Genomic DNA, 55,404 nt, shown 5'->3' on the forward strand with positions numbered 1-55,404 from the left:
CCGCTAAACACGGGGGCTGCGCGGCGGACACGCCGACGTCACAGCTACTGCCACGCCATTTTTGCAGAACTTGACGCACACAACTGGTCGGCGGGACAGCGCCCCCCTCTGGCCTGCCGGCCATCTCCCCCTCAAGGGGGGAGATCGCAGCTTCCGCCTTGGCGCTCATCCTGCAACGCTGGTGATTGGCGAAAGCGCCGATGACAGCCAATCTCCCCCCTTGAGGGGGAGATGCCCGGCAGGGCAGAGGGGGACGCGAAAGAACGTCGGCCTTTGTTTCAACTTTAGCAATCGCATAGGGGCACGTGCCCCCTCCCCCGGATTGCCTGCCGAATTGGGACGGGCATTTGGGGGAATTCCGACCTCTCCCCGAGGGGAGAGGAGGTCGCCGGCGTTGACGCCAGCCTCTTCTCCCCAGCGGGGAGAAGGTGGCCGCGAAGCGGCCGGATGAGGGGGCCCCCCTATGCGATAGCCCTGCCGTTGGGGGGGAGATCGCTGCTTCGCCCATCAGCGCCCCCGCCCGCCTGCCTCCAGCTTCTGCTCGGCCGCAATCAGCATCTCGACAAACCTCGTCACCTTGGGCGGGCGGAAGCGGGCGGCGGGGTAGACTGTGTAGATGCCGCCGGAGGGCAGCCGCCACTCGGGCAGGATCTGCACCAGCCGCCCGGCGGCCAGTTCGTCCCGCACCAAAAAGTCTGGCAGCACCGAGAGGCCGGCGCCGGCGCGGACGGCCGCCAGCACTGCCGGCGTTGCGTCGATTGAAATCGTTGCCTGCATGCGCACGGCCTGCTGCTCGTCGCCGCGCGAAAATTGCCATAGCAGCGGTTCGCGCAGCGCCATGTTGGCGACGAAGGGCAGCCCGGCAAGGTCTTGCGGTTCGCCGGCGGTGAAGCGGCCTTCAAACCCGGCGCGGCACAGCATGAATTGTTGGAAGGTGCCGATGCGCCGCGCCTGCAGGCTGGAATCGGCCAGCCAGCCGACGCGGATCGCCACGTCGATGTGGCCGGAAACCAGGTCGATCGTCTCGTCGCCCAGCGTCAGCTCCACCCGGCAGGCGGGATAGCGCGCGCTGAAGGCGGCGACCACCGGCACCACCGCCGACGTGCCGTAGTCGTTGGACGCGGCGATGCGCAGCGTGCCGGTCGGCTCGGCGGCGGCCTGCGCGAGCTCGTCGAAGGCATCCTCGGCCTGCTGCAGGACTTGCAGGCAGCGGGCATGGAATGTCCGGCCGGCCTCGGTCGGATGGACGCGCCGCGTCGTGCGGATCAGCAGCGTCGTTCCGACATCGCGCTCCAGCCGCGCCACCTGCTGGCTGACCACCGCCTTGGTGATGCCCAGCCGCTCGGCGGCCCGCGTGAACGAGCCGGCGTCGACCACCGCCGCGAAATAGGCCAGCCGGTTCAGGTTCATCCTTCGCTCATGGCGGATGCAGCCTTATTGTCAGGCAATGGCATACATTACGTCTATTTTGTCGGCCTTCAATACGCATTCCGCTTTTGCCATCTTGCGGACATCGAGGCTGCGCCGCCGCCGAATTCCGCATTCCCAGGAGACATCCATGTTCACACGGAGAGCCATCATGAAAACCACCCTCGCCGCCGGCGCCGCCGCGGTCTTTGCTCCCGCCGGGCTTGGCCATGCGGCAGGCGGGCTTTCCTGGAAGCATTTTCCCGCCGGGCAAAACGGCTTCTTCCGCACCCCGGTGCTGGTCTCCGGCGCGACTGAAGCCGTGCTGATCGATGGCGGTTTCACCTACCCCGACGGGCGGGCCGTGGCCGAGGCGATCAAGGCGACCGGCAAGACGCTCACCACCATCTACGTCAGCCAGTCCGACCCGGACTATTATTTCGGCCTCAAGCCGATCAAGCAGGCGTTCCCGCAGGCACGGGTGATCGCCGCGGCCGAGACGGTGGCCGCCATCAACGGCAATGTCGAAAAGAAGCTCGCCGTCTGGGGGCCGCAGCTCAAGGAGAATGGCCCGCAGGCGCTGGCCGACGTCGTCATCCCCGAAGCGTTCGACGGCAAGACGCTCAGCGTCGACGGCGAGACCATCGAGATCGTCGCCGCAGAAGGCCTCGCCAACCGGCGCTACCTCTTCGTGCCGTCGCTGAACGCGGTGTTCGGCGGGGTGATGATCTTTGCCGGCTTGCATGTCTGGACCGCCGACACGCCGACCAAGGAACAGCGCGCCGCCTGGCTGGCCAACCTCGAAAAGATCGCGGCGCGCAAGCCGGCGATCGTCGTGCCTGGGCACATGACGCCTGGGGCGGCGACCGACCTTTCGGGCGTCGAGCACACAAAAACCTATCTCATCGCCTTCGAGGAAGAACTGGCCAAGGCCAAGGACGCTGCCGCGCTGAAGAGCGCCATGGAAGCCCGCTTCCCCGGCCTCGGCATGGGGGTTGCGCTCGACATCGGCTCCAAGGTCGCCACCGGCGAGATGAAGTGGGGCTGAGATTGGCGCCAATCTCGAGCTGATCCGCACCACTTACGAAGGATACGCTCATGGTCCAGCGGGCGTTGACGCCGGGCGCCTGACGGCTGTCATCCGCCGAGACGGTTGGTGCGCTTGCTGGCTTCGGCCTTGGCCCGCGCCTCGACCGCCCTTTCGATCTCGCGCTTCAGCTCGTCCTTGATCGCCACCGTCTCGGCCATCAGCGCCTCGACCTTCATGAAATCGAGCACGCGGTATTTCGACACCGCCGGCCGGATCAGGATGTCGGGCCGGCTCTGGTTCAGCTTACTGGCGATGATCGACTGCATCATCAGCTGCGTGGCGCCGAACATCAGGTCGACGGAGGTCGGGAATTTGCGCCCGGCCTCGGTCGGCGCGCCGACCACGTCGACGGCGATGACGATGTCGGCGTCGAGCTCGATCAGATCGAACGGCACGGGATTGTAGATGCCGCCGTCGATCAGCAGCCTGCCGTCGCGCATCACCGGGCGGAACACCGCCGGGATCGCCGCCGAAGCGGCCAGCGCCGAATGCAGCTCGCCTTCGTCGAGCACCGCGAGCTTGTGGCCATAAAAGTCCGTTGCCGTCACCTTCAGCGGTATTTTGAGTTCGGCGAAGGTCTCGGGGATGGCATCGGGCAGGAACGCCTTGAGGATGCGCTCGACATTGAACTGGCTGACCCGCAGGCCGCCCTGCAACGCTTCGGCAAAGGTGCCGGGCCGCGCCCGCCACATGCGCGTCGCCACTTCGGCGCGGCGGCCGAGGATCGAGCGCGTATAGTCGTGAATGTCCTTGCCGGTCATGCCCGAGGCCATGCCGGCGCCCATGATGGCGCCGATCGACGAGCCAGCGATTGCCGCCGGCCTTATGCCCAGTTCGTCCAGCACCTCGATGACGTGGATATGCGCCAGCCCACGCGCGCCGCCGCCGCCAAAGGCGATGCCGAAGCTAGGGCTCATCCCTTGTTGGCCGCGCCGAGCTTCGGCCCGACCACCATGACGGCCGGCTCGGCGGAGAGCAGCTTTTTCGCCGCCGCTTTCACCTGGTCCAGCGTCACCGCGTTTATCAGCGCGGCGCGGCGCTGCATGTAGTCGATGCCGAGCTTGCCGAGCTGGATCTCGACCAGCGTTGAGGCGATCGCGCCGGAGGAATTCAGCTTGTTGATGGCATAGGCACCGATCATGTATTTCTTGGTCGCCGCCAGCTCGGCTTCGGTCGGCCCCTCCTCGGCCATGCGCTTGACCACGTCGCGCACCACGGCCAGCGTCTCGGCCGCCCTGTCGGCGCGGGTCGAGGTGGTGATGGACAGCGCCTCGGAGTGCTGGTGGTCGACGAGGTCGGAGCTGACGCTGTAGGCCAGGCCGCGCTTTTCGCGCACCTCGTCGAACAGCCGCGAGGTGAAAGTGCCGCCGCCGAGGATCTCGTTCATCAGCACCGCGGCAAAAAAGTCCGGCGCATTCCGCTTCACGCCGGGATAGGCGAGTTGCAGCGAGGCCTGCGGCTGGTCGTAGACGACCTCGAGCTGCTGGCCGAGCTTCAGGTCGATGTCGGGAACGGGCGTGAGCGCCTGCTTTTCCGGCAGGCTGCCGAACACCAGGTCGAGCTTCTGCTTCAGCGTCTCGGCGTCGATGGCGCCAACCACGGCGACATGCAGGCCGTCGCGGGCGAAATTCGCCTTGTGGAAGGCGCTGAGATCGGACGGCGTAATCGTCGCGATGCTTTGCCTGGTGCCCTGGTCGGGCCGCGCATAGGGATGCCTGCCGTAGATCGCGTCCAGCCATTTGCGCTGGGCGAGCGTATCGGGATCGCGCTCGTTGGCGATGATGCCGGACAGGATTTGCGCGCGGATGCGGTCGATCGGCACCTGGTCGAAGCGCGGCTGGTTGACCGCCACGCGCAGCAGGTCGAAGGCGCCGTCGCGCTGCTCGGCCAGCATGCGCATCGAGCCGTAGATTCCGTCGCGCTGCGCATCGAAGCTCATCTCGGCGCCGACATCGTCAAGCTTGACCTGGAAGGCCTCGCTGTCGAGGTCGCCGGCGCCTTCGTCGAACAGACCGCTCATCAGGTTGGCAAGCCCTTCCTTACCGGGCGGATCCTGCGTCGCGCCGCCATCGAAGACGAAGCAGATGGCGACGATCGGCACCGAATAATCCTCCACCAGCCAGGCGGTGATGCCCTTCGACGAGGTCACCTCCTGGATGTTCATGGCGGCGCGGGCGGAAAGCGCCGGCAGGACGAGGAAGACGAGGGAGAGGATGAGGGTTGCTAGAAGAGGACCGGTGCGCCAATTGCCGAGGTCGGCGCCGCCCCTCATCGCCCTGCCGAGCACTTCTCCCCGTATAGTGACGGGGAGAAGGAGCTGGCCGCTGTCCCGGCGCTCGTTCTGCAAACGCTGGAGATTGGCGAAATCGTCAGTGACAGATCCCCTCTCCCCGTCACTATACGGGGAGAGGATGCCGGCAGGCAGGTGAGGGGCAGCGCCAACTCTCAAGCTCATCATCAAATTAATTCCCAGCCTGGGTTTGCGGCAGAAGATAGCCGGTCGTTGCGTGGTCGAGATTGAGATAGCGGGCAGCGACCGCCTTGACCTGGTCGGCGGTGACCTTGCGGATGCGGTCGGGCCATTGCTGGACGTCCTGGACGTTGCCGCCGGTGGCGAGCGTCGAGCCGTAGATGTTGGCCATGTCCTCCTGCTTGTCGCGGGCAAAGATCATCGAGCGGACGAAACGGTCCTTGGATTTTTCCAGCTCGTCGCTGGTGACGCCGTCTTTCGCGATGCGGGCGATCTCGACGTCGACCGCGGCCTCGACGTCTGCAAGCTTGGCATCGCCGCGCGGCGCGCCATAGACGGTGAAATTGGTGTCGTCGAGCATGGTGCCTTGGAAGAAGGCGCCGGCCGCGGCGGCTATCCCTTGCCTGACGACAAGCTCCTGGTAGAGCCGGCTGCGGTTGCCGCCGCCGAGGATTTCGGACAGCACGTCGAGCGCTTCGGCTTCGCCGGGCTTTGCCGTGTGATAGGACGGAACCACCCACTGCGTCGTAAAGCTCGGCACGCTGACGCGCCCGTCGGTCAGCGTCACCGTGCGCCTGGTGTTCTGCTCGGGCTCGATCGGGCGGATGCGCGGCGGCAGATCCGGGCCGCGCGCGATCTTGCCATAGGTCTTTTCGGCCAGCGTCTTGACCGTTTCCGGCTCAACATCGCCGGCCACCACCAGCACGGCGTTATTGGGCGTATAATATTTGTTGTAGAAGGCCATCGCGTCGGTGCGGTTCAGCTTCTCCATCTCCTGCATCCAGCCGATGACCGGAATGCGGTAGGGCTGGTTCTGCCACAGCGTGGCGTCGATCTCCTCGTCGAGCACCGCCTGCGGATTGGAGTCGATGCGCGAGCGGCGCTCCTCGAGGATGACGTCGCGCTCGGTCTTGATGACATCGTCGTTGAGGATGAGATTGCGCATGCGGTCGGCCTCGAAGCCCATCATCTCACCGAGCGCCTGCGGCACCACTGTCTCATGAAAAGCGGTGTAGTCGTAGGAGGTGAAGGCGTTGTCCGAGCCGCCGATGGCGGCGACGGCGCGATCGAGCTCGCCGGCCGCATGGTTGCTGGTCGCCTTGAACATCAAATGCTCGAAGAAATGGGCAATGCCGGATTTGCCCGACGGCTCGTCGGCGCTGCCGATCTTGTACCAGACCATATGGGTGACGATCGGGGCGCGGTGGTCGGGGATGACGACGACCTCCATGCCGTTGTCGAGCAGGAAATCCGTCACCGGGCCGTCGTCGGGATCGTTGTCCGCCAGAGCCGGAGCGGCCATCACAAAGGCCAGCCCCAAAAGCGTTCCGCGCAGCCATTCAGCCTGAAATGTCATAGATGGCTCCGGTTTGTGGTGGGACGATAGGCGGGGTTGCTGGTCGAGGCAAAGCGAATTGTTCGTCATTTTGAAGGCGCGGCTTCCTCGCCAATTGCGGGGCCTCACCCAACCTCGATGAAGCGGATGACCGTCTCGCCATAGTTGCGCTCGTCGACAACCGAAAAACCCGGCCCTGCCTCGAACGGCGCCGCCGCCGCTTCCTCGACGACGCAGAGCGCGCCGGGGGCGAGCCAGCCGCCGGCCTTGGCCGAGCGCAACGCGCGTTCGCCAAGGCTCTTGCCATAGGGCGGATCGGCAAAGACCAGGCCAAATGCGGCGATGGTGCCCGCCTCGCCCAAGGCCGTCGCGTCGCGACGGAATATCTTGGTGCGCCCGGTGAGGCCGAAAGCCTCGACATTGGTGCGGATCAGGCCGCGCCCTTCGGCGGATTCCTCGATGAAGACAGCATTGGCAGCGCCGCGCGACAGCGCTTCGAGGCCGAGCGCACCGGTGCCGGCGAACAGGTCGAGCACGCGCGCACCGTCCAGTTTTTCGGGAAAGCGATGCGCCAGCACGTTGAAGACCGCCTCACGCGTGCGGTCGGTCGTCGGGCGGATGGCAAAGGTGCGGGGCGTCGCCAGCGGACGCCCGCGAAGCTCACCGCCGACGATCCGCATTGCTTCCTTTCGGGCCGCCACGCGGCCGGTCGCCACCGCTATCCGAACGTTCGCCACGAGGCTTGCCGAACGGCTTTGCACCGCCGGGCTTGCCATAAGACGGCTTGAAAGCGGCCTTGCGCGCCTTGTTTTCCGCCGCCTTGGCGGCGTCTGCCTCCGCCCTGCCCTTGCCGATCGGCCGCGCCCCCGGCGCCATCCAGACATTGGCCTTGCGCTGGCCCGGCGGTTCGATCGGCCGCTGCTCGCGTTCGGATTTCTTGCCGCCGAAGCCGCCACGAGGCTTGTCGCCACGGGGTTTGTCCCCGAAGTCGCCGCGTTCAGGTTTGGCGCCACGCTCGCCAAAGCTCCTCTCCGGTTTTGTCGACAGCTTGCCGAGCGCTTCGTCGCGGCTGCCTTCGCGGCGCTTGCGGTTCTTGATCAGGCCGCCCTCGCCGATCGGACGGCGTTCGCCGTCACGGGTGAATTTCGGCCGCTCGGGCTCCTCCTCCCGCTCACGCCTGACCGGCTTGTTGGAAAACGGCTTGGCGATATCGGCGTCGAAATTGGCACCGGACTCTTCGACCAGGCGCTCGCCGAGCTGGTCGCGCAGCACGCGGCCCTTGATCTCCAACACATGGCCTTCCGGCAAATCGTCGAGCTGGAACGGCCCGTAGGAAATGCGGATAAGCCGCGTCACGTCGAGACCGAGCGAGCCCAGGATGTTCCTGACCTCACGGTTCTTGCCTTCCCGCAGGCCGAGCGTCAGCCAGGCATTCGAACCCTGCTCGCGGTCCAGCGTCGCCTCGATGGCGCCATAAAAGACACCGTCAACGGCAATGCCTTCGCGCAGGCCCGCGAGCGCGCTTTCCTCGACCTTGCCGTGGACGCGCACGCGGTAGCGCCGCAGCCAGCCGGTCGCCGGCAGTTCGAGCACGCGCGACAGGCCGCCATCATTGGTGAGCAGCAGCAGCCCTTCGGTGTTCATGTCGAGCCGGCCGATGGTCATCAGCCGCGGCAGCCCGGGGGGCAGCACGTCGAAGACGGTCTTGCGGCCTTCGGGATCGCGGTTGGTGGTGACCACGCCGGCCGGCTTGTTGAACAGGAACAGCCGCGTGCGCTCGATCGGCGGGATCTCCATGCCGTCGAGATGGATGATGTCGCCGGGCATCACGTTGAAGGCCGGCGAGGTCAGCGCCCTGCCGTTGACCTTGACGCGGCCGGCCGCGATCAGTTCCTCGGCATCGCGGCGCGAGGCCAGGCCGGCACGCGCCAGCCGCTTGGCAATGCGTTCGCCGGCTTCTTCCGTTGCCTCGACGCGACGCGGACGCGGCTTGAAGCCGCCCTCCGATGCCGCCTGTGCCCTTTGTGCCCCTTGCGGCCGATCGCCGCCAAAATCACGCTTAGGACGATCCCCGAAGTCACGCTTGGGACGGTCGAAGCGCTTGTCGCCGTGCTCGCCTTCGGCAGCGGCCGGCCGGTCGCCGCGCGGCGCGTAGGGCTTGCGCGGACCTTCGCGCTTCTCATAAGGCTTGCCCTCCGGACGCGGCCCTTTGCTGAATGGCCTCTCGCTGCCTTTGAAGTCGCGCTTCGGCCGCTCGCCTTCGGCAGCTGCTGGCCGGTCGCCGCGCGGTGCATAAGGCTTGCGTGGACCTTCGCGCTTCTCATAAGGCTTGCCTTCCGGACGCGGCCCTTTGCTGAACGGCCTGTCGCCTTCGCGCTTCGGCTTGAAGTCACGCTTCGGCCGTTCGCCTTCGGCCGCCGCCGGCCGATCGCCGCGCGGTGCATAAGGCTTGCGTGGACCTTCGCGCTTCTCATAAGGCTTGCCTTCCGGACGCGGCCCTTTGCCGAACGGCCGGTCGCCTTCGCGCTTCGGCTTGAAGTCGCGTTTCGGCCGTTCGCCTTCGGCCGCCGCCGGCCGATCGCCGCGCGGAGTGTAGGGTTTTTTGACGCCGAAGGACGGCTTGCCACCCTTGCCGGGAGCGCCATCGCGACCACGCGGCCCCGCCGGTTTCGGGCCGGCCTTGCGCGGGAATTTCTTGTTTTTGTCGTCCATGTGGCCTTTGCTCGTTTGCGCGGGTAGTAACAGGATCGCGCTCTAGTGGCGAGGAGATAATCGGAATGGAAACCGCGTGAGGCGGCAGGATTTCATGGCGCTGGCGCTGAAAGAAGCCGAAGCCGCCGCCCTGCGTGGCGAGGTGCCGGTTGGCGCGGTCGTCGTCGGCGGCGATACGGTCGTTGCGAGTGCCGGCAACCGCACCCGCGAGTTCGCCGATCCGACCGCCCATGCCGAGATGCTGGCGATCCGCGAGGCCTGCCGCAAGCTTTCCAGCGAGCGGCTCAGCGGCCACGATCTCTATGTGACGCTGGAGCCGTGCACCATGTGCGCCGGCGCCATCTCTTTCGCCAGGCTGCGCCGGCTCTATTTCGGCGTCGCCGACGAGAAGGGCGGCGCAGTCGTCAATGGCGTTCGCTTCTTCACGTCACCGACCTGCCATCATGTGCCCGACATCTATCCTGGCATGGCCGAGAACGCTGCAGCAGCATTGCTGAAGGACTTTTTTCGCGAGCGACGCGGACCCTGATTTTCCTGGTTCGGCAGACGGACCGAATCCAAGTCAGCCAATCCAGTTCAGCCAATCCAGGCCAGAACGTCTCTGGCGCCGTCAGTCTACCAGGGCAGCCAGTCGAACATGCCGCTGCTCTTGCTCTTGGCGGCCGCCTCCCTTTTGAGGCGGCGTTCCTTCTTGTACTCGTCCTCGCCGAGGTCACCCTGCGGCGCAGTGTCGGCGGCAGCGCGGTATTGCACCGGCGGCTCGCTCAGATATCTGCGGGTGGTCGGGTCGCCCTGTTTGCCTTCAGCCCGGCGGCGCATGATTTCCGCGGCGCGGTCCTTGTCCGAATCGGCCGGAGTCCAGGCTGGCGGGTGGCTCGAGCCCGACTGCTTCAGCGCGGCCTTGACCGACGCCGGATCCGTCTGCACGTCATCGATGACCTGCGCCTGGTAGGCCGGGTCGTCCTGATGCAGGGTGGCATCGGCGCGCAGGCGGGCACGGCGCTGCTCCGGCGATTCGGGCCATTCGGCACTCGCCGTCTCGATGCTTTCCTGCGGCGGCGGCAAGACTTCCTTCTGCCCCGGCCCTGGCTTCACCAGCGTGGGGCGCGGCTTGTAGTCGATACTATCCTTGCGTTTGGGTGCGAAGGAAAAAGCCCCGGTGAGGTCGCCGGCAAGCTGCGCGCCCGCGGTCTTGTCAGTCCCGTAGGTGGGCGAGCCCATGCAGCCGGACAAGGCGAGGCTCGATACGACAAGCGGCGCCAGCAGCGCGACGCGCGCGTAAGTTCTCTCGGTCATGCCAAAAAGTCCCACTGTAGACAGCCTCTCGATTGCCGCCGGCCAAAGAAAGGTCCGGCCCCCATCGCCTATGCTCTTCCGACGGAATTCCGGCGACAATTTGTCGTCCGGAGTTTCGCGTGTTTACCTCAACCACTCGTTAAGGGCAACGCACGGGGGCCGATCGGCCGCCCGCCGTGGCAATTGTGCACCGCCTTAAAGGCGGCTCAAAGCCTTCAGCTCATGCAGGACAGCTGCGTCACGGGCCGAAACATCCGGGAATTCCGGATCTGAGCCGACATCGGCGGTGTAGCGCCAGGAGCGTGCGCATTTCACCAGGCCGCGGTCCTCCGCCTTCTCGACGACCACGGCGACGCCTTTGACATCGTCGAGGGTAAAGCCGCCCGCCGGCGCCTTGCCGTGCGCGATAACCAGATCGCTGGTGATCGCCATCTCGGCCATGTCGACATCGGCGATCGCCGCTTCGAGTAGGGCATCGTCGAGAGTGACGACCGGCACCGCTTCCAGCGAAGAGCCGATGACCTTCTGCGCGCGGGCGATCTCCAGCGCGCCGGTGACGACACGGCGGACCTGCCGCACCTTGCGCCACTTCTCCGCCAGCGCCTCGTCCTTCCAGTCCGCCGGGATGTCCGGGAACTGGTCGAGATGCACCGAGACGACATCCGGATGACGGTCGAGCCAAGCCTCTTCCATGGTGAAAGGCAGCATCGGCGCCAGCCATTTCACCAGACAGTCGAAGAGATGGCGCACCACCTGCACGGAAGCCTTGCGCTTCACGCTGGAAGGCGCTTCGCAGTAGAGCGCATCCTTGCGGATATCGAAATAGAAGGCCGACAGCTCGATCACCATGAAGTCGAGCAGCGCGCGGGTGATGCGCTTGAATTCGAAGGCGTCGTAGCCCGAGCGTACGACTTCATCGAGCTCGGCGAGCCGGTGCAGCATCAGCCGCTCCAGCTCCGGCATCTTGTCCAGCGGCACCTCCTCGCCATCGTCATGGGCGAGCGTGCCCAGCATCCAGCGGATGGTGTTGCGCAGCTTGCGGTAGGCGTCGATGTTGGTCTGCAGCACGTTTTTGCCGAGCCGCTGGTCTTCCCAATAATCGGTCGTCACCACCCACAGCCGCAAGATGTCGGCGCCGGACTGTTTGATGACGTCCTGCGGCACGACGGTGTTGCCGAGCGACTTCGACATTTTCCGCCCCTCCTCATCCATGGTGAAGCCATGGGTGACGACGGTTTCGTAGGGCGCCCTGCCCCTGGTGCCGCAGCTTTCGAGCAGCGAGGAGTGGAACCAGCCGCGATGCTGATCGGAGCCTTCGAGATAGACGTCGGCCGGCCATTTCAGGTCGGGCCGGTCCTCAAGCGTGAAGGCATGCGTCGAGCCTGAATCGAACCAGACATCGAGGATGTCCATCACCTGCTGCCATTTCGAGGCATCGTGATTGCCGAGGAAACGCTCCTTGGCGCCGGCGGCGAACCAGGCGTCGGCACCTTCCTTCTCGAAGGCGTCCATGATGCGCTGGTTGACTGCCTCGTCGCGCAGGACATTGCCGTCGGCATCGGCAAAGACGGCGATCGGCACGCCCCAGGCGCGCTGGCGCGACAGCACCCAGTCAGGGCGCTCCTCGATCATGGCGCGGATGCGGTTCTGGCCGGCGGCGGGTACGAAACGGGTATCGTCGATGGCTTTCAGGGCGCGGCTGCGCAGCGTCGTGCCGTCGCCAAGCTCCTTGTCCATATAGACGAACCATTGCGGCGTGTTGCGGAAGATGATCGGCTTCTTCGAGCGCCAGGAATGCGGATAGGAGTGCTTCAGCCGGCCGCGCGCGAACAGCGCGTTTCGCTTGATCAGCTCGTCGATGACGGCCTGGTTGGCGTTGCCCTTCTTGCCATCGTCGTCGATAACGCGCGCCGCTCCACCCTCGCGGTCCGGGCCGAAGCCCGGCGCGTCCTTGGTGAAGAAGCCGGCATCGTCGACGGTGAAGGGGATCGCGGTGTCGATGCCACGCTGGCGAAGATCAGAGGCGGCATCCATCCAGGCGTCGAAGTCTTCTCGGCCGTGTCCCGGCGCGGTGTGGACGAATCCGGTGCCCGCATCGTCGGTGACATGATCGCCGGCCAGCATCGGCACAGGGAATTCGTAGCCACCACCCAGACTTTTGAGGGGATGCGAAAGCGTAAGATTTTCAAGCTCTTCGGCGCCAACGCTGCGAAGACGATTCAGGGTGACCTTGGCCTTCGCGGCAGCGTCGTCTGCAAGTTTCTCGGCAAAGATCAGCTTTTCGCCGGGCTGGGGGCCAAAGGCGTTCTCGGCCGCCGTGACCTCGTAGAGACCATAGTTGATGCGCGGCGAGTAATTGACGGCGCGGTTGCCGGGGATGGTCCACGGCGTCGTGGTCCAGATGACGACGTTGGCATCAAGCAGATCGAGCGACGTCTGCGTCAGCTTGGGATCCAGGGCTGGCTGCCCATCATCGATGTTGATGACCTGGCGAGCGAGGCTGACGACCGGAAACTTCGCCCAGATCGTGTCCGACTCATAGTCTTGGTATTCGACCTCCGCCTCGGCCAGCGCGGTGCGCTCGACCACACTCCACATCACCGGCTTGGAGCCGCGATAGAGCTGGCCGGACATGGCGAATTTCAGCAGCTCGCCGGCGATGCGCGCCTCGGCGTGGAAAGCCATCGTCGTATAGGGATTGTCGAAGTCGCCGACGACGCCGAGGCGCTGGAATTCGGAACCCTGCACCTTGATCCAGTGCGCCGCAAACTCGCGGCATTCCTGCCGGAACTCGTTGACCGGCACCTCGTCCTTGTTCTTGCCCTTGGCGCGGTACTGCTCTTCGATCTTCCATTCGATCGGCAGGCCGTGGCAATCCCAACCGGGTACATAGTTCGAGTCATAGCCGCGCATCTGGAATGAGCGGGTGATGACGTCCTTGAGGATCTTGTTCAGCGCATGGCCGATATGAATGTTGCCATTGGCATAGGGCGGGCCGTCGTGCAGCACGTATTTTTCGCGGCCGGCTGCGTCTTCGCGCAGCTTGCGGTAAAGGTCCATATCCTGCCAGCGCTTGACCAGCAGCGGTTCCTTTTCCGGCAAACCGGCGCGCATCGGAAAATCCGTCTGCGGCAGGTAGAGCGTTTTGGAATAGTCGATCGTCTCGGCGGTCTCGGTATCAGTCATTCGTCTGCCATATGCGTTGCCCGTCGGCAAAAGAGCCCGGGCGTTGAACTATCATGATCTGGAAAAAGCGCGAGAGGCCGCGCGCAAGATTCCCGGCGGCTCCGGCGGCGGTCAAGCCGCCCGGAACACCGGGCCTGTAATTCGTATCGCAGTCGCGAGAAGGCGCGAAAAGCTCGTCATGGCTGGGCTTTTAACTGAGACAGGCGATGTTGAAAAGCCCGAACTCTGATGCTTCCGCTAGGAGCGTACACCAATTGCGCCTATGTTTGTCGGTAGATGGCGTCGAGAGACCAGCATCTTCGGTTTGCATTTCACAGTTTAGCGCGCTGGAAGGACGGAATGTGACCCTGACGACTACCGAGTCCGCCTTGCGACTTGAACGCATTTCAACGATGGCGAATCGCGTTTTTGGCAACCATGAAAAGGCGCAACGCTGGCTGCGTAAGCGAAGTCGGGTTCTCAACGACGCGCCCATCGATCTCCCTCAGTCTGCAACAGGTGCCACGCTTGTGGAAGAGGAACTCAACCGGATCGGCTACGGCATAGTCGTCTGAGCCTTGCGGCTCTCCGTCGTGCACAACCCGCCCGCTCACATCGAGAAATCGAAGCGATAGGTCGTGGAAACGCCGATCATGAACTGATCCCTGGAGCCCCGCTCCTTGACCAGGCTGGAATCGGCGGCCGGGCCCATCAGGCGGGAATATTCGCCGAACAGACTGGCCGTCATCGGCTCGGTCACCTTCCAGGTCACCGCGCCGCCCAGGCCCGCAGATTTCACCCCGCCGCCTGGATGATATTCGCTGAGCCCCGAGGCCAGTGACTCCTTGGCATCAACGCCATAATAGGCGTCGAAATAGTCCGATGAGGCGAATGAAACGCGCGGCCCGCCGGAAATCCTGACGTCGGGCGTCACATCGTAAAAGGCGTCGGCGGCGATGTCGGCGACAAAGCCGTTATGGGCGCGAATGCCGTGCCGCAATTCGGCGCGGGCACGCAGCCAATCCAAAGGATAGAATTCGAAGAAGCCGCCAGCCTCGCCGCCCCAGCGCACCGGGTCGAGACCCTTCAGTTCGTCGGCGTCACCACCATCGCGGGAAAACAGGAACTTGCCTGTCAGGCCGGCGCGGACGCCGCCATCGTCGATCAATGCCAATGAGATATTGTCGTTGCGCGAGTTGAAGCGCGCCGCGGGACCAGCCTTGCCGAGCGAGATGATCGGCGAGGCGCTGAGCAGGTACTTCTTGCCGCCCTCGAAATTCGGCGCGACCATGCCGGTGGCGCCGACCGTCAGGTACCAGTCTCCGGACAGCCAGCCGAAGGTGCCCTCGCCGGCCTTGGCAACGCCGCAGGTGCCGAGCATGAATGCGGCCAAGACCGTCGGGATCGTCGGGACTGACCGCATCGTTACTCCATACGTCGAACGCATTGGCCGATACAACCAGCCTTCATCCAAGCCATGGCGCCATTTCGGTAAAATTTGACTTAATATCCGTAACATTGGCGGCGTTGGCCCTGTTTTCCGCATAGCAACGAATCGTATTGGCGCACCAAGATCCCAGATCAAGACGTCTGGAATGCGCCAGCAGTTGCCTCGGCAAGGGTTATAAATACTCGTGGACAAACATGCCCGCGCTGTGAAGAGCGCGGCGACCGGCACTCAACCGCGCATTCGAAACCGGCCAAGCGTGAATCATATGCGGCCAAATTTCGAGACGTACTTTGACGTCAGTCGCGCCAGCGGCTTCCGCGAGCCGAGTTGCGTCCGACAACAGCGTCTCGGCCGAACCGACTTGTATAAGCATTGGGGGAAATCCGCTCAGATCGGCGAACAACGGCGAGATCAGGGGATCGCGCCGACCAACGCCATTGGGAACATAGGCGGTTGCCAGTTCCTCCAAATACGCCCGGTGGATGATGGGGTCTATTGCGTCTTTGGTTGATAGTGTCGCGCCGGACATCGAAAGGTCCGTCCAGGGCGAAACCAGCCAAAGACATCGCGGCAACGGCTCGCCTGCCGCGCGCAATATACTGACCAGGCACAGGGTGAGGTTGCCGCCCGCACTGTCTCCGCCAACCACGATGCGATCCGGCGCGATCCCTTGCCGCCTCAGAAAGCGCCATGCGGTGAGTGCGTCTTCATGTTGCGCAGGGAAAGGATGTTCCGGTGCGCGTCGATAGTCGATCGCGAGAGTGCGCATTCCCATTGCCCGACCTGCCTCTGTCACCATTCGACGATGACTTTTAGGAGAGCCGGAGCAGTAGCCACCACCGTGGAAAAACAGCAGAACCTTATCCCTGTCACTCCCAGGCGCCAGGGACCACTCTCCCTCGAGGCCATCGAAAACCACATCCTCGCATCGGATGTCCTCGGCAATCGGCCACACCGAACCAACCTCGTCGAGCCGTGCCCGGCGTTCGTCCCAGCGGACCGTTCGTGGCTTTGAGGTCAACAACCTGCGGACGGCGTTGATCTCCGTCAGATCGAGGTGTTCGTCCACGTCGCCCATTTTGCTTCCCTAGCCTCATCAAGCGTAGAAAACGGCGTACAGCAGCACGTCATCGATAAGGGCCAATGCCAGCGCTGGGGATTTTTCGTTACACTTGCGTCATGGCGAATACACGAGACGGCGGGTCGCCCCTAAACCCACTCGTCATCTTTAGCACTCCCCTCGCATATGGTCGAATATTCCATCTGATATTTGGCCTCTTCGGGACAAAGCGGAAGTGTGGCAAGCGGATCGCTCGGGGCGTGGCGATCGCAGCCTGCTCGCTGGACGGGCAAGGCGATCGGCGCTACCTTCCGGAACAAAGAAGCTAGGCAACCTTGAGGGAGAAGGGTGATGACACTGCACGGCGACGCCTTGAAAGACGCCATTGGCCAGACGCGGGCGAAGTGGGGATGGTTCGTCGCGCTTGGGGTGCTGCTGCTTGTCTTCGGCGGCATCGCTTTCGGCAATCTGTTCATCGCAACCGTCGCCTCCGTCTTTGTCGTGGGCTGGCTGATGCTGATGGCCGGCGTTGTCGAGATCATCCATGCCTTCGGCGTGAAGACATGGGGCCGCTTCTTCTATTGGCTGCTCAGCGGCCTCCTCTACGCCGTCGCCGGCTTCTTCGCCTTCGACAATCCGGTCCTCGCCTCGACGGTGCTAACCTTCCTCCTGGCAGTCGCACTCCTTGCTTCAGGCGTGCTCAGGGCCTGGGTCGGCTACAGCCACCGGCCGCAGCCGGGCTGGGGCTGGGTGGTCGCGGCCGGCATCATCAGCGCGCTGGCGGGACTGGTCATCGCCATGGGCTGGCCGGTCAACAGCGTGTGGGTGCTCGGCCTGTTCCTGGCCGTCGACCTGATTTTCCAAGGCTGGACCTTCATTGCCGTCGGCTTGGCGCTGAAAAAGTAGATTCAGAAAGCTATGGCCGCGTCGAGCCCGGAAAGCGGCCTGACGCCGGCGAGCAGTGCCTTCGCCTCGGCCTCGTCGCGCTTCATCTGTGCGACCAGCGCATCAAGCCCGTCGAACTTCACCTCCGAACGCAGGTAGCCGAAAAAGGACACGGCACAAATCTCGCCGTAGAGGTCGCCGGAAAAGTCGAACACAAAAGTCTCCAGCAATGGTGCGCCATTGTCGTCGACCGTCGGCCGGCGGCCGAAGCTGGCGACGCCATCATGAAGCGAGCCGTCGGCGCGGCGGAAGCGGACTGCATAAATTCCGTCCTTCAGGGTGGCTTCCGGCGAAAGCCTCATGTTTGCGGTCGGAAAGCCGAGTGTCCGGCCGAGCTGCTGGCCGCCGATCACCTCCGCCTCGACGGTGAAACGGTAGCCGAGCAGGCCGGCGGCCTCGGCCACATTGCCCTCGCACAGCAGCGTGCGAATGCGGCTCGACGACACCACCTCGGCGCTTTCGTCGCGGAAGGCATCGACCAGCGTGACGCCGAAGCCGTGGCGCTCGCCGGCCGCCATCAGATAGGCCGGGCCGCCTTGGCGGTCCTTGCCGAAATGGAAATCGAAGCCGGTGACGGCGTGGCTTATGCCGAGGTTGCGCTCGAGCACGCCGGTGACGAAAGCCTCCGCCGACAAGGAGGCGAACTCGCGTGTGAACGGCTGCTCGACCAGCGCCGCAAAGCCCAGATGCGACAGCAGCCGCGCCTTCATCGGCGGTGGCGTCAACACGAACAGCGGCATGTCCGGCCTGAACACTTTTCGCGGATGCGGCACGAAGGTCAGCACCAGGGCAGGTACGCCGCGACGCTCCGCTTCGGCGCGCGCGCGTTCGAGCACCGCCTGATGGCCGCGGTGGACGCCGTCGAAATTGCCGATCGCCACCACGCCGCCACGCAGATGGGCCGGCAGCGGTGCGGTTGCGGAAATGCGTTCGAACATTGCCGTCATAGCTTGAACCTATTGCAGTCTGGGCCTGAACTTATTGCAGTCTGGGAATCACCGCGACCGGCCTGTAGCCGTATTTTTCGAGAAAGGCCGCGAGCCTGGCCGGGTCTGGCTGCAGCGCTTCACCGTAATCGCGGGCATGGATGCCGCCCGATACGTAGAGCACATCGAAGCCATTATCGGCCGCGCCCTTGATGTCGGTCATCATGCCGTCGCCGATGGCCAGAACTTGCGAACGCTCGACCGTGCGGCCGAGAATGACGGCGATCTCTTTCATGGCGACCTCATAAACCGGCGCATAGGGTTTCCCGGCGATCAGGGTGCGCCCGCCAAGCTGCGCGTATTCGCGGGCCAAAGCCCCTGCGCACCAGATCATGCGTTCGCCGCGCTCGACGACGACGTCGGGATTGGCGCAGATGAAGGGCAGGTTCCTGGCACGCAGCCGCCGCAGAAGATCGGCATAATCTTCCGGCTTCTCCACCTCGTCATTGAACAAGCCGGTGCAGACCACGCCGGATGCTTCGAACTCCTCGACAAGCTCGACGTCGAGACCATCATAGAGCGTGAAATCTCGATCGGCGCCTATATGGAAGATCTTTCGCGGCCCGTCGGCGATCAGGTCGCGGGTCACGTCGCCGGACGTCACGACACGATCGTAGGCGGCGGAAGGAACACCGATAGCGTTCATCTGCGCCACCACGTCGGCGCTGCGGCGCGGCGAATTGGTGATCAGCACGACAGGTATTTTCGCCGCGCGAGCAGTGATCAGCGCGGCAGCAGCCGCGGGGAAATGCCATTCGCCATTGTGCACCACGCCCCAGACATCGCACAGGATGGCTGAATAGGCTCCCGACAGGTCTGCGAGCGAACCGATGATGTCGGGCGAATCCGCCATGCCGTTGTCCCTGTACCATGATGCTTGCAAGCGCCGCGACCGACGGTCCGTAGCGGCCGGCCCGGATTAACCGAAGCGCTTCGCTCTGTCACCAGCTTTCGTTGTGCCCGCAAGATTGCCGCCCGGGGCGCCGGCGGGGAAGTGATGGCGAAAGCTTTTCTTTTCCAGCGCCTTATCCGCTTTTAGGGACTTTGCCGCGGAGAGCGCGGACCGGCATTGCCGATTGCGGACGTGTGGTTAACGGGGATTGAAAAACCGTACCGACCTTGGACGTATTTTAGCAATCGGAAATTTAAAAATGCGTGGCATCGTCCGGGAAAAATAGGGCGGGGCGGGAATGCTGAAGGCAATAATCGGAAAATTCCGCCACGACAGACGTGGCAACTACTCCTTAATGACTGCAATCACCATTGTGCCGCTGATGGCCGGTCTGGCGCTCAGTGTCGATTACGGGGAGTTGCTGCGCCAAAAGCACGAAACGCTGAACGCACTTGATGCGGCCGGCCTCGCCGCCGCCCAGCAGATCGTCGCCGGCGCCAGCGACGACGACGTCAAGGCCTACGCCAAGACATTTTTCGAAACCAATCTCGCACGTATCGACCCGGCGAACACAGTGCTGACCGTCACGCTGCCCAACAACAATGCCGGCGGCGGCACCTTGAAGCTCTGCGCCGGCCTCACCTTCCACCCCTATTTTCTACCGGCCGCCAGCCTGCTGATCGGCGGCACGGCAAGCGACACGACCTTCACCGAATGTTCGGAACTCCGCCTCAAGAACACCCTCGAAGTCGCGCTTGTGCTCGACAATTCCGGCTCAATGACCGATCTCGGCTCCGGCACCGGCGAGAAGCGAATAGACCTGCTGAAGTCGGCCGCAAAGCAGCTTGTCGATACGCTGGCGCTTCAGGCGCAGCAGATGAAGCAGATCACCAAACCGGTTCAGTTTTCGCTCGTGCCGTTTGCGGCCTCGGTCAATATCGGCCCTACCCACGACCAGGACGGCTGGATGGATCAGGACGGCATCTCGCCGGTCCAGCATGAGGATTTCGATTGGACGACGATGAGTGCAGCCAACAATCCGGACAAATATGCCGAGAAGCTCAATGGCATCTGGTACAAGCGCGGCGCCGGCTGGGGCGAGACCAAGGACCAGCCGCTGACGCGTTTCAGCCTCTACGCCGACATGACGGTCGAATCGGGCCGCGAAGAGGTACCCAATTCGAAGCAATATGTCTGCGACACATACAAGAAGAACGGCACCTGCCAGTACGGCCATTGGAGCGCACCGGAATATATCTATACGACGAGCCGCTATGCGAGTTGGCAAGGTTGCGTCGAGGCACGGCCATATCCCTACAATGTCGACGACACCACACCCGACACAGCCGCGCCGGCCACGCTTTTCGTGCCGATGTTCGCCCCGGATGAGGCTGGCACTCTGTGGCTCGATTTCAACCGTGACGGCATCAACGACGTCATCAGCACGTCTTACAATTACGGCAACAACTGGTGGGCCGATTGGCCCTATGTCGCCGGTCCTACCGCTTCCCAGCGACAGTCTGACATGCGCAAATATTTCCTGGTAAAACCGTACGGTTCGCAATCCGCAGCCGCGGGCGATGGGCCGAATTCCTCCTGCACCACCAACCCGATCACGCCGTTGAAGGACGTCAGCCAGGACGCAGAGAAGCAGGAGATCAAGGACGCCATCGACGCCATGGCGCCGAACGGCAACACCAACGTACCAGAGGGCATTGCCTGGGGCTGGCGAACGGTATCGAGCAACCCACCGTTCACCGATGGCCGGCCGAACAGCGAGCGGGGCAACGACAAGGTGGTCGTGGTGCTGACTGACGGAGCCAATACCTATAGCGCCGTCAGCGACGGCAGCTATGCCAACAACAGGTCGACCTACGCCGCCTACGGCTACACTGGCCTGACCTATCCGGGATCTGGAAGCGTGACCCGCCTGTTCATGAATACCAGCACCGATATCGGCAAGACCACCTATACCGGTGCCAACTACACGGCAGCACTCGACGAGCAGATGAAAACGCTCTGCGCCAATGCAAAGAATTCGAACATTCTGGTGATGACGGTGGCGCTCGACCTGTCGCCCACAGATACTGGCGACAAGAAGGCGATCGATGCGCTGAAGGCGTGTTCCTCGGATTCGCGCTTCCGCAAGGATCCGGCCGACCCGAGCAAGCCGGCCAAGTTGTTCTGGAATGCGACGGGCGCGACGCTGTCCGACAATTTCAAGGAAATCGCCAACGAATTGTCGAACCTGCGCATCGTCGGCTGAAGGCGATGGGATTAGCGACGTAAAGGCAGAGGGGCGCAGCGCGCTGGCGCAAAAGCTCCTGCCCTCATGCCCTTGCGGGTGGGGGAAGCATGTGGTGAGTGTCCCCATCCGGAGATACGCTCTTGCCTGAACCCGCCAACCATCTCGCCTTCGCGCTGGTCTGCCTCGGCATGGTGCTGACGCCCGGCCCGAACATGATCTATCTGATTTCGCGCTCGCTGTCGCAAGGGCCGAAGGCCGGGCTGATTTCGCTGGGCGGCGTGGCGCTCGGTTTTTTATTCTACCTGCTGTCGGCGGCGTTCGGTATCACCGCGCTGCTGCTCGCGGTGCCCTTCGCCTATGACGTGCTGCGCCTTGCCGGCGCGCTTTATCTGCTGTGGCTTGCCTGGCAAGCGGTGAAGCCCGGCGGGCGCTCGCCCTTCCAGATCCGCGAACTGCCTAAGGACAGGCCGCGCAGGCTGTTCGCCATGGGCCTGATGACCAACCTGCTCAACCCGAAGGTGGCAGTGCTCTATCTGTCGCTGCTGCCGCAGTTCATCAGCCCCGGCAAGGGCCACGTGCTGTCGCAGCTTCTGGTGCTCGGTGCCACGCAGGTCGCCATCAGCCTGACCGTCAACGCCATCATCGCGGTGACGGCCGGCTCGATCGCCATCTTCCTCGCCGGGCGGCCGCTATGGCTGGTGATCCAGCGCTGGATGATGGGCACGGTGCTGACCGCGCTGGCCGTCAAGATGGCAACCGATGCGCAACGCTGATCGGGCCTACATCGGCCGTCTGACCTGCTGTGCCCGCTCCGGTTCGACCACCCTGCGGTAGAGATGCCAGGTCGCGTGGCCAAGGACGGGCATGACGACGGCAAGCCCGGCAAATAGCGGGATCGAGCCGATGACCAGGAGCACGGCGACCATCAGGCCCCACAGCGCCATCTGCAGCGGGTTTGTCATAACTGCGCGCGCCGACGTCTCGACTGCTGAGACCGCGCCGACATCGCGGTCGAGCAGCAGCGGAAAGGCGACGACAGTCGTCGCCAGCACGATCGCGGCGAAGGCGAACCCGGCCAGGTTGCCGAGCAGGATCAGTGTCCAGCCCTTGCTGGTCGTCAGCACCTCGCGAACAAAGCCGACGATAGAGGTCGGAGGCTGATTGCCGTACAGGCTGGTGTAGATCGATTGCGCGGTGAACAGCCAGAGCAGGAACAGTACCAGCAGCATGATGCCGATGACCGCAATCGCGGGCAGCGCCGGCGAGTGGCGCACGTCGAGCGCATGCCACCAGGATGTATCCATGCCGAACTCGCGCCGACGGCTGATTTCGTAAAGGCCGATAGCGGCGAACGGACCGACCAAAGCGAAGCCGGACATCAGCGGATAGATGAGCTGGATGGCATTCGAGCCCGACGTCCACTGCGTCAGGATCAGGCCGACCACCGGATAGATCAGGCACAGGAACACATAATGCGACGGCTTGGCCCAGAAATCCTCTACGCCGAGACGGAGCGCATCGATCAGATCCTCGGTGCTGATGCGGCGCACCGTGGGCTGTACATGCATTCCACGCGCGTCCGCCATGACATGAAAGCCAGCCATAACCTTTCTCCCGTGTGTCGGGGCGGTCACCGCCAGGATGGCCGCCCGCAGCTGCCACTTCAAGAACGGCGATATGATAGCCGATCTCGGCGCGCTTGTCGCCACCACCCGGCGCCAGGGCGCGCCGGGCGGCTGAACGAACAGATTAGGCCGCGAAGCGATCGATCACCTCGGCCAGCCGCACGTGACCGAGGCAAGCGCCTGACCCGGCCGGCTTTTCACCATCCTCGATGGCCTGCGCAAATCGCACGTCCGGATCGCTTTCGATCCGGCGGCGCAACGCCGCCAGCTTGGGATAAGCTGCGCCGTCGACCGCCTTGTGGAACTCCGCCCAGCGCGCCACGCCGATCAGCGTGGTATCGGCAAGCGTCAGCCGGTCGCCGACCAGGAAATCCGTGTCGAGGATCATCGCCTCGAGCTGGTCATGGCGGTTGGTAACGACCTTGCGGCCAAAGTCACGCAAGGTTGCCAGCAGCACCGGCTCGGCCGATTCCATTTCATATGCGGCCCAGAGCGGGGTGAAAGCGGCGGTGAAGCCGGTGTTCACGAAAGCCATCAGCTGGTGCATCCGGTCGGCTTCCGGCGAGCGAGGCTCAAAGCTGATACGACGTTGCGTATCGCGGGCTTCGAGCCAAGCGGCAATCGCCATGGTCTCGGTGAACACCCTGCCTTCGTCGGTGATCAACACCGGCGTTTCCTGACGGCCGTTGATGCTGGCATAGGCGCCGTTCTTCATTTCAGTGAGCATGTCGACTCGACACAGGCGGTAGGGCTGTCCGACGCGTTCAAATGCAGCGACGAGCCCCATCGAACTTCCCAGCGGGAAGCCATAAAGGAGGATAGGTTCCATTTCTTTGTCTCTTCCATAATTTAGGGATTACGCTGCGCAGCGAAACTTGACCCTAAACGCTGGTCGCCCCATGTAAATTACGCACTATTCTGTAACCAGGTCCCCCCATGAAAGATGTCGTCTCACGCTGCCCGATCGAAGAGACCATGCGTGTGCTCAGCGGTCGCTGGCCCACCTTGCTGCTCTACTATCTCAAGGACGGCACCAAGCGCTTCAGCGATCTGAGGCGTGACAACCCGACCGTGTCGCACCGCATTCTGGCTCTCGAACTGCGCAAGCTGGAGGACGCCGGGATTGTGCGGCGAACGGCGCATGCCGGCTATCCGCTACGCGTGGATTACGACCTCACGACGCCCGGTCTCAAGCTTGTGCCGCTCATCGAGGCCTTGGGCAGATGGTGGGAACATACCGGGGACGACCGGGTCGGCCAGGCTCCACCGATGCCGGAAACGAGGCTAGACACAGCGGCCTAGCCGATCGTGAAAATCTGACGCTTGCTATCCGAGGCTGGACAACCGCTTTGGATAGGATCCGGCCGAATATCGGAATGCACGGACAGCGCCAGAAGCTGTCATTGCCGAGCAGATACTCTAACGTCGCGTTTGGGCCGGAAGCGGAGATCCGCTTTCGGGATGATTGGGCCAAAAAGCTGACCTTCGCGTCCAGCATAGCGTGGGCTGGTTTGCGCCACTTGCGGACCTTTGCCAATGATGCCGCGAAGGTCGCGTCTCGGACCCGTTGCTGCCCTTCGGTCACAGCTTGGGGCATATCAAAGGTGTGAACACGACAGACAAGCCAGTCGCGGAAATTGGCAACCGGGATGTCTGAACCGAAGGCGCTACCCCAGCCGGCGAACCGCTCGGTATTCGCGCGAGACGCTGAAAAAACAGCTGTGACCACGAACGCGGCCGGCTGCTGCGGCTGAAGGGACGAGGCGTCGCGATCTGCGGCCCCTCAGCCGGTCGACTTCTTGAAGTTGGCGAGGGCCTTGTCCCAGTTCACCACGCGCCACCATTCCTTGAGGTAGTCGGCGCGGCGGTTCTGATACTTGAGATAATAGGCGTGTTCCCAGACGTCGACGCCAATCACCGGACGCGCCCCTAGCTCGAGCGGCGTGTCCTGGTTGGCTGTGCTGACGATGTCGAGCTTCTTGTCCTTGTTCACGACAAGCCATACCCAGCCGGAGCCAAAGCGGCCAAGGCCAACCGCCGTGAGCTTTTCGGTCAGGCCCGCATAGCTGCCGAAGGTGCTGCTTATGGCGGCGTTGAGGTCGCCACCGGGCTGGTTGGGGCCCCCGGGAGTCATCAGCTCCCAGAAGTGAGTGTGATTCCAATGTCCCCCAAGATTGTTGCGCACGCCTTCCGGGACCTTGCCCAGATCTGCCAGAATAGCCTCCATCGGCGTGCTGGCGAGCTCGGGCCAAAGCGGCACGAGTTGATTGCAGGCATTCACATAAGCGGCGTGATGGCGGTCGTGATGGATCATCATCGTGGTCGCGTCGATGTGCGGCTCTAGTGCGTTGTTCGCGTAGCCGAGCGGTGGGAGCTTGAAGGGTTGGGTCTCCTGCGCAAAGGCCGCGGCGCCCAACAGGGTTGTGTTGGCTGCCGCGGCCGATGCTCCTGCGAGAAATAGAAGACTCTGACGCCTGTTCATGGTGTAGCTCCGGGTGAAAGTGGAACGCCAATGCTGCATGCTGTTCGTTTACGAGGTGTCGCGACTCCAAGCATCGCTTCGCGAAATTCCCTGAGGGTTAGCCATTGTTCCGATCAGTGTTGAACGAGATAGGTTTCAATCCTGCCGACACCTGCCAGTTCTACATTACAGCGCGGTTCGAGCTTCCAGGAGGTGTGCAGGGCCTGCTTGGTTGCCTCCGAAATCTGCATGCGGTCGGCCACGCCCTGGGACTCGAGCCGGCTTGCAATATTCACGGTTTCGCCCCAGACGTCGTAGACGAACCGATGCCGGCCGATCAGGCCCGCGATCACCGGTCCCGTGTGCACGCCAATGCGGATCCGAAAACCATCGTTGCCCCACGCTAAGGGCTTCAACGCGTCCAGCATGGATTTCCCCAGTGCCACGATCCTGTCGGCATGGTCAGCTGCCGGTTCCGGAACACCGCCCGCAGCCATATAGGCGTCTCCGATGGTCTTGATTTTCTCCACGGCATGCTTCTCCGCCAAGACGTCGAACGTGCTGAATAGCCCGTCGAGGCGTTTGATCAGGTCCGACGGCGGCAACCTTGCCGCTATGCTCGAGAAACCGACAATATCGGCAAAAAGAATGGTCACTTCATCGAACCGGTCGGCAATGAACTCTTCGCCCCGTTGCAGCCGTGCCACGATCTGACCGGGCAGGATCGCATGGAGAAGCGAGTCAGCCCGCCGCTTCTCCGCCTCGATCCGCTGAAGATACTGGTGCTCGCGGTCGAGCCAACGTTTCTTCTCCAAACTCGAGTTGATCCGGGCGCGCAGCAGGACCGGATTGAAAGGTTTAGGCAAGTAGTCGTCGGCCCCTGCCTCGATGCAGCGGACCACCGCGTCCACTTCGTCCAACCCCGATATCATGATGACAGGGATATGCCGCCATCGGCGCTCCGCTTTCAATCGCGAGAGCACCTCGATGCCGTTCATGTCCGGCATTAGGACGTCCAGCAGAACCAGGTCGAACTCGTGTTCCGCGAGGTGAGTCAGCGCCGACGGACCGGACTCGGCAGTGACTACCTGATGACCGTCACGTTGCAAGCGGCGCGAGAGGAGACCGCGGTTGCTGGTGATGTCGTCGACGACAAGTATGCGGCCACCGTGACCGGAGCTTGCGTCGTGCTCTGCCTTGATCAGTGCCCGTTCGAGCCCTGCCACATCGATCTCAGCCTGATCCGTGGTCCGCGGTTCCTCGCTGTCGGGTGCGCGCGAGAGGCCGGCAATCGCATCGACATGCGCCAGCAACTCAGCCGCCGCGGCGAGCATCACCCTGACATCCTCTTCCAGCGCGTATTCGTGCAATTCTTCGGCTTCTTCACGAATCATTTCGGAATAGCCGATGATGGCGTTGAGCGGCGTTCGCAAGTCGTGGCGCAGTTTCGCCTCGATCTCGACCCCTGCCCGGTTCTGATTGTCCGCTTTGCCGTGGATCAAGCTGTCGATCAGGCTACTCAATTCGCAAGCAGCGGCGCCAACCTTCTCTAGATCCGGTCTCATGTGGCCCAGACCGAGATCCTGCACCTGCTCGGTTAGCAACTCCTGAAATCCTGAGATTGCCCGCGCCGGTCCGGCGAGCTGTTGCGCCAGATGGACGGCGATCGCATGGCGTTGGAACTTGTTCTTAGCAGGCATATTTTCAAACCGTCGGTCCGCGCCTCATCGATTCGCGGCAAGCAATTGTTCAATTTTCTGGACAAGTCGCGACAGGTCCACCGGCTTGCTATCGTAGTCATCGCAGCCTGCCTCGAGTGCCATTTCGCGATCGTTGGCCATCGCGTGCGCAGAAAGCGCAATGATCGGGATCCCGGAGGTGGCCGGATCAGCCTTGATCCGCCGGGTCGCCTCCCACCCGTCCATGACCGGCAAGCTCATATCCATGAGGATGAGATCGGGCCTTTCCGAAACGGTGAGTTCCACGCCCGACTGTCCGTTTTCCGCAATGAGGACTTCGAACCCACGCCGTGACAACCGCCGCAAAAGCATGTCGCGGTTCAATTCGTTGTCTTCTACGAGAAGGATCCTCGTCATCTTTAGCTTCCTTCAGCCATGGGGGTGGTTCCGCGATCGGCAATGCTGGCACCTGTCGACCCAAGTGGGAAGATCTGGCGCTCGAGGGCCTCGACCAACTGAGACCGACTATTTGCGCCCTTGATTACAACCGCGACCGCCCTGTCGCGAAGCCACTTGAGCTCGTCCGCCGATAAATCCTTGGAAGTCACGACGACGACCGGAATGTTCTGAAGCTCGGGCACCTGCTGCATCTCGTTCAGGGTCTGGAACCCGTCCATTTCGGGCATCAGCAGATCAAGCAGGACCAGACGCGGTAACAACCGCTTCATCAGCTTGAGGCCGCGCAGGCCATCGCTTGCCTCGTGAACCCGCCAATCCTTCTTGATCAGGATACGCCGAAGGAAGTCGCGGGAGGCTTGATCGTCGTCAATAACAAGCACATCGCGGTTGCCGCCGCCGCAAGCCTCTATTGTTCGTATAAGCTTCTGGGTGTCGATCGGCTTCGTGAGGTATTCGACCGCACCGAGTGAGAGGCCGAGTTCGCGATCTGCAAGTATCGTCGCAAGGATTACCGGAATCTCGCAGAGCTCCTTATCGCCCTTCAGTGAGCGCAGCACTGACCAGCCGTCCTGATGCGGCATGATGATGTCGAGAACGATTGCGGCCGGGCGATGCGCTCGCGCCGCGGCTATGCCTTCCTCGCCGCTTGCTGCTTCGATTGATGCCAGTCCCGCCTCAGCCAAGGACCTGGCGATGAGAGTTCGGGCGGCTGGTTCGTCATCTATGATCAGAACCGCCTGCTCCGAGGGCCTCGACGACAGCGGCTCGGCGGGTTTCTGCTCGCCAGGTTCTTCGTCGCACTCGGCTGGAATCTCCATTGTGAAAGTCGAGCCTTTTCCGAACTCGCTTTTAACGGTTACAACGCCTCCGATCATGCGGCAGAAACTCCGGGTTATGCTGAGGCCCAATCCCGTCCCGCCGTAGTTGCGAGTGGTGGAGGCGTCTGCCTGCGTAAAAGCATCAAAGAGCCGTTCTTGCTGCTTTGGCGTCATCCCGATCCCGGTGTCGGACACTGTGAATATCAGCCAGTCGCCGTCCGATCTCCTCTCGCGTCGAATCGCCAGTGTTACACGGCCCCCCTCGGTGAACTTGGCTGCGTTACTGAGGAGATTGAAGAGGTTCTGACGCAACTTCGTCTGGTCCGAATGCATCTTCCCGAGGTCGCCCGCGAGGTCCATAACGAAACTGTTTCGGTTTTTCGCCATCAGTGGCGCGACTGTGGCCTGGACATCGCGCAACAAGTCGGCGACGTCGAAAGTCTCGAGGAAATTTGCCATCTTATTTGCCTCGATCTTCGACAGATCGAGGATGTCGTTGATGAGCGCGAGGAGATGGCGACCGGCCCCGGCGATCTTTTCCACATCTGGCACGAACTCATTCATTTGCTGGTCGCTCGCCTCTTCGATCAGCATCTCGCTGTAGCCAATGATCGCGTTCAGTGGAGTGCGCAGCTCGTGGCTCATGGACGCGAGGAAGCTGCTCTTGGCCTCATTTGCCGCTTCAGCATGACTCTTGGCCCGCTCGAGTTCGACCTCTCTCTGCTTCAGTTCCGTGATGTCGGTGTAAACGGCGACGGTCCCGCCGTCAGGGGTCTTTCGTTTGCTGACGCGGACCCAGCGTTCTCCGAAGCGACCCTCGTGGACGAAGCCTGCCGGATCCTTCTGGATGCGCAGCCTCTTCGCAATCCATTCCTCCGGCGACGCGCCCTCAAGGTCGACGTGCCCGCTCGCCAAGCGTCTTTTCAGAATATCCTGAAGGCTTTGCCCCGGCAGAGTAGCTCGGTCATTGTCGGGAAAGATTTCGCAGTATTTGCTGTTGGCAAGAAGGACCTTGTCCTCCGAATCGAACAGGACAAATCCGTCAGAAATCGCCTCGAGTGCCGCTCCGATCGTCCGTCTTTGCCGCTCCGCCTCATCCTCCAGTCGTTGCTTGGCAATTGCGCTCGCCCGGAAAAGCCGAAGCGTCCGCGCCATCGCGCCGAGCTCGTCCCCTCCCTCTGCCTGTATTTCGACGTCGTAGCGTCCTTCCGTCAGATTTCCGATTACCCGGTTCAGCCGCCGCAACGGTCCGACGATCGAGCGAAGAACAAGGATGGTGAGAAGTGACCCGATCATCACCACGATGGCCACCAGAACGGCAGCAGTAGTCGCCGTTTTCTGGGTTTCCGTTACGACCTCGTTGCGAGCGGCTTCTGCCTCGGCGCTCGCTCGGTCGACGAGTTTGTTAAGCGCAGCATCCACGTTTGCGCTGTGGGTGCGCGCCTCGGCGAGGAGAGTGTTGCCGATGATGCGGTTGTCTTGAGTATAGCTGTCTGCCGCCTCCAGCGCTGTTTTGACATAGGCATCCATCTCAACGCGGATTTCCCTGACCGCATCCGGTGATGATTTCGAAAGGCGGTCCAGATGTGCCAGTAGTCGCTCGCGCGCCTGCTCGGCATTACGCTGGGAATTCATCAACAAGCTAACCGACAGATCAGTCAGCCAGTATCGCAATTCGCCGAATGTTGCGTGCGCCGCAGCCGCAGTGGACGCGGCGTCGAAAAATGCTTTGGTCTCCGCAGTTCGATCTGCACTGCGATAAAGTGCCTGTGTGAGAAAGATTGACGATACGATAAGGCTGATAAGGCCGGCCGCTGTCAGCGCAGCTATGCGGGCCGAAATCGGTAGATGGGCAAAGGGACGCGCAAAGGGCCTCGCCGGCGCCGATACCGTTTCCACGCGGTGCGGTGATTGTTCCAAAGCGCTCATTTGAACAAGACGATGCTTATCGCGCCTCCCAGATCGCCCGCTTTGCCGCCCTCCTTTGGGTATCCTGTCACGTCGATCTCGCCCTTCGGCTCGCCGTGGCAGGAAAGACACGAGCCAGTATAGTATTCGGGCAGCAGCATTCGAAATGCAGGGCGCCCATCCGCCTCGGTGACTTCCGTGTAGGCTTCTCCCTTTGCTCTCTGCGGATCCAGCAAGACGCTTTCGATGATCCGTGCTTCCCATGCGTCCGGAAGCGATTTGCGGTTGCGCACGAGTTGCTCTGGCGCGGTCACGCGCACCCGAGCTTCGTTGCCGGCCTTGGCAGCGAACTTGTCATTCATCAGACGCGCAAACACCGCTGGCACGAAGCCTTTGAAAGCGGTTCCCGCGCGGTTGATGTTATCTTGCTGTTCGTCCACCACCTCTCGCATCGCCTCAATCTGGGCCTCAAGCAGACGCCGGTCGCGCTCGGTCAATCCGCCCGAAAGCGGGTCGTGGCCGGTGTGTTTTGAGTATGCGGCGATGGCTTCTCTCGTAATGCGCTCACCGTCGAGGTGCTTGTCGCCAAGAGCAGGATCATTGATGAGCGTCTGATAGTTCGAGATGATGCTTCGCCCCGCACGGAGCAATTCCGCGAGTCGCGTTCCCGTCACGACATCCTCGGTAACTCCCGCTCCGATGGCAGACGACACGACGAGTGCGCAGCCGACAAGAACAGCGGCAATGAAAGTCCGGGTCAACGTTGACATGGCGGACATTTCCGTTCCCTTCAAGGACGGCCTTTAGGGTATATTAGCATAACACGATAAAAGGCGGGGACCCAGCGGCAAACTTTGCTGGTCCGCAACGAACAGTCTGGGCGACTTGCGACCCGCGAGCTCGGCCCTTTTTGTTGCGCTGTGGGTCGGCTTGAGCGAGATTCTAATCGCCTGCCCGGCAAAAGCCATGATCACCGCTATGTCAGGCGGGCATGACCGTTGCGAGAATTGAAAATTATGAAGGCAAACCAAGCCTGAACAGGCGCATGCTGCTCAGAGCTGCCGGCCTTGGCGCCCTTGCCGGGCTCGCCGCCTGCGCAACCGCCGTGCTGCCCACCGGCGAAGGCGCCGGTGTCTCTGCTTCCGCGGCCGGCACCCTGAGCGGCATTCGGGCCTCAGCCGGTCTTGGACCGCTTGTCGCCGATCCTCGTCTCGAACAGGCGGCCTTGCAGCAGGCCGGCTACATGGCGCGCCGCGGCCGCATGAATCACACCACCGGCTGGGGCAAGGACTTTGCCTCGCGCGTCAAAGACAATGGCATTGCCGGCGCCGCCGCCGAGAACATCGCCGAAGGCCGCTTCGACCAGCAGAAGCTGTTCGATATCTGGGTGCATTCGCCAGGCCACCGCCGCAACATGCTAGACCCGCGCTTCACCCGCTTCGGCCTCGCCTATGTACGCGACGGCCGCGACAACACGCTTCGCTACTGGTGCCTTGTGCTCGGAAGATAGCACGGTTTCGCCTTTGGTCGGCGGAGTCCGTGCCGGATGATCGAGCCGTCAGTCTTTGCGGCCGCCGAGCAACTCCTCGATGTCCTGCGCACAAACCGGTCTGCTGAAATGATAGCCTTGCATTTCGTCGCAATTGTTCCTGCGCAGGAAGGCCACCTGATCATCTGTCTCAACGCCCTCGGCAATGACCCTCAGGTTGAGATTTTGCCCCAATGAAATCACCGCGCTGGCCACAGCCTGGTCGTTCTCGTCGGCGGCAAGATCCTTGATGAAGGATTTGTCGATCTTCAGCCGCGCCACGGGAAAGGTCTTGAGTGCGCTGAGGCTGGAATAGCCTGTGCCGAAATCATCGATCGAGATCTGGACACCCAGGCTTTGCAGGGCGTTCATGGTCGCGACCCCCAGGTCGATATCCTGCATGATAAGGCTCTCGGTCACCTCCAGTTCGAGGTACCTGGCCTCCAGACCGCTGTCCTTCAGCGCGCTGACGATGCGATCGATCAGGTTGCGTTCCCTGAATTGCCGCGCCGACACATTCACGCAAACGGTCAAGGACGGCAGCCCTGCGTCTTGCCAGGCTTTGTTCTGCCGACAGGCCTCATGCAGAACCCAGTCGCCGATCGGTACGATCAGACCTGTCTCCTCGGCGGTCGGGATGAACATCGTCGGCATTATCGTACCAAGCGTTGGATGGTTCCAGCGTATCAATGCCTCGACCGCAAAAACCCGACCTGACCGAAGGTCCACCTGCGGCTGGTAGAGCAGCGTGAATTCCGAACGCGCCAAGGCATTTCGCAGCTCTTCCTGAAGCACGAATTTCTCATGCGCCCGGGTATTGAACTCCGGAGCGTAAAACTGGAAATTGTCGCGGCCGAACTCCTTGGCGCGATACATGGCCGCATCGGCATTTGCCAGCAGCGTATCGGGATCAGTCCCATCCTTCGGATAGTTGGCAATGCCTATGCTGGCCGTCGCCCGCACAAGATGCGCTCCGAGCCGAACCGGTTCGGCGAGTGCCGACCTGAGCTTTTGCAAGGTCTCGGAAACGAGATCGACGTTCGCCGGCTGGTCGAAAAGCACGATGACGAATTCGTCGCCGCCAAGCCGCACGACGGTATCGGTTGCCCTCACGCAGTCGACCATGCGACTTGCGACGATCTTCAGAAGCTCGTCTCCGGCATTGTGGCCGAGCGTGTCGTTGACAAATTTGAAATTGTCCAGATCGATGAACACCACCGTCACCCAGCGATCGTATCGCTGGGCGTACAGGACCGCCTGCGAAAGCCGATCCTCGAGCAAGGCGCGATTGGGAAGCCCGGTCAGCACGTCATGATTGGCCATGAAGTGGATCCGGTCTTCAGCCTGTTTGCGTTCGATGGCGATCCCGGCGATGCGCGTGGTGAAATCGATCAGGCGGGTCTCGGCCTCGGTCGGTTCGCGCACCGTCATCGAATACATCGCAAAGACGCCAAGCACCGCGCCCTGATGCGACAGGATCGGGGTCGACCAGCACGAACGCAAACCGTGCGGCCGCGCGAGTTCGCGATAATCCTGCCAAAGCGGATCCTGCATGATGTCAGCGACAATCACCGGCTCGTGCCGATAGACCGCCGTTCCGCAAGACCCCGCCCGAGGGCCGACCGCGGCGCCGTCGACGGCGTCGGTGTAGTCTTTCGCCAGGCTCGGCGCGGCGGCGTGGCGCAAGTGGCTGCCATCCTTGTCGAGCAGCAAGACCGAACCGAATATCCCCGCCAGTTGGGACTCGACCAGACGCATGAGCCGCTCGAGCACGTCTTCGAGGGGAGCGCTCTTTGCGATCATCTCGAGGATATGCGCCTGCCCGTCGCGAAGGATTTCGGCCCGCTTGCGCGCAGTGATGTCGCGGGCAATGCCGACGAGTCCGAAAATGTTGTTTTGAACGTTGCGCAACGGCAGTTTCGTCGACAGGAACCATTTGCCGGTGCCTGACGCATCGACGACGAACTCCTCCTCGTCGATCATCGGTTGTCCGTCGCGCATCAGTTGCTGCTCGATGAGGCGAAATTTCTGCGCAAGATCCGGCGCGTGAAGGTCGAAGTCGCTCAGGCCGATCATGTCGCTCGTGCTGTCTCGACCGCTGTCGGACGCAATGGCTCGGTTGGCGACGACGAAGCGGCTTTCGGTGTCCTTCACCCACATGTAGTCAGGCACCAGGTCGATCAGCGTCTGCAAGGAGATACGCTCGTCGACGACCAAGCGGTTGGCGCTGAGCTCGCTGATGTCCTCGTGCGTGGCCACCCAGCCGCCGTCAGGCATCGGTTGATGGCAGACCTGAATTGTCCGGCCATCGGCGAGCTCGGCTGTCCAGTTCCCCGAAGCAGTGCCCGAATTGACTGCCCGGGCCAACGCCAGATAGGCGTCCGCATTCATTGCCGAGGTCCCGACAGCGACGCGCCGCTCGACGATTTCGCGCAGCGCCGCACCCGGCTGCAATTGCTCCGGCGCAAGGCGATAGATTTCCGCATAGCGCCGGTTGCACAGGATCAGCCGTTCATCGGCGTCAAAAAAGCAGATGCCTTGCGAGATGTTCTCGATCGCGGTCTGGAACCGCAGTGCCTGGTCCTGAAGCGCTGCAATCGTGGCGCGAAGCTCGCGCTCGAGCGCCTCATATGAGGCAGTCGCCAGTTGTGCCAGCGTCGTCAAATTGGCGGATTCGGGCACTTCGGCGGTTTGCCTGGATGATTTCGTGGCCAAACACAGTTCCTCCCGCTGATGCTTGAGGCAAGCAAAGGAGGCTCGCCTTCAACCCAAAAGCGAGTGCATATTGGTCGGGATATACTAATGGCAGGTGAACCGGCTTAATGCCGACCCGACCGGCACAGGCAACGGAAGCCGTGAGCCAGTCGCGGTTGCCGGAGCCGTGAGACTTAGTCCATATGCGCGGCAGGCGCTCCACCGGCGGGCGGCGCAGCCTTTGGCTTGCGCAGCAGGAAAACAAACGGGACGGCAAGCAGTGTCATCATCATCAGCAGCTTGAAGTCATTGACGTAGGAGACCATCATCGCCTGGATATTGACCATGCCATCCATCAGCGACAGCGCCGTCGGATCGCCGCCCGCCGCTGCCGGCGACGCCGCCCAGAGGTTGGGATTGAACGGATTGATATAGGCCGAGAGCTCAGCGTGGTTGATCTGTGTGTTGCGTACCAGCAGAACCGTCACCACCGACACGCCGATCGACGAGCCAAGATTGCGCACCAGGCTGAACAACGCCGTGGCATCGGTGCGGAAGCGTGCGTCGAGCGTGGCGAAGGCCACGGTGGACAGCGGCACGAACACCATTCCCATTCCAAGGCCCTGGATGACGCCGGAGCTGAGGATGAGCCAGTTGTCCATCTGCGGCGAAAAGCTCGACATCGTGTAGAGCGATTGCGCGGTCAGCAGGAAGCCGATCACGACGAGGATCCTGGCATCGATCCTGTGCATGATCCGCCCGACGAACAGCATCGCGATCATCGTGCCGACACCGCGCGGCCCCAGGACGATGCCGATAGTGAGGGTCGGATAGCCGAAGATGGTCGACAGCATTGGCGGCAGCAGCGACATGCTCGCCAAAATGAGCACGCCCATGACAAAAATGAACGCCAGCCCGGTGACGAAATTGCGATCGAGGAAGATCTTCGGGTCGATAAAGGGGTGCTCCGCCGTCAACGTGTGAATGGTGAATACCCAGAAGCCGGTGATGGAAAGACCAAGCTCGATCCATATCTCGATCGAGGAAAACCAGTCGACCTCACCGCCACGATCGAGCATCAGTTGCAGCGCGCCGACACCGAGCGAGAGCATGGCGAAGCCGAAGAAATCGAAGCTGCGCACCCGCCGGGCAACGCTGGGGAGATATGCGGCCATGCCGAGGAAGGCGATGATGCCGACCGGCAGGTTGATGAAGAACACCCAGCGCCAGTTGAAATTCTCGGTCAGCCAGCCACCCAGCGTCGGGCCAAGGATCGGTCCCAGCATGATGCCGGCGCCCCAGATGGCCATGGCCTGGCCGTGGCGTTCCCTAGGGTTGATGTCGAGCAGGAAGGTCTGCGACAGCGGCACGATGGCCGCACCGAAGACGCCTTGCATCAGCCGGAAGAGAACGATGGTCTCCAGGCTCCAGGCGATGCCGCACAGCATGGAGAAGACGGTAAAGCCGACCACCGCCGTCAGGAACAGTTCCTTGCGACCGAAGCGGTCGGCAAGCCAGCCGGTCACCGGCGTCATGATCGCGGCGGCAACGATGTAGGAGGTCAGCACCCAGTTGATGTTGTCGGGGGAGGCGCCGAGATCGCCGGTCATGGTCGGCAGCGCAACGTTGGCGATCGTCGTGTCGAGCGCCTGCATGATCGTCGCCAGCATGAGCGCAACTGTGATCAGGCCGCGGTGCGGCACTTCGCGAAAGGGTTCTGGGCTGCTCATGACGTAAAACTTCCAGCAGGTAACAAAAACGTGTACATTAGGTTTCCGGACGGCGAGGCCCCGCTGTAGAGAGACCCTCATCGCGGTGGGACGCGAGCATCGATGTGGGGGTTACATCGACTGAGCGTCTCGACAAAGCGGGCGCCTGCCGCCCGGAAACCTGAGGACCGAAGATCCTGCGCGCGTTGTCTGCTCAGGCAGGCTACAGCGCAGCGCGTCTACGCATTCAACTTTTCCTGCGTCTCCCTCGGACCAATCCTGCATCCATCTCGCTGTTTGCTATGCGGCCGCTGTTCGGCCTCTTTACTTGGCCTCGCCTGCCGTCGCGCTGTGGAAAATGCTCGGCAGCCCGCGGGAAACGCCGGTGTCCACCGTGACCGTCGCGCTCATGCCGGTGCGCAGCGCCGTCTTGGCGTCGGCATCGGTCAATTCCAGGCGGACCGGAATGCGCTGCGTGACCTTGACCCAGTTGCCGGTCGCGTTCTGCGCGGGCAGCAGCGAGAACTCGGCCCCGGTGCCGGCGCCGATCGCCTTGACGGTGGCTTCGAACGTCTTGCCCGGATAGGTATCGACCATGATTTCGGCCTTCTGGCCTGGCTTCATGTTGGTGAGCTGGGTTTCCTTGAAATTGGCGTCGACCCAGGTGTCGCCGGTCTCGACCAGCGAAAACAGCGGCGTGCCCGAACCGACATACTGGCCGACCTTGAACGAACCGGCCTGGCTGATGATGCCGTCGGCAGGTGCCTTGACCGTGGTCTGGACCAGATCGTAGGCCGCCTTGTCGCGTGCGGCGAGCGCCGCCATTACCGTTGGATGCTTGTCGGTCTCGATGTCGGGATTGCCGCCAAGTGCCGCCTTGGCGCTGGCGATCCCTTGCTGGGCCATGGCCAGCTGCTGCTTCGCCTTGTCGAGGTCGTTCTTGGCTTCGTCCAGAGACGACTTGGCGTTGATGCCCTTGCGGGCAAGGTCGGCGGCGCGGTCATATTGCGACTGCGCGTACTGGACCTGGCTTTCGTCGGACTTCTCCTGCGCCAGCGCCTGGCTGTAGGCCGCACGCAGCTGCTCGACATTGAGCCGTGCGCCAGCCACCGCCGCGTCGGCCTGGGCCAATGCGATCCGGTAGGGCTCGGGATCGATAGCGAACAACACGTCGCCCTGCTTGACAGACTGGTTGTCGAAAATGTCGACCTGAACGATGCGGCCCGCCGTATCGGCGGCTATCGACACCTTGGCCTGCTGCAGATTGGCGTTCTCGGTCTCCTGATAGCGGCCGCCGGTCACCCAGACATAGCTGCCGCCGGCGATCAACGCAGCGGGCAGCACAAACATCAAAAGGAAGCGGCCGGCACGACGCTTCTTCTTCGGCGCCACTGGCGCCGGAGCTACCTGCGGAGCGACCGTTACCGGAGCTGCCGCCGGCTTCGCGGGAGCTTCCATCTCCAGCTTGGCCGCATTCTTATCTACTTTGGCTACCGCGTTCATGCTGCTGCGCCTTCCGTATTCTTCACTTTTTCCGAGGGCGGCGTCTCACCATCCGCAAGATTCTGCACCATTGTCTCCAGCGCCTTGACCAGGACGCGGCGATCTTCCGGCGAAACGCCAACGAGCGATTCCTCATACACCTCGCCGGCAAGGCTCTTGACGTGGGCGTAGGCTGCGTTCGCCTTGGCGGTCGGGAAAATCATGCGCACTCGTCTGTCGGTTGCGTCGGGACGGCGCTCGATCCAGCCGCCCTCCTCCATGCGATCGACAAGGCGCGAGACGCTGATCGGCTCGATTTCGAGAAGCTCGGCAAGCCGCGCCTGCGCGACACCCGCCTCCTTGGCGACACGGACCAGAAGCCGCCATTGCGCCGAAGAAAGGCCGAAACCACTAGCGCGCGCCTCGAAGCGCTTGCGCATCAGGCGCTGCACGTCGTGGATCAAAAAGCCCAATCTGTCGATGCCGTCGGAAACCATGAGCGACATATATAATAAGCGTGCTCATAATTCAAGGAGCCGGATTGTGCCAGAAGCCGGTAAGTGTGCATGGCAGTCACATCATGAGCGATTGCGAATGAGCATCGTGACCACGAAGAAAGCGCCGACCGAACTGGTGATGATGCCGATCGGCAGTTCCTGCGGCGGCAGCAGCGTGCGCGCGAGAAGGTCGCTTGCCAGCAACAGCACCGCTCCGAAGAGGGCGCAGCTTGCAATCAGGCGCAGATGAAGCGGGCCGGCCAGGGTCCTGGACAGATGTGGGATCATCAAGCCAACGAAACCTATGACGCCTGCGACCGAGACAAGGATCGCCGTCGAGAAAGCGGCGACGAGAAATGTCATCCTGCGCATCCGCGCAACCGGGACGCCGAGGCTTTCAGCGGCATTCTCGCCGGCCAGGAAAGCGTCGAGCCGGCGGTGGTTCCAAAGTCCATAAACAAGGATGGTGCCTGCGCCCAGAGCAGCCAGCTCGATATTGTCCCAACGGGCCAGCCCGAGCCCGCCCATCGTCCAGAACAACACCGAGTGAGCGGCGCGCTGGTCTCCGGCAAAGACGAGATAGTTAGTCAAGGCGGTGAACATGAACGAGACGGCAAGCCCGGCGAGGATCAGCCGTTCGGGGCCTTGCCCCCTCACCCGCGAAACCAGCAAAAGCACGATGCCGGCGGCCAATACGCCGCCCGTGAAGGCCGCGACCGGCAACGTCCAGATACCGAAATGGTCGCCAAAAATGGTGATGACGGAAACCGCGCCGGCCGCGGCTCCGGACGACAGGCCGAACAAGAACGGATCTGCGAGGTCGTTGCGCGTTACCGTCTGCAGCAGCGCGCCGATGACGCCCAGCCCGGCGCCGACACAGATGGCCATAATCGTGCGCGGTAGCCTAAGATCGAGGACGATCTTGGCAATCGGGATCTTGCCGGCCGGACCGGACACGATGTCTCCGTCCAGCCCGGCGGCATGTCCGAGCGCAGCAATCACGTCGCTCAACGCGATGACCGTCGATCCATAGGCAATCGACAGCAGAGCAAGAGCGGCAATCGCTGCTGCTCCTGCTGTCATCGCCAATTCGAACGCTCTCTGGCGCAAGCTCAGAAAGCTTCCGGGTGCATCGCCCTGGCGATCTTGCCGATCGCCTCGATGTTGGCAGGCCCAGGCGTCAGTTCGGCATAGCGCAGCGCAATGAAGTGCTCATTTTTGACCGCCTCAGTCTCCTTCATCGCCGGATGAGCTTTCAGGAAATCGAGCAGTTTTCTGTAGCCGCCGTCCTGGTAGTCGAGCAGGATAAGAAATTGCGGATTGCGGGCCGCCACCGTCTCCCAATCCGTATTGCCCCAGCTCGTCGGCATGTCGGCCATGATGTTGTCGCCGCCGGCTGCGGCGATCATGGCGCTGGGGATCGCGAACTTGCCTGATGTGAAGGGTTTGTCTTCGCCGGAGTCGTAAAGAAACACACGCGTTCCCGTGCGGTCGCCGATCTTTGCCGTGATATCGGCGAGCTGCGCCTTCCAGTTCGAAACAAGCTTTCCCGCCTCCGCCTCCTTGCCAAAAATCTTGCCCAGCTTTTCGACATCACCATAGAGCAGGTCCATCGAGGCTGCGGGGCGGTTCTGGTCGAGATGGACGCAACTTTCCGTCGGCACCAGCGTCTTGATACCGTGCGGGGCCAGCGTATCGGGCGTCACCTCGCCGCCAGGCTTCATGCCGTAATACCAGCCGGCGAAGAAGAAATCGGGCTCGACGGCGACGAGGTTTTCGAGGGTCGGGTATTTCGGCGCGAGTTCCGGGATCGCGCCCTGCTCGGCCTTGAATTCCGGACCGACCTTATACCATCCGGTGATGCCGGTCAGGCCGACGATCGATGGTTGCAGCCCCAGCGCGAAGGCCATCTCCGCCATGTTCAGATCTTGGATGACGGCGCGCTTCGGCGCGGCGTCGAACGTCAGCGGCGTGCCGCAGCTATCAACGGTTACCGGGAAAGCGAAGGCGGTCTGGGCAAGTAGGAGGGAGGCAAAAGACAGTACGAGGCGTTTCACGGATGTTGCTCCTTGGTCAAATCGGGATGTGAAGAGGCGCGGTTCGGAACGTCGAAGACCGTGAGTTCGCGGTCTTCGGTGGGATGGCGCAGCCAAAGCACGTCAACGCCGAAAATCTCGCGGATCAACTTCTTGGTCAGCGCCTCGCGCGGACTGGCAAGTGCCTGCAGGCGGGCCTCGTTCATCACCGCGACCCTGGTGGCAAATGGCGTGACAAGCGACAGATCATTGAAGCACCGCCACGACGGTCATGCCAAACTGCGATACGAGTTCGAGAAGGTCGCTGCGGGCGCGCGGATCGAGATGATTGGTCGGTTCATCGAGGAACAGGATTTTGGGCTCCTGGGCGATGGCGCGCGCCAACTGGGCGCGTTGCCGCTCGCCACCGGATAGCGAGCCGATCGTGCGGCCGAGCAGCGGCAGCAGGCCGGTTCTGCGAAGTGCTTCAATGACGATGTCGCGTTGCTCGCTCCACCGACGCAAGCCGGCATGCGGGACGCGCCCAAGCTCGACGTAGTCGATCACGGCAAGCCGCGGATCAGGCTGATCGGTCTGGCCAACGACCGCCATGTGCAGTGCCCGCTCGGCGGCCGAAAACCTCTCCAGCCGGCGTCCGGAAAATCTCACATCTCCCGCGCTTGGCCGCAGCGTACCGCATAGCATGCGCAGCAGCGTCGTCTTGCCGGCGCCGTTGGGGCCGATGATGGCGAGGCGGTCGCCCGCCGCTACCGAAAGGCTCACCGCGCTTACCAGGCACCGGCCGACACGACCGATGTCCACGTTTCCTCCCGGCACACCCCGTCCGGTCAACTCATGCTGATGGCAGGTCTCCTGGCTCGCGGGTCTTTGCGCCATCCTGCCTTCCCAGCCTTGCCGGCCAGTGGCATTTCGGATTTTGCTCGCCGCTTACAGTTGCGGGGGGCAGCCACGGCCTCGATCCAAAGGATCTCACCGTGTTCCCTTTTCACCCCTTGCCTTGCGACTCGGGGACCATCAGTCAGCCACCCTAGTTTTCCGCCAATCACAGCGCAATAAGTCTTGTCAGAAGGAGCCATATAGACCTCGTGATGTAATAACGTTACATTTAAAAGGACATTCCTGGCGAGATCGGCGACGTCGCCTATGGCGTCTGCGTCAACGGCGACAACGCCGGCAATTTCGACTACATCGCTGGCGTCGAAGTGTCCGATTTTTCGGACCTGCCGAGGGAGTTTTGGCGTGTGCGCGTGCCGGCGCAGAAATACGGCGTGTTCGCCCATCGTGACCATATCTCGACCATCCGCCGCACGGTCAACACGATCTGGAACAAATGGCTGCCAGCCTCTGGGCACGAGATCGCCGATGCGCCGGAATTCGAGCGTTACGGCCCCGAATTTGATCCGCGCAGCGGCAATGGCGGGCTGGAAATCTGGATACCGATCAAAGGGTGAGGCACGGCAGGCCGACGCCGAAGCGCCGGAAGCGCTGCTACAGTTCCAGGTTCCAGTTCTGGCCGACCAGATCCCTGCCGAAGGAATGGTGGCACTCCTCGTTGGTCAATTTAAAGCCCACAGACTCATAGATGTGGCGGGCGGCGGCGAGCACGTCGTTGGTCCACAGCGTCAGTGTCCTGTAACCCGTGGCGCGGCAAAAGCCGATACATTCCTCGACCAGCCGCTTGCCGATGCCGAGACCTCGCGCCGAGGGCTCGACGTAGAGCAGGCGCAATTTCGCCACCGCGTCCGACTGGCGCACGACGAAGACGGAGCCGACGACCTCGCCTTCCCGCTCGGCGATCCAGCTGCGTTCCCATTTCGGATCGAAGGATTTGACGAATGTGCCGAGGATTTCAGCGACCAGCGCCTCATAGGTTTCGTCCCAGCCATATTCCTGCGCGTAGAGCAGGCCCTGGCGATGGATGATCCAGCCGATGTCGCCGACCTGCAGAGGCCGCAGCGTGTAGGGAATGTTGGGTTCGGCGGTCGCGCCCAGCAGACGCTGCACCGTCTGCATGGCCTTGACCAGCCTGTCCTGTTCGGGAACCGAAAGCCGGTCGAGCAATGCCGCGACCTGGTCGTGCGAGCCCTGGTTCAGCGGCGCGAAAGCCTGCCGCCCGGCCTTGGTCAGGGCGATCGACGAACGCCTTGCATCCGCCTCGATCGTGGCGCGCTCGACCAGATGACGTTCCTCGAATTTCTTCAGCAGCCGGCTGAGATAACCGGGATCGAGGCCGAGATCGCGCCCAAGGTCCGTGGCGGTCAGGCCATCGCGATGCGCCAGTTCATAGAGCACCCGCGCCTCGGTCAGCGAGAAGGTGCTTTTCAGCAGCCCTTCGTCGAGCAGCCCGATCTGGCGGGTATAGAAGCGGTTGAAGGCTCGCACCGCGTCGATCCGCTCCTTGCCTGGGTGATGATGAATGGTCATGGCATCCTCCTGCCGGTAAGATCAGCCATTTAGTTGACTTGGTCAAGTATCTGTTTGAAGCATCCGTTTGAAGCAATTGTTCTGATGATGCTCACCGGGCGCCTTGACTCGCGCGAGTTGCCAGACTATTTCAGCGCCACGTTAGCACTCCCCCAAGATGAGTGCTAACCATGTCCGGCGCCGCCGGACGGAGGAACTGTTCTCACCATTCTCATCGAGGAATAAAAAATGGCAAAGTCGAAGTTCCGCCCGCTTCATGACCGCGTGGTCGTTCGTCGGGTCGAATCCGAATCCAAGACCGCGGGCGGGATCATCATCCCCGACACGGCGAAGGAAAAGCCGCAGGAAGGCGAGATCATCGCCGTCGGTTCCGGCGCCCGTGACGAAGCCGGCAAGCTCGTCCCGCTGGACGTCAAGGCCGGCGACCGCATCCTGTTCGGCAAGTGGTCGGGCACCGAAGTCAAGCTCAATGGCGAAGACCTTCTGATCATGAAGGAAGCCGACATTATGGGCATCATCGGCTGAATATCGGCCTCACCCTCATTTAAATCTTCGGGCTCAATCCAAGCCCCTGCCAGGAGCTAAAAATGGCTGCCAAAGACGTAAAATTCTCCCGCGACGCTCGTGAGCGCATGCTGCGCGGCGTCAACATCCTCGCCGACGCGGTGAAGGTCACGCTCGGCCCCAAGGGCCGCAACGTCGTCATCGACAAGTCGTTCGGCGCACCGCGCATTACCAAGGACGGCGTCACCGTCGCCAAGGAAATCGAGCTTGAAGACAAGTTCGAGAACATGGGCGCGCAGATGGTCCGCGAAGTTGCTTCGAAGACCAACGACATCGCCGGCGACGGCACCACGACCGCGACCGTTCTGGCACAGTCGATCGTCCAGGAAGGCCACAAGGCGGTTGCCGCCGGCATGAACCCGATGGACCTCAAGCGCGGCATCGACCTCGCCGTCGCCGACGTCGTCGCGACGCTGATCAAGAACGCCAAGAAGATCAAGACCTCGGAAGAGGTTGCCCAGGTCGGCACCATCGCCGGCAATGGCGACGTTTCGGTCGGCTCGATGATCGCGGAAGCGATGCAGAAGGTCGGCAATGAGGGCGTCATCACCGTCGAGGAAGCCAAGACCGCCGAGACCGAGCTCGAAGTCGTCGAAGGCATGCAGTTCGACCGCGGTTATCTCTCGCCCTACTTCGTCACCAACGCCGAGAAGATGGTTGCGGATCTGGAAGACGCCTACATTCTTCTCCACGAGAAGAAGCTCTCCAACCTGCAGGCCATGCTGCCGATCCTCGAGGCTGTCGTGCAGACCTCGAAGCCGCTGGTCATCATTTCGGAAGACGTCGAGGGCGAGGCCTTGGCCACGCTCGTCGTCAACAAGCTGCGTGGCGGCCTGAAGATCGCCGCCGTCAAGGCGCCTGGCTTCGGTGATCGCCGCAAGGCCATGCTGGAAGACATCGCTATCCTCACCGGTGGCCAGGTCATCTCCGAAGACCTCGGCATCAAGCTCGAGAATGTCGGCCTGAACATGCTCGGCCGCGCCAAGAAGGTGTCGATCTCCAAGGAGAACACCACCATCGTCGACGGCGCCGGCAAGAAGGCCGAGATCCAGGGCCGCGTCGCCCAGATCAAGCAGCAGATCGAGGAGACCACCTCGGACTACGACAAGGAGAAGCTGCAGGAACGTCTCGCCAAGCTGGCGGGCGGCGTTGCCGTCATCCGCGTCGGCGGTGCGACCGAAGTGGAAGTCAAGGAAAAGAAGGACCGCGTCGATGACGCCCTCAACGCGACCCGTGCGGCCGTCGAAGAAGGCATCGTTCCCGGCGGCGGCGTCGCACTGCTGCGCGCTTCGCTGAGCATCAAGGCAACCGGCGCCAACTCCGACCAGACCGCCGGCATCAGCATCGTGCGTCGCGCGCTGCAGGCTCCGGCCCGTCAGATCGCGGCCAACGCCGGTGCGGAAGCATCGATCGTTGCCGGCAAGATCCTTGAGAACAAGGGCGCGACCTTCGGCTACAACGCCCAGACCGGCGAATATGGCGACATGATCGCCATGGGTATCGTCGATCCGGTCAAGGTTGTGCGCACGGCTCTGCAGGACGCGGCCTCGGTCGCCGGCCTGCTGGTCACCACCGAAGCCATGATTGCGGAGGCTCCGAAGAAGGAGTCGGCTGGCGGCGGCATGCCTGGCGGCATGGGCGGCGGCGGCATGGGCGGCATGGGCGGTATGGATTTCTAATCCAACCCATCAGCCTTCATGTACGGAAAGGGCGGCCGAGAGGTCGCCCTTTTTCGTTGATGGGACGGAGGATGAGAGGCGGTCCGATTCCAAAGCAAGCGGAAGCATACCCCTGACCGTTTCTTCGGCGTCGGCGCAGAACGTGAATTGCAGAGCTGGAGCGTCGGCCCTTCGGCAGGGCTCCGCGCTGGCCTCGATGCCGTGGAAGCGCGAAACGTCAATGCGCCGTGACTGCGATCTCTTTCGCCGGCAATGCCCCCTCAATCAGCGCCGCGACCTCATCGGCTACCGCCAGCACCGGGGCGCGGTCGCGGGTGGCGCGTGCGATCACCATCAGCCCTTCCAGCGATGATTCGACCAGCAGCGCCAGCGCGTGCGCGCGGCGCTCGGGCACCCCTGCCCTGACGAAGGCCGCCCTGAGCAGGCCTATCCATTGCTCGAAGGCCGACCGGCACAACTCAGCCAACTCCGGCATGTCGGTCGGCGAATCCAACACCACGGGCGCGATCGGGCAACCGAGCGTGAACTGGTTGTCTTCCAGCATGCGCGCGACCGATTGGTAGATGTGGTGGACCGCCACCGCCGGATCTTTTTCGGCAGCGAGCGCGGCGTCCAGCCTCTGCGTCACATCGGCGACGCTATCGCGCGTAACCTCGACGACCAGCTGATCCTTGCCGCCCGGAAAGTGGAAGTAGAGCGAGCCTCTCGGTGCGCCTGAGGCGCTCAATATGTCGTTGAGCGACGTGCCGTGGTAGCCGCGCTGCCTTAGCAGCAGCGCCGTCGTCTCGAGTATGCGGGTGCGGGTGTCGTTCGCCATGTCAACCTCTGTCAGGAATGAGCATTATAGGCCTTGCCTCGAATATGACAACCGGTCTATATAATATGTAGATCAGTCTATATATCAGCGAGGGGCGAATGCGTAGTTACCGTCTTGAAGGAACCGGCGTGACCAAGTGCCTGGTGATGCGCGACGGGACGCAGCCGACGCCGAAGCCGCACGAGATCGTCGTGCGTGTCCGCGCCACATCGCTCAACCGCCGCGATACGATGATCCTCAACGGCACCTATCCGCTGACGCCGCGCCAAGGCGTTATCCCGCTGAGCGACGGTGCTGGGGAAGTCGTTGCCGTCGGAGATGCCGTCACCCGCTTTGCCGCCGGCGACCGCATCACCGGCAGCTATTTTGCACGCTGGATTGATGGCCGCATCAATGCCGGGCTGATCGACCAGCTTGGCTGCACGCTGGACGGGATGCTGACTGAATACGCGGTGCTCGACGAGCAATGGGCGGTGTGGCTTCCCGATCATCTCGACTGGCATCAAGCGGCGACACTGACCTGTGCCGGCCTGGCCGCTTGGAATGCCGTGACGGCGGCCGAGATGCCGAAGCCCGGGCAGTGGGTTCTGGTCATCGGTTCAGGTGGCGTCGCGCTGTTTGCGCTGCAATTCGCCAAGCTGCTCGGCTGCCGGGTCGTGGCCGTCAGCTCGCGCGGCGAGAAGCTGGACCGGCTGCGGGCGCTGGGCGCCGACCTCGTCGTCTCGACGGCCGACATGCCGGAATGGGGTGCAGCTGTGCGCGAGCAAACCGGTGGCATCGACCTCGTCGTCGAGACCGGCGGCCCGCCGACCTTCGCGCAATCGATGATCGCCTGCGCGCTTTACGGGCGCATCGTGCTTCTCACCATACAGGATGCGAAAGGCGGGACGGTGCAGATCCCCGGCCCGGTCTACCAGCGCAGCCTCGCCACCATCAGCCGCCTCTTCGTCGGCAATCGCACCAACCTCGAAGCCATGCTGCGCGCCATCTCGGTGCATCGGCTTAAGCCTGTCATCGACAAGGTGTTCGCCTTCGACGAGGCCCAAGACGCCTACCGTTATTTCCAGCAAGGCGACGTCTTCGGGAAAGTGGTCGTCGACGGCGCCTGACTGGTTCGCCCCCAAAATCTGATTGACCCCCTCAAATCAAAGGAGAGACACAATGACCATTCGTGAAGCAGAGGCCCAATGGCAGGGATCGTTGAAAGAAGGTTCGGGCCGGCTGAGGCTAGGCAGCGGCGTATTCGAAGGCGCCTACTCCTTCCCGTCGCGTTTCGAGAACGGTCCCGGCACCAACCCGGAGGAATTGATCGCGGCGGCGCATGCCGGCTGCTTCTCGATGGCGCTGAGCGCCATCCTGGGCCGCGAAGGTTATACTCCCGCACGCATTCACACAATCGCGAAAGCGCATCTCGGCGCCACCGCGGCCGGACCGACGATCACCCGTATCGAGTTGGAGACGGAGGCAAGCGTGGCCGGGCTGGCTGCCGGGGATTTCGAGCGGCTGGCGCAGACAGCCAAGGAGAGCTGCCTCGTGTCGCGGGCGCTGGCCGGCGTCGCGGCGATCACGCTCAAGGCCCGCCTCGTCGAAACCGTTGCTGATCACTGAAGGGAAGGAATATCCAATGACACAGGAACTCATCATCGACATCGCCGCGGCAAAACGCTCCGCCGAAACGGCCGAGATCATGCGGCGCTACAACGACGTCTTCCAGCGCCACGACGCGTCGGCGCTCGACGATCTGGTGGCGGAAGATTGCGTGATCGAGAACACCACGCCGGCCCCGGACGGCGCCCGCCGCATCGGCAAGGGCGCCTGCGTCGAACTGTGGTCGGCGATCGCGACCGGACCCGGCATGCGCTTCGACATCGAAGAAACCTTCGTCGCCGGCGACCGGGCGACGATCCGCTGGCGCTACTGGATGGCCGACGGCAATTCGCTGCGCGGCGTCAACCTGATGCGTGTGGCGGACGGGCAGATTGTCGAGGCCATGGGCTACGTGAAGGCATAAGGCTGTCTACCGGTCCGCCAGCGCCAGTTTGGCGCCGAGCATGACAAAGGCTCCGGCGAAGGTGCGGCGCATCCAGGTCAGCACCTTTGGTCGCGACACGACATGGCTGCGGATCGACGCCGCGAAGATGCCGTAGCCGACAAAGACCACGAAGGTGAGCAGCATGAAGACGCTGCTGAGCTCCAGCATCTTCGACAGCGCATGCGATTCGGTGGTGCTGACGAATTGCGGCAGGAAGGCAAAGAAGAAGATCGACAGCTTCGGATTGAGGATGTTGATGAGGATGCCCGAAGTGATCACTTTGCCGGCCGAGCGCGGCGCGACATTTTCGTCGACGCTCAGGCCGCCCTTCTCCTTCAGCGTGTTCCAGGCCATGTAGAGCAGGTAGGCGACGCCGAGATATTTCAGCGTCTCGAAGGCGACGGCGCTGGTGTGCAGCAGAGCCGCGAGGCCGGTGATGGCGGCCGCCATATGCGGAATGATGCCGAGCGTGCAGCCGAAAGCGGCAATGATGCTGGCACGCGCACCACGCGAAAGCCCGGCGCTCAGCGTATAGAGAACGCCAGTGCCGGGCGAAGCCACGACAATCAGCGACGTCAACAGGAATTCGATGCTCACAGATGGTCTCCCGGTGCTGGCCCTGCCGCCGGCAGCGTAATCAGCGAAACGTGCGGGCACAAGCCAGCCTGAGAGCCTATCCGCATTCAGATCATGCTATTGGCGTGCAGCTTGCTATCCGCGATGGGTTGCCGAACTTCCCAGTGTTCGACGAGCTTACTTTCGTTCAGCCTGAAAATGTCGACGATGGCCAAGCCCTCCTCTTCGGGTTCGCGTTTTGCGTGCATGTGCACGATGACGAAATCCCCTTCGGCAAAAATCCGCTTCACCTCTCCCCTCACGAGGGGAAATGACTGTTTGAGCTGCTGCAGATAGGCTTTGAAGCCGTCCGCACCATCCGCAATGTTCGGATTATGTTGGATGTAGCGTTCGCCAAAATGCATCGAAGCAGCTTCGATGTTGCCCTGGTTTACTGCTTTGTCGATGAAGTCCAGGACGATCGTCTTGTTGGTTTCGAGCGAATTATGACTCTTGGCTGTAACTGGATTTGATGGTTCGTCACGCATGTTTTGCTCCGTGAGGTGGCTGCTTCCGCCTGTTGTGGACAGGAGCGTCCGCAGGCCGACATTGCCAACATAATCAGCCACGCTTGTGAGATGGTCGATATGCCATTCCGCTAGATTCTTATCCAATCGTCTAATATCGTTGTCCGATTCATCATCGGAGGATGGTTCTCATGGATGCCTTGTCCGAAGTTCTTGCTTCGCTGAGATTTGGCAGCGCCATGATCGGCAGCGCGACCCTGCATCGGCCATGGGGTATTTCGGTCGATCCGACAAGGAATGCCGCCATCCACGTCATACAGAACGGCGAATGCTGGCTGCGGCTAGCCGGTGAAAAGGAGCCGATCCGCTTAGGCGAGGGAGACGTCATCCTTGTCGCGAGCGGTATCGGGCATGCCCTTTGCAATCCGGCGGATGCACCGACGGCATCGATATCCGCCGTCCTTTCCGCAAATCGGAGCGGACTGGAACCGAAAAGCGAGAGCGGCGCGACAACTCTTCTTTGTGCGAGATATTCACTCGACGGCGTCGGACCATATCCGATGGTTTCGCTGCTTCCACCGCTGATCCATTTGACCCGAGATCAGATCGACACCAGCGAGCCGCTGCGGCTTGCCCTGGAACTTCTGCAGGTCGAAGCAAAAAGCAATCTCGGCGGTCACGACATTGTCGCCCCACGTCTTCTCGACAGCACGTTGATCTTCTTATTGCGTGCCTGGATAGAACATCAGCCTCTCGGAACAGGCGGATGGTTTGGCGCCTTACGCGATAAAGGCATTGCGCAGGCTTTGCGCCTGATCCACGAGCGGCCGGATGGTCCCTGGACTATCGCTTCCCTTGCCAGCGGCGCGGCACAGTCCCGGGCCACCTTCGCGCGTCGCTTCGCTCAACTCGTGGGACAGCCGCCGCTGTCCTATGTGACTCGCTGGCGGATGAACCTTGCCGCCAAGGCTCTGCGGGAAACGAACCAGAACATTGGCGAGATCGGGTGCGCCGTCGGATATGAGTCGGTGCCGTCGTTCTCGCAGGCATTCAAACGGTTGACCGGACGATCGCCCGGCCTCTACCGCAGCGACTTTCGCTCATCTGACTGACGAATTTCAAAAGTGAGACGCCAGCCCGAGGGCCGTCATTACAGCGTCGGCAGTCCGTGAGCCAGGCGCGCCATCAGGCAGTCGTCATCGCCCGGCATGCAGGCGCGGCAGACGTCGGGACGGATCTCGTAGATGCCGCAGGCGGTCGACTTGCCGACCTCGCCGCACAGTGCCGAACAGCGCGCGCCGTCGCAGCGCATGCCGGCTTCATCGGCAGCCACGTATTTTTGCGGGATAAGGTCGAGTTGCGCGTCATCCTCGGTTGAAAAGCGCGGCCATCTTGACGAGTAGGCGCAGCAGGCGCCACAGGTCTGGCAATCGAAGGCAACCGGATCGGCGCCCTCTTGTGGCGACAAAAAATCCTCTGCGACCGCCAGGGCAAGCAGCCTTGGCGCAGATTTCCGGCCGGCATTTTGCTGCAAGGGTGCTATTTCTTCTTCGGCTTGCGCGGCGGTGCTTCGGCCGGCGACCTGAACAGATCGGTACCCGCTTCGGCGGCTTCACCGGTTTTTGGTGCGGGGGCCGGCTTGGCCGGCTTCACGGCGGCAGCAGGCGCGGCTGGCTGGCCCTTGGCGGAAAACTTGATTGCCATATCAATCCTCGTCAGAGAAACGCGATGATGGCGCATTCGGATTGCGAAGGCGGCCGATGAGCGCCGAAACGGCCGTGATGTTCATTTCTTCGGGCGACCAGTTCCTGGCTTCCTCGATGTGCCGGGGCGCCAGCTCGCGATGCGTGCTGCCACTGTAGGCGGCGTCCTGATAGGTCACGCGCTCGTGCGTCTTGGCGTTTTCCCGGACGTATTCGATCAGATAATTGGGGCATTCGGCACGGCCGCGCACGCCGAGCCGCACCTGGGCATCGCCGTGGACACGCCGGCAGCGCTCGAGCTTTTCGAGCACGCGCCGGACATATTCGACCGGCTTGTCGAGTTCACCCACGACATCGGCGATGGTCGAATCGGCGGCGATCGCCTTTTGAGGCACGCGTTTGGTGGCCATCAGCGTTTGCCCGCGCGTTTCGGCGAGGCCGCGAGCGCTGCCGCCATGTCGTCGGCTTCCTTTTCCAGGCGCAGTTCGCGCAGCCGCGCGGTCTTGGCTTCGCGCGCCTGGCTGACGGCATCCCGTTCGGAATTGATGCGGTCGAGCGACATCGACTGGGTCCGCGTCTTGCTAAAAATGGATTCGGCCTGGTCGCGGGGTCTTTTTGAAGTTGCGGTCAAGGTCTTTCTCCCGGTTCGGAGCGCGCCGCCGAAAAGTGGCGAGACTGGTCTTTCGGCCAGGATCCCGCACAAAGCAATACGGCAGCCGGTTTCAAATTGCTGGAACGTCCTCAGAGACCGTTTGGAAATTCTACTCTGACGGCCGTCTGATGGCCGTCAGAGCGAATTTCGAAACAGCCTCTTAGCACGTCCGGGCCGTCGAGCAGCGCTCTTTCGGCGGTCGAAGCGCAAAAATGAAAAAGGCCAGGCACCGCCTGACCTTCCATGAGAGCGCATGCGCATCCCGAGAGACGCGCAAAGAAACGTTCTTCTCATGCGCATGAACGGGGACTTAACCTCCCGCGATCATGTGCTGGAATTTGCCATTCACCGGTGCCAGTACATCCGTGGTCACCGGTGAGGCTGAATTCCGTTTTAGGCCGCCTTCAACTGGTCGGCGGACATCTTGCCCGACTTGTTGTCGCGGACCATCTCGTAGCCAAGCTTCTGGCCCTCGACGATGTCGCGCATTCCGGCGCGCTCGACGGCTGAGATGTGGACAAAAACGTCGGCAGAACCGTCGTCAGGCTGAATAAAACCAAAACCCTTGGTGGCGTTGAACCATTTAACTGTGCCTGTGCTCATAACGAACCCTTTCCATGGCAAATATTCGTTCGCCGTCATGCGGATGCACAACAACGTTTGTCTCGATTTTGATGGGGAAGTTCGTCAAAGGCGCGCCTCGGCACGCGGATAACAAAAGTCGGTCAAACAAACATCGACAAAATTCTTGTAGACTTCTTTGCGCGCTGTGTCAATTTTTTGATTTGCAACACTCGTGGAGATGCGCGGCGGCGGCAAATACGACAGCGAAAACCGGGCTATTGCCCGCCGAAAAAACCACTTAGCCGGGAACCATTTTGGCGCCGGAGCATTTTTTCGGTGTCGAACGCCGTTCTCGAAAGAGCGATCTTGAGAAAAGGCGGACGATCACCAGGACGCCCCCCGCGCAGATAAAAGGCACGAGGGGCGTTCCTGTGTGATGCGACCATTCGCGCCGCCGCCCCCTGCTCCTCACACCATGCCGCGACTGAGCCCGCCATCCACCGGCAAAGCCACGCCGGTAATATAGGCGGCGGCGTCGCTGGCCAGGAATGCTGCAACCGCACCGAATTCGGCGGGAGTGCCGTAGCGCTTTGCCGGGATATCGGCCTGACTCTCGGCGGCGATCACGGCAGCGTCGACACCCCTGTCGGCGGCGTCCATGGCGTCGAACTGTTTGGTCCGGTCCGTCGCAAAACGGCCAGGCAGCAACAGGTTGACGGTAACGCCGTCCGCCGCCACTTCGCCGGCCAGCGTCTTGGCCCACCCGGCGAGCGACGCACGCAGCGCATTCGAGGCGGTAAGGCCGGGGATCGGCTCGCGGACGGAAGTCGAGGAAACGGCGATGATGCGTCCCCAGCGCCGCGCCCGCATGCCTGGCAGGAAAGAAATGGCAACGCGCATCTGGCTCAGCACCATGCTGGTGAACTGCTTCTCCCAGACGCTCGCATCGAAGACGCTGGCCGCGAAGGGCGGCGGGCCGCCGCCATTGAGCAGGACGATGTCGATCCGCTGATGCTCGTCCTCGACGGCATGGATCAGCCGGGAGACGCTGTCGTGGTCGGAGAGGTCGGCGCTGAAGGTCGAGCAGATGTGGCCGGCGGCCTCGATCGCGCGCCGCGCCACATCCAGGGTCGCCTCCCCTCGTCCGACCAGGATGATCTCGGCGCCTTTCGCCGCGAGCGCTTCGGCAACGCCGAAACCGAGGCCCTTGCCTCCGCCGAGAACAAGCGCCCTCCGCCCCTCAAGATTTGCATCCATCAAGCCAAGCCTCCTGCTGGTTTCACTGGCTATTTCGAGCGACTTCCCTAGCGGACATGCACGATAGCGTCGGCTTCGACCGGAACATTGGCCGGCAAGCCGGCCATGCCGAGCGAGCAGCGGGCGTGCTCGCCACGCTCGCCGAAAACATGGAGCAGAAATTCGGATGCTCCGTTGCCGACCTCCGAATAGGCCGAAAAGCCGGCCGTCGCATTCACATAGACGGTCAGCTTGGCGAATTTCACGACACGGTCAAGATTGCCGTCCAGTTCCTTGTCCAGCCAATAGACGATGTTGGCCGCGCAGAGCCGGGCGGCGTTCTGCGCAGCAGCCAGATCGATCTCTCTGCCGACCTGGCCGATCGCGGCGATCTCCTGCGCGATCTCGGGAATCTGACCGGAGACATAGACGATGTCGGCGACCCGAACCGTCGGCGAGAACGGCAAAGCAGGCCGCTCGAGCGACGGCCAGGCGACACCGAACTCCTCAAATCTTCTTCTGTAGGACAAGGTGGCTGCTCCTGTTTTCGTTCGTGCAAGCGGACCTTGAATTCAGATCGGGCTTTCGGATAGCCTGATAGTGCTGACACAGCTATCAGGAATTCTTATGACTGGAGATATCGACGTCAGGCTGCTGCGCGCCTTCGTCACCGTGGCCGATACGGGAACGGTGAGCCGGGCGGCCGATCGACTTGCCCGCACCCAGGCGGCGGTGAGCATGCAGCTTCAGCGCCTCGAGGGTGAAGTCGGCGCCGAGCTGCTGCGCCGTTCGCCGCGCGGCGTGACGCTGACCGAGGCCGGCGAGATCCTGCTCGCCTTCGCCCGCAAGGCCATCGCGATCGGCGACGATGCCAGGCGCGAGATAGAAGGCCGCAGGCTGGTCGGCCGTGTCCGGCTGGGCATCATCGAGGATTTGGCGGTGACACGGCTGCCGCTGATCATTGCCGACTTCCGCCGCCGGCATCCTTCCGTGGAGATCGAGCTGACATCGGCCAGCAGCGCCGATCTCAGCAAGTCGCTGGGCGAAGGAAAATGCGACATCGTCATGGCCGATCCGGCGCGCTTCACAAAGGCGCCGCGAGGTCATCTGTCACGACAGCTGGTCTGGGCGGCAAGCCGCATGATCGAGATCGATGACGAGGTCGAGCTTCCGCTGGTCATCTTCGAAGGCGCCTGCTCCTGGCAGGACAGAATGCTGGCCTCGCTCGCCGAGGCCGGGCTCGGCTGGAAGATCGGCTGCCGCGTGTCGACTTTCGCGACGCTGATCTCGGCGCTGAGGGCCGGGCTTGGCATCGGCCTTCTGCTGCAGGAAGGACTGCCGCCCGACTGCCAAAGCCTCAACGGACGCTTCAACCTGCCGCCGGCGCCGATGGCGGATTTCGGCGTCTACCTTGCGAGGGACCCGTCCCGGCTGGTCGAGGAGTGTGGCGATTTCCTGCGGGCGGGATTCGAAGTCTAACGAAACGATCCGACGTCATTCACCGTTCCTGGTCGGTCGGGCGGATGACGATCTCGTTGACGTTGACGTGCGCCGGCTGGCTCACGGCGTAGAGAATGGCCGCGGCGATGTCCTCGGCGGCCAGCGCCTCCATGGCGGCGAGCCGCTGGTCGAGCCCAGTCTTCGCCGCCGGATTGGTGATATGGTCGCCGAGCTCGGTGCGCACCAGGCCGGGTTCGATGACGGTGCCGCGAACCTTGTCGGAGTAGACTTCGCGGCGCAGCGATTCGGAAAAGCCGACGACGCCGAACTTGGTTGCGGCATAGCCGCTGGCGCCGGGATTGGCGACGCGGCCGGCGACCGACGAGACATTGACGATGTGACCCTTGGCGGCCCTGAGATGCGGCAGCGCCGCTTTGGTGACACCCATCAGCGCCAGCAGGTTGAGCTCGACCATGCGGCGCCAGTCATCGAGCACCGCCTCGGCGGCCGGCGACAGAAGCATCACCCCGGCATTGTTGACGAGGATGTCGAGGCGGCCCCATTCGGCGACAACCTTGTCGACCATGGCGGTGACATCGTCGTTGCTGGTGACGTCGGCCGCGATACGGAGTGCCGTGCCGCCGGCCTTTTCGATACGCGCGGCCAGCGCTTCGAGGCGATCGGCGCGGCGGGCGGCAATCGCCACCTTTGCCCCGGCGGCCGCCAGCGCCACAGCGGTTGCCTCGCCGATGCCCGACGAGGCGCCGGTGACAAGCGCGACCTTGCCGGCCAGTGCGGAAGAAACAGCTGTCATTGTGAAGTCTCCAAAGCCCCTGCCCGATCTTCAGATAGGCCGCGGGCCGCGAAGTGGAAGACCAGCTCGCCGGTTGCTCGGCTCATTCGTCGGGGCCGGGCTCCGGCCATGGCTCCTTCGCCGCCTCCGCATACCAGTGGCGCATCGCCGGCATCGAAAGCACGGCATCGACATAGGCGCGGGTGTCGGGCGCCAGCGTGCCGCCATAGGTGTCGAAGCGGGTGACGACCGGCGCGTACATGGCGTCGGCCGCGGTGAAATGGCCAAACAGGAACGGCCCGCCTTTGCCGTATTTTTCCCGGCATTGCCGCCACAGATCCTCGATGCGCGCCCGTTGCGCCTCACCTTCGGCGTCGAGCGGCTTGTGGCCTTTTGGCCGGCGCAAATTCATCGGCCAGCCATAGCGGACCTCGCGAAAGCCGGAATGCATCTCTGTCGCCGCCG

56 protein-coding genes, 1 pseudogene and 1 riboswitch (1 of these 58 only partly in view) are annotated in these 55,404 nt (G+C 62.6%); of the genes and pseudogenes, 17 read left to right on the plus strand and 40 right to left on the minus strand.

The window, feature by feature from the left end; genetic code table 11:
- Nucleotides 1-507: 507 nt before the first annotated feature.
- Nucleotides 508-1,410 carry a LysR family transcriptional regulator gene (locus NKH29_RS22100; RefSeq protein ID WP_352792103.1) on the minus strand — a complete coding sequence of 301 codons (903 nt, stop codon included), beginning with the start codon at nucleotides 1,408-1,410 and terminating at the stop codon, nucleotides 508-510.
- 148 nt (nucleotides 1,411-1,558) lie between these two features.
- Here NKH29_RS22100 and NKH29_RS22105 point away from each other — a divergent pair, with 148 nt between their 5' ends.
- Complete coding sequence (locus tag NKH29_RS22105; RefSeq protein ID WP_353000575.1) at nucleotides 1,559-2,455, plus strand: MBL fold metallo-hydrolase; 897 nt, start codon at nucleotides 1,559-1,561, stop codon at nucleotides 2,453-2,455.
- An 89-nt stretch (nucleotides 2,456-2,544) separates the two neighbouring features.
- On the opposite strand, the gene NKH29_RS22110 is transcribed toward NKH29_RS22105, so the two are convergent.
- The 5 genes from NKH29_RS22110 to NKH29_RS22130 all read right to left on the minus strand — a co-directional run bounded on the left by NKH29_RS22110 (nucleotide 2,545) and on the right by NKH29_RS22130 (nucleotide 9,015).
- Nucleotides 2,545-3,414 carry a patatin-like phospholipase family protein gene (locus tag NKH29_RS22110; RefSeq protein ID WP_352481720.1) on the minus strand — a complete coding sequence of 290 codons (870 nt, stop codon included), beginning with the start codon at nucleotides 3,412-3,414 and terminating at the stop codon, nucleotides 2,545-2,547.
- Nucleotides 3,411-4,769 carry a M16 family metallopeptidase gene (locus NKH29_RS22115; RefSeq protein WP_353000635.1) on the minus strand — a complete coding sequence of 453 codons (1,359 nt, stop codon included), beginning with the start codon at nucleotides 4,767-4,769 and terminating at the stop codon, nucleotides 3,411-3,413. Before NKH29_RS22115 ends, NKH29_RS22110 begins: the two co-directional genes overlap by 4 nt.
- A gap of 190 nt (nucleotides 4,770-4,959) precedes the next feature.
- A complete protein-coding gene (locus NKH29_RS22120; RefSeq protein ID WP_353000577.1) occupies nucleotides 4,960-6,324 on the minus strand; it encodes a M16 family metallopeptidase in 1,365 nt (454 codons plus the stop codon).
- Nucleotides 6,325-6,428: 104 nt separating this feature from the next.
- Entirely contained in the window at nucleotides 6,429-6,983 is a 555-nt protein-coding gene (rsmD, locus tag NKH29_RS22125) for a 16S rRNA (guanine(966)-N(2))-methyltransferase RsmD (protein ID WP_353000579.1), read from the minus strand.
- Nucleotides 6,964-9,015, minus strand: coding sequence for a pseudouridine synthase (locus tag NKH29_RS22130; RefSeq protein WP_353000581.1), 2,052 nt, complete (start codon nucleotides 9,013-9,015; stop codon nucleotides 6,964-6,966). The genes rsmD and NKH29_RS22130 overlap by 20 nt, the downstream gene beginning before the upstream one ends.
- Nucleotides 9,016-9,091: 76 nt before the next feature.
- Here NKH29_RS22130 and NKH29_RS22135 point away from each other — a divergent pair, with 76 nt between their 5' ends.
- Nucleotides 9,092-9,544, plus strand: a complete 453-nt coding sequence (locus NKH29_RS22135) for a nucleoside deaminase (RefSeq protein ID WP_023717130.1) — start codon at nucleotides 9,092-9,094, stop codon at nucleotides 9,542-9,544.
- A gap of 86 nt (nucleotides 9,545-9,630) precedes the next feature.
- Here NKH29_RS22135 and NKH29_RS22140 read toward each other — a convergent pair whose 3' ends face one another.
- On the minus strand, nucleotides 9,631-10,311 hold the full coding sequence (locus tag NKH29_RS22140; RefSeq protein WP_023717129.1) for a hypothetical protein: 681 nt from the start codon (nucleotides 10,309-10,311) through the stop codon (nucleotides 9,631-9,633).
- Nucleotides 10,312-10,506: 195 nt separating this feature from the next.
- A complete protein-coding gene (gene ileS / locus NKH29_RS22145; protein ID WP_353000583.1) occupies nucleotides 10,507-13,497 on the minus strand; it encodes an isoleucine--tRNA ligase in 2,991 nt (996 codons plus the stop codon).
- 43 nt (nucleotides 13,498-13,540) lie between these two features.
- On the opposite strand from ileS, the gene NKH29_RS22150 reads away from it, so the two are divergent.
- Together NKH29_RS22150 and NKH29_RS22155 are read left to right on the plus strand one after the other, a co-directional pair.
- Nucleotides 13,541-13,726, plus strand: coding sequence for a hypothetical protein (locus NKH29_RS22150; RefSeq protein WP_023717127.1), 186 nt, complete (start codon nucleotides 13,541-13,543; stop codon nucleotides 13,724-13,726).
- Between the two features lie 112 nt (nucleotides 13,727-13,838).
- Complete coding sequence (locus NKH29_RS22155; RefSeq protein WP_352495538.1) at nucleotides 13,839-14,051, plus strand: antitoxin Xre/MbcA/ParS toxin-binding domain-containing protein; 213 nt, start codon at nucleotides 13,839-13,841, stop codon at nucleotides 14,049-14,051.
- A gap of 35 nt (nucleotides 14,052-14,086) precedes the next feature.
- Here the strand turns inward: NKH29_RS22155 and NKH29_RS22160 are convergent, their stop codons facing one another.
- Nucleotides 14,087-14,899, minus strand: a complete 813-nt coding sequence (locus NKH29_RS22160) for a MipA/OmpV family protein (protein WP_023717125.1) — start codon at nucleotides 14,897-14,899, stop codon at nucleotides 14,087-14,089.
- A 199-nt stretch (nucleotides 14,900-15,098) separates the two neighbouring features.
- Complete coding sequence (locus NKH29_RS22165; protein WP_353000585.1) at nucleotides 15,099-16,004, minus strand: alpha/beta hydrolase; 906 nt, start codon at nucleotides 16,002-16,004, stop codon at nucleotides 15,099-15,101.
- Nucleotides 16,005-16,337: 333 nt separating this feature from the next.
- Between NKH29_RS22165 and NKH29_RS22170 the strand changes: the two genes are divergently transcribed.
- Nucleotides 16,338-16,892, plus strand: a complete 555-nt coding sequence (locus tag NKH29_RS22170; RefSeq protein WP_023717123.1) for an HdeD family acid-resistance protein — start codon at nucleotides 16,338-16,340, stop codon at nucleotides 16,890-16,892.
- A gap of 2 nt (nucleotides 16,893-16,894) precedes the next feature.
- Here the strand turns inward: NKH29_RS22170 and NKH29_RS22175 are convergent, their stop codons facing one another.
- A complete protein-coding gene (locus tag NKH29_RS22175; RefSeq protein WP_023717122.1) occupies nucleotides 16,895-17,878 on the minus strand; it encodes a bifunctional riboflavin kinase/FAD synthetase in 984 nt (327 codons plus the stop codon).
- A gap of 31 nt (nucleotides 17,879-17,909) precedes the next feature.
- Nucleotides 17,910-18,770 (minus strand): TIGR01459 family HAD-type hydrolase, encoded by an 861-nt coding sequence (locus NKH29_RS22180; protein ID WP_353000587.1) that lies wholly within the window; start codon nucleotides 18,768-18,770, stop codon nucleotides 17,910-17,912.
- 337 nt (nucleotides 18,771-19,107) lie between these two features.
- Between NKH29_RS22180 and NKH29_RS22185 the strand changes: the two genes are divergently transcribed.
- On the plus strand, nucleotides 19,108-21,075 hold the full coding sequence (locus tag NKH29_RS22185) for a pilus assembly protein TadG-related protein (RefSeq protein ID WP_353000588.1): 1,968 nt from the start codon (nucleotides 19,108-19,110) through the stop codon (nucleotides 21,073-21,075).
- 122 nt (nucleotides 21,076-21,197) lie between these two features.
- On the plus strand, nucleotides 21,198-21,830 hold the full coding sequence (locus NKH29_RS22190) for a LysE family translocator (protein ID WP_353000589.1): 633 nt from the start codon (nucleotides 21,198-21,200) through the stop codon (nucleotides 21,828-21,830).
- Between the two features lie 6 nt (nucleotides 21,831-21,836).
- On the opposite strand, the gene NKH29_RS22195 is transcribed toward NKH29_RS22190, so the two are convergent.
- Together NKH29_RS22195 and NKH29_RS22200 are read right to left on the minus strand one after the other, a co-directional pair.
- Nucleotides 21,837-22,661, minus strand: a complete 825-nt coding sequence (locus NKH29_RS22195; protein WP_352588536.1) for a DUF2189 domain-containing protein — start codon at nucleotides 22,659-22,661, stop codon at nucleotides 21,837-21,839.
- A 145-nt stretch (nucleotides 22,662-22,806) separates the two neighbouring features.
- A complete protein-coding gene (locus tag NKH29_RS22200) occupies nucleotides 22,807-23,511 on the minus strand; it encodes a glutathione S-transferase family protein (protein WP_353000590.1) in 705 nt (234 codons plus the stop codon).
- 107 nt (nucleotides 23,512-23,618) lie between these two features.
- Here NKH29_RS22200 and NKH29_RS22205 point away from each other — a divergent pair, with 107 nt between their 5' ends.
- Nucleotides 23,619-23,984, plus strand: a complete 366-nt coding sequence (locus NKH29_RS22205; RefSeq protein ID WP_352481730.1) for a winged helix-turn-helix transcriptional regulator — start codon at nucleotides 23,619-23,621, stop codon at nucleotides 23,982-23,984.
- A gap of 481 nt (nucleotides 23,985-24,465) precedes the next feature.
- On the opposite strand, the gene NKH29_RS22210 is transcribed toward NKH29_RS22205, so the two are convergent.
- From NKH29_RS22210 to NKH29_RS22230, 5 genes are all read right to left on the minus strand, one after another.
- On the minus strand, nucleotides 24,466-25,164 hold the full coding sequence (locus NKH29_RS22210; RefSeq protein ID WP_084642425.1) for a superoxide dismutase: 699 nt from the start codon (nucleotides 25,162-25,164) through the stop codon (nucleotides 24,466-24,468).
- A 113-nt stretch (nucleotides 25,165-25,277) separates the two neighbouring features.
- The gene (locus NKH29_RS22215) at nucleotides 25,278-26,843 is read right to left on the minus strand and encodes an adenylate/guanylate cyclase domain-containing protein (RefSeq protein WP_023717115.1); all 1,566 of its coding nucleotides are present in this window, start codon (nucleotides 26,841-26,843) and stop codon (nucleotides 25,278-25,280) included.
- Nucleotides 26,844-26,867: 24 nt separating this feature from the next.
- Nucleotides 26,868-27,239 (minus strand): response regulator, encoded by a 372-nt coding sequence (locus tag NKH29_RS22220; RefSeq protein WP_023717114.1) that lies wholly within the window; start codon nucleotides 27,237-27,239, stop codon nucleotides 26,868-26,870.
- A gap of 2 nt (nucleotides 27,240-27,241) precedes the next feature.
- Nucleotides 27,242-30,028, minus strand: a complete 2,787-nt coding sequence (locus NKH29_RS22225; RefSeq protein ID WP_023717113.1) for an ATP-binding response regulator — start codon at nucleotides 30,026-30,028, stop codon at nucleotides 27,242-27,244.
- The gene (locus NKH29_RS22230; RefSeq protein ID WP_023717112.1) at nucleotides 30,025-30,786 is read right to left on the minus strand and encodes a Tll0287-like domain-containing protein; all 762 of its coding nucleotides are present in this window, start codon (nucleotides 30,784-30,786) and stop codon (nucleotides 30,025-30,027) included. Before NKH29_RS22230 ends, NKH29_RS22225 begins: the two co-directional genes overlap by 4 nt.
- Nucleotides 30,787-30,998: 212 nt before the next feature.
- Between NKH29_RS22230 and NKH29_RS22235 the strand changes: the two genes are divergently transcribed.
- On the plus strand, nucleotides 30,999-31,517 hold the full coding sequence (locus tag NKH29_RS22235; protein ID WP_023717111.1) for a CAP domain-containing protein: 519 nt from the start codon (nucleotides 30,999-31,001) through the stop codon (nucleotides 31,515-31,517).
- Nucleotides 31,518-31,565: 48 nt separating this feature from the next.
- On the opposite strand, the gene NKH29_RS22240 is transcribed toward NKH29_RS22235, so the two are convergent.
- The 8 genes from NKH29_RS22240 to NKH29_RS22275 all read right to left on the minus strand — a co-directional run bounded on the left by NKH29_RS22240 (nucleotide 31,566) and on the right by NKH29_RS22275 (nucleotide 40,754).
- Complete coding sequence (locus NKH29_RS22240) at nucleotides 31,566-34,250, minus strand: EAL domain-containing protein (protein ID WP_352791610.1); 2,685 nt, start codon at nucleotides 34,248-34,250, stop codon at nucleotides 31,566-31,568.
- A gap of 173 nt (nucleotides 34,251-34,423) precedes the next feature.
- Nucleotides 34,424-35,959, minus strand: a complete 1,536-nt coding sequence (locus NKH29_RS22245) for a DHA2 family efflux MFS transporter permease subunit (RefSeq protein ID WP_352642906.1) — start codon at nucleotides 35,957-35,959, stop codon at nucleotides 34,424-34,426.
- Between the two features lie 303 nt (nucleotides 35,960-36,262).
- A complete protein-coding gene (locus tag NKH29_RS22250) occupies nucleotides 36,263-37,441 on the minus strand; it encodes an HlyD family secretion protein (protein ID WP_353000592.1) in 1,179 nt (392 codons plus the stop codon).
- Nucleotides 37,438-37,917, minus strand: a complete 480-nt coding sequence (locus NKH29_RS22255; RefSeq protein ID WP_023717107.1) for a MarR family winged helix-turn-helix transcriptional regulator — start codon at nucleotides 37,915-37,917, stop codon at nucleotides 37,438-37,440. The genes NKH29_RS22250 and NKH29_RS22255 overlap by 4 nt, the downstream gene beginning before the upstream one ends.
- Before the next feature lie 81 nt (nucleotides 37,918-37,998).
- Nucleotides 37,999-39,000, minus strand: coding sequence for a FecCD family ABC transporter permease (locus tag NKH29_RS22260; protein WP_352481735.1), 1,002 nt, complete (start codon nucleotides 38,998-39,000; stop codon nucleotides 37,999-38,001).
- A 29-nt stretch (nucleotides 39,001-39,029) separates the two neighbouring features.
- Nucleotides 39,030-39,974: an ABC transporter substrate-binding protein gene (locus tag NKH29_RS22265; protein ID WP_023717105.1), complete on the minus strand. Its 945-nt coding sequence runs from the start codon at nucleotides 39,972-39,974 to the stop codon at nucleotides 39,030-39,032.
- Nucleotides 39,971-40,159: a hypothetical protein gene (locus NKH29_RS22270; RefSeq protein ID WP_352588547.1), complete on the minus strand. Its 189-nt coding sequence runs from the start codon at nucleotides 40,157-40,159 to the stop codon at nucleotides 39,971-39,973. The genes NKH29_RS22265 and NKH29_RS22270 overlap by 4 nt, the downstream gene beginning before the upstream one ends.
- A gap of 40 nt (nucleotides 40,160-40,199) precedes the next feature.
- Nucleotides 40,200-40,754, minus strand: coding sequence for an ABC transporter ATP-binding protein (locus tag NKH29_RS22275; RefSeq protein ID WP_352588550.1), 555 nt, complete (start codon nucleotides 40,752-40,754; stop codon nucleotides 40,200-40,202).
- A gap of 24 nt (nucleotides 40,755-40,778) precedes the next feature.
- Nucleotides 40,779-40,984, minus strand: a riboswitch (cobalamin riboswitch).
- A gap of 81 nt (nucleotides 40,985-41,065) precedes the next feature.
- On the opposite strand from NKH29_RS22275, the pseudogene NKH29_RS22280 reads away from it, so the two are divergent.
- Nucleotides 41,066-41,404, plus strand: a pseudogene (locus NKH29_RS22280) (GyrI-like domain-containing protein); the annotation flags it as partial.
- A 37-nt stretch (nucleotides 41,405-41,441) separates the two neighbouring features.
- On the opposite strand, the gene NKH29_RS22285 reads toward NKH29_RS22280, so the two are convergent.
- Nucleotides 41,442-42,377 (minus strand): bifunctional helix-turn-helix transcriptional regulator/GNAT family N-acetyltransferase, encoded by a 936-nt coding sequence (locus tag NKH29_RS22285; RefSeq protein WP_023717102.1) that lies wholly within the window; start codon nucleotides 42,375-42,377, stop codon nucleotides 41,442-41,444.
- A 228-nt stretch (nucleotides 42,378-42,605) separates the two neighbouring features.
- On the opposite strand from NKH29_RS22285, the gene groES reads away from it, so the two are divergent.
- Both groES and groL read left to right on the plus strand, forming a co-directional pair.
- Nucleotides 42,606-42,902 (plus strand): co-chaperone GroES, encoded by a 297-nt coding sequence (gene groES, locus NKH29_RS22290; RefSeq protein WP_006333965.1) that lies wholly within the window; start codon nucleotides 42,606-42,608, stop codon nucleotides 42,900-42,902.
- 62 nt (nucleotides 42,903-42,964) lie between these two features.
- A complete protein-coding gene (gene groL / locus NKH29_RS22295) occupies nucleotides 42,965-44,620 on the plus strand; it encodes a chaperonin GroEL (RefSeq protein WP_352481739.1) in 1,656 nt (551 codons plus the stop codon).
- Nucleotides 44,621-44,837: 217 nt separating this feature from the next.
- Here groL and NKH29_RS22300 read toward each other — a convergent pair whose 3' ends face one another.
- Nucleotides 44,838-45,437 carry a TetR/AcrR family transcriptional regulator gene (locus NKH29_RS22300; protein WP_352495553.1) on the minus strand — a complete coding sequence of 200 codons (600 nt, stop codon included), beginning with the start codon at nucleotides 45,435-45,437 and terminating at the stop codon, nucleotides 44,838-44,840.
- 98 nt (nucleotides 45,438-45,535) lie between these two features.
- Here NKH29_RS22300 and NKH29_RS22305 point away from each other — a divergent pair, with 98 nt between their 5' ends.
- The 3 genes from NKH29_RS22305 to NKH29_RS22315 are packed head-to-tail and all read left to right on the plus strand — an operon-like array spanning nucleotide 45,536 to nucleotide 47,448.
- Complete coding sequence (locus tag NKH29_RS22305; protein ID WP_352515781.1) at nucleotides 45,536-46,546, plus strand: zinc-dependent alcohol dehydrogenase family protein; 1,011 nt, start codon at nucleotides 45,536-45,538, stop codon at nucleotides 46,544-46,546.
- A 52-nt stretch (nucleotides 46,547-46,598) separates the two neighbouring features.
- Nucleotides 46,599-47,045, plus strand: a complete 447-nt coding sequence (locus NKH29_RS22310) for an OsmC family protein (protein ID WP_023722760.1) — start codon at nucleotides 46,599-46,601, stop codon at nucleotides 47,043-47,045.
- Between the two features lie 16 nt (nucleotides 47,046-47,061).
- Complete coding sequence (locus NKH29_RS22315) at nucleotides 47,062-47,448, plus strand: nuclear transport factor 2 family protein (RefSeq protein ID WP_352495556.1); 387 nt, start codon at nucleotides 47,062-47,064, stop codon at nucleotides 47,446-47,448.
- A 6-nt stretch (nucleotides 47,449-47,454) separates the two neighbouring features.
- Here NKH29_RS22315 and NKH29_RS22320 read toward each other — a convergent pair whose 3' ends face one another.
- The gene (locus NKH29_RS22320) at nucleotides 47,455-48,066 is read right to left on the minus strand and encodes a LysE family translocator (protein WP_023722756.1); all 612 of its coding nucleotides are present in this window, start codon (nucleotides 48,064-48,066) and stop codon (nucleotides 47,455-47,457) included.
- An 86-nt stretch (nucleotides 48,067-48,152) separates the two neighbouring features.
- Entirely contained in the window at nucleotides 48,153-48,698 is a 546-nt protein-coding gene (locus NKH29_RS22325) for a nuclear transport factor 2 family protein (RefSeq protein ID WP_023722755.1), read from the minus strand.
- Nucleotides 48,699-48,742: 44 nt separating this feature from the next.
- Between NKH29_RS22325 and NKH29_RS22330 the strand changes: the two genes are divergently transcribed.
- Nucleotides 48,743-49,663 carry an AraC family transcriptional regulator gene (locus tag NKH29_RS22330; RefSeq protein WP_352588556.1) on the plus strand — a complete coding sequence of 307 codons (921 nt, stop codon included), beginning with the start codon at nucleotides 48,743-48,745 and terminating at the stop codon, nucleotides 49,661-49,663.
- A gap of 38 nt (nucleotides 49,664-49,701) precedes the next feature.
- Here NKH29_RS22330 and NKH29_RS22335 read toward each other — a convergent pair whose 3' ends face one another.
- The 7 genes from NKH29_RS22335 to NKH29_RS22365 form a co-directional block, all read right to left on the minus strand.
- Entirely contained in the window at nucleotides 49,702-50,019 is a 318-nt protein-coding gene (locus NKH29_RS22335) for a YkgJ family cysteine cluster protein (protein WP_036245865.1), read from the minus strand.
- 71 nt (nucleotides 50,020-50,090) lie between these two features.
- Entirely contained in the window at nucleotides 50,091-50,255 is a 165-nt protein-coding gene (locus NKH29_RS22340) for a hypothetical protein (RefSeq protein ID WP_352856466.1), read from the minus strand.
- A 1-nt stretch (nucleotide 50,256) separates the two neighbouring features.
- On the minus strand, nucleotides 50,257-50,664 hold the full coding sequence (locus NKH29_RS22345) for a hypothetical protein (RefSeq protein WP_023722751.1): 408 nt from the start codon (nucleotides 50,662-50,664) through the stop codon (nucleotides 50,257-50,259).
- The gene (locus NKH29_RS22350; RefSeq protein WP_031195260.1) at nucleotides 50,664-50,885 is read right to left on the minus strand and encodes a hypothetical protein; all 222 of its coding nucleotides are present in this window, start codon (nucleotides 50,883-50,885) and stop codon (nucleotides 50,664-50,666) included. Before NKH29_RS22350 ends, NKH29_RS22345 begins: the two co-directional genes overlap by 1 nt.
- 414 nt (nucleotides 50,886-51,299) lie before the next feature.
- Nucleotides 51,300-51,509, minus strand: coding sequence for a cold-shock protein (locus NKH29_RS22355; RefSeq protein ID WP_010915421.1), 210 nt, complete (start codon nucleotides 51,507-51,509; stop codon nucleotides 51,300-51,302).
- 429 nt (nucleotides 51,510-51,938) lie between these two features.
- Nucleotides 51,939-52,727 (minus strand): SDR family oxidoreductase, encoded by a 789-nt coding sequence (locus NKH29_RS22360; RefSeq protein WP_023722748.1) that lies wholly within the window; start codon nucleotides 52,725-52,727, stop codon nucleotides 51,939-51,941.
- Nucleotides 52,728-52,774: 47 nt separating this feature from the next.
- Complete coding sequence (locus NKH29_RS22365) at nucleotides 52,775-53,236, minus strand: RidA family protein (RefSeq protein ID WP_031195259.1); 462 nt, start codon at nucleotides 53,234-53,236, stop codon at nucleotides 52,775-52,777.
- Nucleotides 53,237-53,333: 97 nt separating this feature from the next.
- Between NKH29_RS22365 and NKH29_RS22370 the strand changes: the two genes are divergently transcribed.
- Entirely contained in the window at nucleotides 53,334-54,185 is an 852-nt protein-coding gene (locus NKH29_RS22370) for a LysR family transcriptional regulator (protein ID WP_352481751.1), read from the plus strand.
- Nucleotides 54,186-54,204: 19 nt separating this feature from the next.
- On the opposite strand, the gene NKH29_RS22375 is transcribed toward NKH29_RS22370, so the two are convergent.
- Nucleotides 54,205-54,960, minus strand: coding sequence for an SDR family NAD(P)-dependent oxidoreductase (locus tag NKH29_RS22375; RefSeq protein WP_353000595.1), 756 nt, complete (start codon nucleotides 54,958-54,960; stop codon nucleotides 54,205-54,207).
- 82 nt (nucleotides 54,961-55,042) lie between these two features.
- On the minus strand, nucleotides 55,043-55,404 hold the 3' portion of the coding sequence (locus NKH29_RS22380) for a glutathione S-transferase family protein (protein WP_023722744.1). The gene runs 307 nt beyond the window's last position; 362 of the gene's 669 nt are visible here — the last part of the coding sequence; the start codon falls outside the window, past its right edge; the stop codon is at nucleotides 55,043-55,045.

Origin of the sequence: Mesorhizobium sp. M1295 (assembly GCF_040318135.1) — a bacterium.
In the GTDB taxonomy this organism is placed as follows: domain Bacteria; phylum Pseudomonadota; class Alphaproteobacteria; order Rhizobiales; family Rhizobiaceae; genus Mesorhizobium.

Coding starts and splice junctions, on each gene's coding strand:
- NKH29_RS22205 (WP_352481730.1), top strand. CDS start 23,619: ATGAAAGATGTCGTCTCACGCTGCCCGATCGAAGAGACCATGCGTGTG.
- NKH29_RS22300 (WP_352495553.1), bottom strand. CDS start 45,437: ATGGCGAACGACACCCGCACCCGCATACTCGAGACGACGGCGCTGCTG.
- NKH29_RS22115 (WP_353000635.1), bottom strand. CDS start 4,769: ATGAGGGGCGGCGCCGACCTCGGCAATTGGCGCACCGGTCCTCTTCTA.
- NKH29_RS22235 (WP_023717111.1), top strand. CDS start 30,999: ATGACCGTTGCGAGAATTGAAAATTATGAAGGCAAACCAAGCCTGAAC.
- NKH29_RS22165 (WP_353000585.1), bottom strand. CDS start 16,004: ATGGGCGACGTGGACGAACACCTCGATCTGACGGAGATCAACGCCGTC.
- NKH29_RS22355 (WP_010915421.1), bottom strand. CDS start 51,509: ATGAGCACAGGCACAGTTAAATGGTTCAACGCCACCAAGGGTTTTGGT.
- groL (WP_352481739.1), top strand. CDS start 42,965: ATGGCTGCCAAAGACGTAAAATTCTCCCGCGACGCTCGTGAGCGCATG.
- NKH29_RS22250 (WP_353000592.1), bottom strand. CDS start 37,441: ATGAACGCGGTAGCCAAAGTAGATAAGAATGCGGCCAAGCTGGAGATG.
- NKH29_RS22170 (WP_023717123.1), top strand. CDS start 16,338: ATGACACTGCACGGCGACGCCTTGAAAGACGCCATTGGCCAGACGCGG.
- NKH29_RS22185 (WP_353000588.1), top strand. CDS start 19,108: ATGCTGAAGGCAATAATCGGAAAATTCCGCCACGACAGACGTGGCAAC.
- rsmD (WP_353000579.1), bottom strand. CDS start 6,983: ATGCGGATCGTCGGCGGTGAGCTTCGCGGGCGTCCGCTGGCGACGCCC.
- NKH29_RS22315 (WP_352495556.1), top strand. CDS start 47,062: ATGACACAGGAACTCATCATCGACATCGCCGCGGCAAAACGCTCCGCC.
- NKH29_RS22225 (WP_023717113.1), bottom strand. CDS start 30,028: ATGAGCGCTTTGGAACAATCACCGCACCGCGTGGAAACGGTATCGGCG.
- NKH29_RS22105 (WP_353000575.1), top strand. CDS start 1,559: ATGTTCACACGGAGAGCCATCATGAAAACCACCCTCGCCGCCGGCGCC.
- NKH29_RS22330 (WP_352588556.1), top strand. CDS start 48,743: ATGGATGCCTTGTCCGAAGTTCTTGCTTCGCTGAGATTTGGCAGCGCC.
- NKH29_RS22305 (WP_352515781.1), top strand. CDS start 45,536: ATGCGTAGTTACCGTCTTGAAGGAACCGGCGTGACCAAGTGCCTGGTG.
- NKH29_RS22370 (WP_352481751.1), top strand. CDS start 53,334: ATGACTGGAGATATCGACGTCAGGCTGCTGCGCGCCTTCGTCACCGTG.
- NKH29_RS22360 (WP_023722748.1), bottom strand. CDS start 52,727: ATGGATGCAAATCTTGAGGGGCGGAGGGCGCTTGTTCTCGGCGGAGGC.
- NKH29_RS22130 (WP_353000581.1), bottom strand. CDS start 9,015: ATGGACGACAAAAACAAGAAATTCCCGCGCAAGGCCGGCCCGAAACCG.
- NKH29_RS22255 (WP_023717107.1), bottom strand. CDS start 37,917: ATGGTTTCCGACGGCATCGACAGATTGGGCTTTTTGATCCACGACGTG.
- groES (WP_006333965.1), top strand. CDS start 42,606: ATGGCAAAGTCGAAGTTCCGCCCGCTTCATGACCGCGTGGTCGTTCGT.
- NKH29_RS22245 (WP_352642906.1), bottom strand. CDS start 35,959: ATGAGCAGCCCAGAACCCTTTCGCGAAGTGCCGCACCGCGGCCTGATC.
- NKH29_RS22140 (WP_023717129.1), bottom strand. CDS start 10,311: ATGACCGAGAGAACTTACGCGCGCGTCGCGCTGCTGGCGCCGCTTGTC.
- NKH29_RS22340 (WP_352856466.1), bottom strand. CDS start 50,255: ATGGCAATCAAGTTTTCCGCCAAGGGCCAGCCAGCCGCGCCTGCTGCC.
- NKH29_RS22175 (WP_023717122.1), bottom strand. CDS start 17,878: ATGACGGCAATGTTCGAACGCATTTCCGCAACCGCACCGCTGCCGGCC.
- NKH29_RS22100 (WP_352792103.1), bottom strand. CDS start 1,410: ATGAACCTGAACCGGCTGGCCTATTTCGCGGCGGTGGTCGACGCCGGC.
- NKH29_RS22220 (WP_023717114.1), bottom strand. CDS start 27,239: ATGACGAGGATCCTTCTCGTAGAAGACAACGAATTGAACCGCGACATG.
- NKH29_RS22180 (WP_353000587.1), bottom strand. CDS start 18,770: ATGGCGGATTCGCCCGACATCATCGGTTCGCTCGCAGACCTGTCGGGA.
- ileS (WP_353000583.1), bottom strand. CDS start 13,497: ATGACTGATACCGAGACCGCCGAGACGATCGACTATTCCAAAACGCTC.
- NKH29_RS22270 (WP_352588547.1), bottom strand. CDS start 40,159: ATGAACGAGGCCCGCCTGCAGGCACTTGCCAGTCCGCGCGAGGCGCTG.
- NKH29_RS22210 (WP_084642425.1), bottom strand. CDS start 25,164: ATGAACAGGCGTCAGAGTCTTCTATTTCTCGCAGGAGCATCGGCCGCG.
- NKH29_RS22230 (WP_023717112.1), bottom strand. CDS start 30,786: ATGTCCGCCATGTCAACGTTGACCCGGACTTTCATTGCCGCTGTTCTT.
- NKH29_RS22160 (WP_023717125.1), bottom strand. CDS start 14,899: ATGCGGTCAGTCCCGACGATCCCGACGGTCTTGGCCGCATTCATGCTC.
- NKH29_RS22120 (WP_353000577.1), bottom strand. CDS start 6,324: ATGACATTTCAGGCTGAATGGCTGCGCGGAACGCTTTTGGGGCTGGCC.
- NKH29_RS22200 (WP_353000590.1), bottom strand. CDS start 23,511: ATGGAACCTATCCTCCTTTATGGCTTCCCGCTGGGAAGTTCGATGGGG.
- NKH29_RS22215 (WP_023717115.1), bottom strand. CDS start 26,843: ATGCCTGCTAAGAACAAGTTCCAACGCCATGCGATCGCCGTCCATCTG.
- NKH29_RS22285 (WP_023717102.1), bottom strand. CDS start 42,377: ATGACCATTCATCATCACCCAGGCAAGGAGCGGATCGACGCGGTGCGA.
- NKH29_RS22310 (WP_023722760.1), top strand. CDS start 46,599: ATGACCATTCGTGAAGCAGAGGCCCAATGGCAGGGATCGTTGAAAGAA.
- NKH29_RS22195 (WP_352588536.1), bottom strand. CDS start 22,661: ATGGCTGGCTTTCATGTCATGGCGGACGCGCGTGGAATGCATGTACAG.
- NKH29_RS22375 (WP_353000595.1), bottom strand. CDS start 54,960: ATGACAGCTGTTTCTTCCGCACTGGCCGGCAAGGTCGCGCTTGTCACC.
- NKH29_RS22110 (WP_352481720.1), bottom strand. CDS start 3,414: ATGAGCCCTAGCTTCGGCATCGCCTTTGGCGGCGGCGGCGCGCGTGGG.
- NKH29_RS22260 (WP_352481735.1), bottom strand. CDS start 39,000: ATGACAGCAGGAGCAGCAGCGATTGCCGCTCTTGCTCTGCTGTCGATT.
- NKH29_RS22345 (WP_023722751.1), bottom strand. CDS start 50,664: ATGGCCACCAAACGCGTGCCTCAAAAGGCGATCGCCGCCGATTCGACC.